The following is a 54873-nucleotide window of genomic DNA, read 5'->3' as shown; positions in this document are numbered from 1 at the left end:
GTGAACGGCGGGGCGATTGCGATCGGTCATCCGATCGGCGCATCGGGCTGCCGGATTCTCGTCACGCTGCTGCACGAGATGCAGAAGCGCGATGCGAAGAAGGGCCTGGCGTCGCTGTGCATCGGCGGCGGCATGGGCGTCGCGCTGGCGCTCGAGCGTCCGTGAGTGTGCGTGAGCGTGCATCGAGTAATGGCAACATGAAGTAAGCATCTCCCGGCGTCGCGCAATAAAAAACAATCGATGCGCCGCCGGGATTGAACCGAGTGGCAAGAACCTGAGAGAGGACTATTAGCATGACTAAGCGAATCGCAGTCGTAACCGGTGGCATGGGCGGTCTGGGCGAAGCAATCAGCATCAAGCTGAACGACGCGGGTTTCGCCGTCGTCGTGACGCATTCGCCGGGCAACACGATCGTGTCGGAGTGGCTCGCGCAGATGGATCGCGAGGGCCGCAACTTCCGCGCCTATCCGGTCGACGTCGCCGACTACGACGCCAGCCAGCACTGCATCGCGAAGATTCAACGCGAAGTCGGAGCGATCGATATCCTCGTCAACAACGCGGGCATCACGCAGGACACGACGTTCAAGAAGATGACGAAGGTGAACTGGGACGCCGTGTTGCGCACGAATCTCGACTCCGTGTTCAACATGACGAAGCCGGTGTGCGAAGAGATGGTCGCGCGCGGATGGGGCCGCATCATCAATATCTCGTCGGTGAACGGATCGAAAGGGCAGATCGGCCAGACGAACTACTCGGCGGCCAAAGCGGGCATGCACGGCTTCACGAAGTCGCTCGCGCTCGAAGTGGCGCGAAAGGGCGTGACGGTGAACACCATTTCGCCGGGTTATCTCGCGACCAAGATGGTGACCGCGATTCCGCAAGAGATCCTCGATTCGAAGATCCTGCCGCAGATTCCCGCCGGCCGCCTCGGCAAGCCGGAAGAAGTGGCGGCGCTCGTCGCGTTCCTGTGCTCGGACGATGCGGGCTTCGTGACCGGCTCGAACATCGCGATCAACGGCGGTCAGCACATGCACTGATGCGCGTGCGGCATGGCAGCCGCATCGCCGTATTTTCTTGGCAGCGCGGAGCGTTGGCTTCGCGCTGCGTCGTCAATTCACGAACGAATATCGCCGGCTGCGCGCGCAACGGCGCGTGCCGGCATCACTTCCAATGGACGATTCCTGCACGGGCGCACGTCCCTATAACGTGAATCAACTCGATTCGGCCATCGCGCATCTCGAACAGGTGCTGAACCTCGATGGCGCGAATTCACTCTTTTCGAAGACCTACTGGCGCGCTCGCGTCGAACAGGCGATGTCGACGCCCGGACTCATGCCGTCTCAGCATGCGCGGCTTCAGCGGCTGCTCGACCGGATCGAAACATCGTGAAGCGTCATGACGGCGGCCGGCGCACATTACGTGCGCCGGCCGCTTTCGTATGATCCGTGAAGGAATTCGAGGACGGTTGTACCATGCGTCCCTTTCGAATTTCAGTTCCACGAACGCATGATCGATTTCTTTTCAAGCCGCACGATGAGCGTGTCGCTGCTGCTCTGCGCGCTCGCGGCATGCGGCACCGCGAGCGAAATCACCGCTGGTCCGCAATCCGGCGTCTACAGCGTGACCGGCAAGGCGACCGGCACGCGCATGTCGTGGGTGACCGCGCGAAACCGGGCGATGGACGCCGCCAGCGATTACTGCAAGGCGCGCCGGCAACACGTTCTCGTGCGCTCGGAAAGCACGAGCGGCGTGCGATCGCTCGAAGAACAGACATCCACCGTCAACTTCACGTGCGTGCCTGAATCGACGAGCGCGGCGAACGCAACCAGCGGCTGATCCGCGCGTTACTGACTCGCCCCTTGTCCGATGCCCGCCTTCTTCTGCGCGTTCTGTATGTCTTGCGGATACGACGCATCGTCGCGACGCGCGGGGTCATAGCCCGCCGCTTCGAGCTTCTTCAGTTCGGCGTTCTTCTTCGCGCGCGCCTCCTTGCGCGCGGCCTTCTTCTGCGCCTTCGTCTGCGGCGCCGCCTGCGTGGTGTCGCTCGCGTCCTGCGCATGCGATACCGGCGCGGCGGCGAGCGCGAAGGCCGCCACGATCATCGACACAGTGAGTTTCTTGCCAGTCAGTGCGTTCATATCCTCTCCACGAATCGGTTGAATTGTCTTGCGACCGGGCAAGGCCGCAGGGATCGGTTGATGCAATTCGACAAAGCTTGCAGAACGATAAAGACAGCAGCGTGATTCGACGGCGCGCGAGCCGTTGATGGCCGCCGCCTCATTGTAGGGCGACTTGCGCAGGCGTTCAGCGGGCGGTGCGCGCGGCTCCGGGCGATTGCCGTCATACCGGTTATGATTCGCACCGGTCCACGAAAACAACAATTTTTGACGCGCCGCGACGTCACGCGCCCCTGTGCCGCCGCCGGCGACGCTCATGCCATTCGGAGCTGTCCATGCCTTTGCGTTCCGGTGTCGACGAATCGCGCTTTCGTCGAATTCTCTTTCGCAACATCGCGCTGCCGCTCGGCACGGGCGTCGTCACGGCGGTCGCGTTCGTCGCGCTCGTGCTGTATCTCGTGTCGGGCATCAACTGGGTCGAGCATTCGGAGCGTGTCATCGGCAACACGCAGGAAATCGGGCGGCTCGTCGGCGAAAAGGAAAGCGCGTTGCGCGGCTTCCTGCTGACCGGCGACGACGCCTTTCTCGCACCTTACGAAACCGCGCGGCCGAAGCTCGCCGCCGATATCGACACGCTCGCCGAACTCGTGTCCGACAACGCGCCGCAAGTCGACCGGCTGATCCGCATTCGCGCGTTGCAAGCGCAATGGGACAAGGCCGCCGATGCGCTCATCGAAGCCCGCCGTGATCTCGACGACACCGCCGCGATCGTGCGATCGGGACGCGGCGCCGCCGAGCGCACGGAGACGCTGCGCGAACTCGACGCGTTCCTCAATATCGAGCAGACGTTGCGGCTGCAACGCGTGGAATCGGCGAAGCAGCTGACGACCATCACCGTCGTCGGCTTTCTGATTTTGAGCCTCACGCTTTCCGTGATCCTCGCGATCTTCGGCCGGCGCGAACTGATGCAGTTATCGAACGCATTCGGTCTCGCCATCACCGAGCACGAAAAACAGGCGCGCGCGTTGCAGGAACAGGCGTGGCTGCGCGACGGGCAAACGCAACTCGCGGAGAAAGTGATCGGCCGGCTATCCGTCGACAAGCTGTGCCAGACGATCCTCGATTTCCTCGCCGATTACCTGAACGTGTCGCTCGGTGCGTTCTATGTGCGCGAACCGGACGGCGAATTGAAGCGCACCGCGGCCTTCGGCTTCGATCCGGAAAGCGGGCTTGCGCCGGAATCGCTGTCGGGCGTGAAGAGTCTCGTCGGACAGGCGGTGCATGCGCGCAAGCTCACGCGCATCGACAACGTGCCGTCCGGCTACTGGAAGGTGACGTCGGCGCTCGGCGCGAACACGCCGGGGAGCATCGTCATCTTGCCGATCGAAAACGAAGGCCGCGCGAGCGGCGCGATCGAACTCGGCGCGATGCACGCGCTCACCGAACGCGATCGGCAATTCCTTGAAACCATCGCGCACAATGTCGGCGATTTCGTCGAGGCGGCGCAGTATCGCGAGCGGCTGCAGCAAGTGCTCGAAGAAACGCAGCAGTTGAACGAAGAACTGCAGACGCAGCAGGAAGAACTGCGCACGACGAACGAAGAACTGGAACAGCAGACGACGGCGCTTTCGCACGCGCAGGCGTATCTCGCGAATCAAAAGGTGGAACTGGAGCAGACCAACGAACAGCTCGCCGATCAGGCGCGCGTGCTCGACGAACGCAACGCCGCGCTCAACGCCGCGCAAGGCGAGCTCGAACAGCGCGCGGAAGCGCTGCAACGCGCGAGCCGATACAAGTCCGAGTTCCTCGCGAACATGTCGCACGAGTTGCGCACGCCGCTCAACAGCTCGCTGATTCTCGCGCGGCTGCTCTCGGAGAACCGGAGCGGCAATCTCACGGCGGATCAGGTCAAGTACGCCGATACCATCTATTCGGCGGGCAACGATCTCCTCGATCTCATCAACGACATTCTGGATCTGTCGAAGGTCGAAGCGGGCAAGCTCGACCTTCACATCGAGGAAGCGCCGGTCGCGCGCGTGATGGAATCGCTTGCGCGCACGTTCGATCCGCTCGCGCGCCAGAAGAAGCTCGCGCTCGATATCAAGAGCGAGAACGCCGACCTGCCGAACCTCACGACCGATTTCCGTCGTCTCGAACAGATACTGAAGAACCTGCTTTCGAACGCGGTGAAGTTCACCGATGCCGGCCGAGTCTCGCTCACGCTGCGTTGCGCGGGCGAAGGCGCGGTGGAGTTCGTCGTGAAGGATACGGGCATCGGCATTGCGCGCGATCAGCTCGAAACGATCTTCGAAGCGTTTCAGCAAGCCGACGGCACCGCGAGCCGTCATTACGGCGGCACGGGCTTGGGCTTGTCGATATCGCGCAGCCTCGCGCATTTGCTCGGCGGACGGATCGCCGTGGAAAGCGCGCCGGGCGAGGGCAGCACCTTCACGCTGACGATGCCTCTCGTCTTCGAAGCGCCCTTGCCTGCACCCGAACCGGCGCCAGAAGCGCAGCCCGAGCCGGTGATCGACGATCCCGTCGAATTGCCGCCGAGCGTGCCCGTCATCGACGACGACCGCTTCGAAACCGCGCTGCATCGGCGTCTCGTGCTCGTGATCGAAGACGAGCCGGAGTTCGCGCGCATCCTGCTCGATCTCGCGCACGAACTGAACTATCGATGCATCGTGAGCGGCACCGCGAGCGAGTCGCTCAGGCTCGCGCAGGAACGTTCGCCGAGCGCGATTCTGCTCGACATCGGCTTGCCGGACCGCTCGGGTCTCGTCGTGCTGCAGGAACTGAAGGCGAATCCGAAGACGCGGCATATTCCGGTGCATGTGGTGTCGGCGTCGGACAGAACGGAGGCCGCGCTGCATCTCGGCGCGATCGGCTATGCGGTGAAACCGACGACGCGCGACCAACTGACCGGCATCTTCCAGCGGCTCGAAGAAAAGAGCAGCCAGAAGATCAAGCGCGTGCTGCTCGTGGAAGACGATGCGCGTCAGCGGCAAAGCATCGTCGAGCTGATCAGCGACAAGGACGTGGAGATCACGCCCGTCGAGTTCGGCCGCGATGCGCTCGAACTGCTTAAGACGACGGTGTTCGACTGCATGATCATCGACCTCAAGCTGCCCGACATGCAGGGCAACGATCTGCTGCGCGAGATGGCGTCGACGGATGCGTTCTCGTTTCCGCCGGTCATCGTCTATACGGGCCGCAACCTGACGCGCGACGAAGAAGCGGAACTGATGCGCTATTCGAAGTCCATCATCATCAAGGGCGCGCGTTCGCCCGAGCGTTTGCTCGATGAAGTCACGCTGTTCCTGCACAAGGTCGAGTCCGATCTTTCCGCCGACCGGCAAGCGATGCTGCACGTTTCCCGCGCGCGCGATCGCGTGCTGGACGGCCGCCGCGTGCTGCTCGTGGACGACGACATCCGCAATATCTTTTCGCTGTCGAGCGCGCTGGAGCATCAGGGCCTGAAGGTCGATATCGGCCGCAACGGATTCGAGGCGATCGAGGCGCTCGACCGGAATCCGAATATCGATGTCGTGCTGATGGACGTGATGATGCCCGGCATGGACGGGCTGGAAGCGACGCGGCGCATCCGCGAGGACGCGCGCTTCAGGAAGCTGCCGATCATCGCGATCACCGCGAAGGCGATGAAGGACGATCAGGAGCAATGTCTCGCCGCGGGCGCGAGCGATTATCTGGCGAAGCCGATCGACATCGACCGGCTGTATTCGCTGTTGCGCGTGTGGGCGCCGCGGCGAGTCTGAGGCACGCGGCGAGGCGTCAGATATTCAAGGCGCGCTTGTTCACCGCAAGCGCCGCTTCGCGCATCACTTCCGACAGCGACGGATGCGGATGCGAAATGATGCCGATATCTTCCGACGCCGCCTTGAACTCCATCGCGACGACCGCCTCGGCGATCAAGTCCGACGCGTTCGCCGAGATGATGTGAACGCCGAGAATCTCGTCGGTTTTCGCATCGGCGATAACCTTGATGAAGCCGTCCGTTTCGCCGATGCCGAGCGCGCGACCGTTGGCCATCATCGGGAACTGGCCGCTCTTGTACTCGCGGCCTTCGGCCTTCAGCGCCTGCTCCGTCTGCCCGACCCACGCAATTTCCGGATGCGTGTAGATCACCCACGGAATGCAGTTGTAGTCGATATGCGGCTTCTGCCCGTCGATGATCTCCGCCACCAGCACGCCTTCGTCCTCGGCCTTGTGCGCGAGCATCGGGCCGCGCACGACATCGCCGATCGCGTACACGTTCGCGACTTTCGTCGCGCAATGGCCGTCGACGGGAATGAAGCCACGCGCATCCACCGCCAGGCCGATCGAATCCAGTCCGAGATTGTCCGTGTTCGGCACGCGTCCGATCGAGACGATCAGCCGGTCCGATTCGAGCGTCTGCGCGCCGCCGTCCTTATCGCTATAAGAAACGGACACGCCTTTCTCCGACGACTCGACCTTCTCGATCTTCACGCCCAGATGAATGTTCAGCCCTTGCTTCTTGAAGAGCTTGGCGGCTTCTTTTTGCAGCGCGCTGTCGGTGGTGCCGAGGAAGTCGGGCAGCGCTTCGAGAATCGTCACCTCCGCGCCGAGCCTGCGCCACACCGAGCCGAGTTCCAGCCCGATCACGCCCGCGCCGATCACCGTGAGCTTCTTCGGCACGGAATCGAACGCGAGCGCGCCTTCGTTATCGGACACGATGCGGTTGTCCACGGGCACGTTCGGCAGATGCCGCGCTTTCGATCCCGTCGCGACGATCACGTGCTTCGCGGTATGGCTGCCGCTCGTGTCGCCGCCGCTCACGTCGATGCGAAAGTTGCCGCCGTCCTTGCCCGCGAGCTTGCCGTGGCCCTTGAGCCACGTGATCTTGTTCTTGCGAAAGAGAAACTCGACGCCGCCCGTGATCTTCTCGACGATCGCTTCCTTGCGGCCGATCAGCTTGCCGAGATCGAGGCTCACGTTCTCCACGTTGACGCCGTGATCGCCGAGGTGCAGGCGCGCGTTCTCGAATTGCTCGGACGACGCGAGCAGCGCTTTCGACGGAATGCAGCCGACATTCAGGCACGTGCCGCCGAGCTTCGGCTTGCCGGCCGGATTGATCCACTCTTCGACGCACGCCACCGACATGCCGAGCTGCGCGGCGCGAATCGCGGCGATGTATCCGCCGGGGCCGGCGCCGATCACGATGACATCGAAGTCGGCTTTTTGGGTGGAAGAGGAAGAGGAAGGCGCAGGAGCGGTCTGCGCGGCGGGCTTTTCAGGCGCGGCGGCCTTTTCCGCGGCAGGAGCGGGTGCAGCAGGAGCCGGTGCAGCGGCGGCTTTGGCGTCGGTGTCGATCGCGGCGAGCAGTTCATCGGCGTGAACGATATCGCCTTCCTGCTTCAGCACTTCCGCGAGCACGCCCGACGATGGCGCGGGCACTTCGAGCACGACCTTGTCGGTTTCGAGTTCGACGAGAATTTCGTCTTGCGTCACGGGGTCGCCCGCTTTCTTCTTCCACGGGAGCATGGTTGCTTCCGTGACGGACTCGGAAAGCTGCGGAACCTTGACTTCGACCCTGGCCATTCAGTTTCTCCTGTGAGCGCTGCTTTGCGATGGAACCGCGAGAAGCCACAGGATACGCCGTGTGCGCGGCGGGCGTACGAAACGCCGCGCCCGCCGCGCATGCACGGCAAGACCGCTCAGTGCGGCGACGACCAGCCCTTGTAGCTGCCCACATTCTCGCGTGTGACGAGCGTCGACGGCATCAGGATCATCGTGCTGCTCGGCTTCTGGCCGTTCATCAAGCCATAGCCGACGCTCACCGCCTGCTGCGCCATCGACCACGGATCCTGGCTCGCGGAAGCCTGAACGAGCGTGTCGCTCTTCAGCGCGGTTTCGATATCCGGCGCGCCGTCCACCGACGTGATCACGATGTTCTTGCGCTGCAATTGCTTCGCCGCGAGATCGGTGCCGATGGCTTGCGGATCGTTGATCGCGAAGACGCCGTCGAGCTTGGGAAAGCGCGTGAGATAGCCCTGCATCGCGTTCATGCCGCCTTCGCGCGAGCCTTTCGCGTCCTGATCGTCGGACAGCACCTTGATGCCCGGATTCTTCGCGAGCACGGTCTTGCAGCCGTTCACGCGGTCGATCACCGCCGACACCTGCGGCCCGTTCTCGATCACCACGTTGCCCTTGCCGTTCAACTTCTTCGCGAGATAGTCGCACGCGAGTTCGCCCGCCTGCACGTTGTTGGTCTGCACGGTGGCGTCCGCGCCCGCCGCCGCGACATCGACCGCGACCACGACGATGCCCGCCGCCTTCGCCTTCTTGATCGCCGGCTCGATCGCTTTCGGATCGACGGCGTTGATGAGGATCATGTCCACGTGCGCCGAAATGAAGTTGTCGATCTGCGTGAACTGCTTGTTCATGTCGTAATCGGACGATACCGACGTGACCCTCACGTTCGGATTGATCGTCTTGGCTTTCGCTTCCGCGCCCTTCGAAATGGTCACGAAGTACGGATTGCCGAGCGAGCCGACCGTGATGCCGATGGCCTTCAGCGGCTTGTCGGCGGCGTGGGCCGGGAGCGTCATCGTGAATCCGAGCGCGAGTGCGACGCTCGCGAGTAGTTTCTTCTTGCGCATGTTTGTTGTCTCCGGATGGGTCCGTTCGTGTTGGCCGGACGCGCGCGGACCTGCGCGCGCCCGGATGATGCAGATTCGGATTACGTGCGCGCCGATCCGCGCTGGCGGTAACGATCGAGCGCCACCGCGCCGATGATCACGAGCCCCTTGATGATGTACTGCCAGATGTCCGACACGCCGAGCAGCACGAGCCCGTTCGAGAGCACCGCGATGATGAGCGCGCCCACCAGCGTGCCGACGATCGACCCGACGCCGCCGACGAAGCTCGTGCCGCCGAGAATCACTGCGGCGATGGCATCGAGTTCATAAGACTGGCCGAGTTGCAAACCGTTCGCCGCATAGAGCCGCGCCGCCGACATCACCGCGCCGAGACCCGCGAGCAGGCCGGACATCGCGTAGACGAACATCTGGATGCCCCACACCTTGATGCCCGAGAGCCGCGCCGCTTCCGGATTGCCGCCGACCGAATAGATGCGCAGGCCGAGCACCGTTCGCCGCAGGATGAACCACGAGACGATGACGACCGCGATCGCGATGATGACGAGCCACGGCACGCCCAGCACCGTTTCGTTGCCGATGAACGCGAACGGCAGTTGCGGGTTGAAGATGGTCGTGTCGTGCCCGATGAGCCGCGCGATGCCGCGCACGGCGGTCAGCGAGCCTAACGTCACGATGAACGGCGGCAGTTTCAACAAAGCGATGAGCGCGCCGTTGATCACGCCGAAGCCCAAACCGACCGCGAGCGCCGCAGGCACGCCGAGCCAGCCCATGCCCGGCAGGTTCGATGCGAGCAGCGCCGTCACCGCCGCCGCCGACAGCACCGATCCCACCGACAGATCGATACCGCCCGTCAGAATCACGAAAGTCATGCCCGCCGCGAGCACGATGTTGATCGACGCCTGCTGCGTGACGATCGACATGTTCTGCAGGCTGAAGAAGCCGTCCGTGACGATGCCGAATCCGATGCACAGCAGAATCAGCACCGGCAGCATGCCGGCGGTGCGCATCAGCACCTGCATGCGTTCGCGATGCTCGATGCGCGTCTGCCGTTCGGCCACGCCCGGCGCGGCGACCTTGTCGTGCTGCTTGGTCAAGTTGCTCATGTCTCTCTCCGATATGTGCTATGCCGCCTGATCGAGCGCGGCCCGCGAGCCGGTCGCCAGTTCGATGATGCCTTCCTGCGAGATCGGCTTGCCCGAATGCCCGCCCAGCTCGCCCGCGATTTCGCCTTCGCGCATCACGAGCACGCGATCCGCCACGCCGATCACTTCCGGCAGCTCGCTCGATATCACGATCACGCCGACGCCCGAGCGCGCGAGATCGTTGATGATTCGATAAATCTCCGACTTCGCGCCGATATCGACGCCGCGCGTGGGTTCGTCGAGGATCAGCACGTGCGGGCGCGTTTCCAGCAGACGCGAGAGCAGCACCTTCTGCTGATTCCCGCCCGACAGCGCGCCCGCGTTCACGCGCGCATTCGGCACGCGAATCGAGAGCGCGGCGATCGCGTCGCGCGCCCGCGCATTGCCGCGCGCGATGTCCATCACGCCGGCTTTGGCATCGCGTCCGGCGACCGCGACGTTGATGTTGTCGCGCACGCTCATGTCGAGGAAAAGCCCCTGTCCCTTGCGGTCTTCGGTGAGATAGACGAGGCCCGCGTCGATGGCGTCGCGCGGCGTGCGCAGCTTGAGCGGCTTGCCGTGCATCGACACTTCGCCGCGCTTGCGTTCCTCCGCGCCGAAGATGAGGCGCGCGAGTTCCGTGCGTCCCGCGCCGACCAGTCCCGCGATGCCGAGCACTTCGCCCGCGTGCAGATCCAGACTGCAGCCGCGCACGCGGTTGCCGTCGGCGATATCGCGCACGGACAGCACCACGTGGCCCGGATCGTAGGGCGCGTGCTCCTTCTTGTAGAAGCCGGAGATGTCGCGGCCGACCATCATGCGCACGAGGCTTTCGGCGGACAGTTCGTCGCGCATCAAGGTGCCGACATACGCGCCGTCGCGCAGCACGGAAACGCGGTCGCTCAGTTCGTAGATTTCGGCCATCCGATGACTGATGTAGATGATCGCGATGCCTTCCGCGCGCAGTTGGCGCACGAGTTCGAACAGCCGATCGGTTTCGCGCGAGGAGAGCGGCGTGGTCGGCTCGTCCATCACGAGGATGCGCGCCTTCGCATGCACGGCGCGCGCGATTTCGACGAGCTGCCGCTCCGCAATCGACAGATCGCCGACGAGCGTATGCGGCTTGAACGCCGCGCCCAGGCGCTTGAGCACGTCCAGACAGCCGCGCTCCATGCCCGCGCGATCCACCAGCCTGCCGCGCCGCAGTTCGCGTCCGGCGTAGATGTTTTCCGCCACCGAAAGATTCGGCGCGAGGCTCAGTTCCTGATAGATCACGGCGACGCCGAGCGAGCGCGCGGCCAGCGGCCCGTCGATGGTGACGGGCTGGCCGTCGATCAGAATCTGCCCGCCCGCGTCGGCCTGATACGCGCCGGACAGGATCTTCATGAGCGTGGATTTGCCCGCGCCGTTTTCGCCCATCAGCGAATGCACTTCGCCGGGATAGACGGACAGGCGCACGTCGTTGAGCGCGCGCACGCCCGGAAACGTCTTGCTGATGCCGCGCATTTCGAGCAGCGGCGTGCCGGTGTGCGGCGATCCGGGGGAATCATGCGGCATGGTCGACCTCCTGCGATTTGACAGCCGCAGCGCGATGCAGCCCGACGCGCGGCGAGAAGTTGAAGAACATCGGCAGCGTGGCTGCGCCGATCGCGCCCGCGTCCGGGCCGAAACTGCCGCGCACGATGGCCGGCGTGCCGCGCGCTTCCGGCGCGTTGGCGGTCATCGTCGCGAAAAGACGCTGAATGATGCGGTCGAGCAGGCCGCCGTCGATGTCGGCGTCGAGCACGACCATCGGCACGTCGAGCACGCAGAGCGCCGTGCGCAAGGCGGGCGCGAGCGCTTCGATGCAGTCGTCGATCCATTCGTCGACGGCGGGAAGACGCTGCTCGATGCACGCCTGCAAGTCGATGCGGTTGTCCGCCGGCGCGCCGCAATGGCGCAGATGCCGCGCGAGCGCATTAAGCGACGCCCGTGCGAGCAGAATGTCCCACGCGCCCGGCGGCTGCGGCGCGGAGGGCAGGCGGCTCGGCGGCACGGGAATCACGCCGATGTCGCCCGCGTTGCCGGTCGCGCCGCGCAGACAGTCGCCGTCGATCGCGATGCCGCCGCCGATCGCCGAGCCGAGAAAAAGGTACACGAAGTCGTCGCAGCGGCGGCCGTGGCCGTAGAACAGTTCGGCGGTCGCGGCGGCGTTGCCGTCGTTTTCGCCGAAGACCGGCAGGCCGATCGCGCGGGACAACGCGGCGGGAAAGTCGGTTTCGTCCCAGGCGCGGAAGGTGTCGGCGCTGACGGTATCGGCGCTCACGCCCAGTTCGCGCAGCCAACTGCCGAGGTTGTACGGCTGCGCGACGCCCACGCCCGTCAGCCGATCGCGCTCGGCGGCGCTCAAGAGTCCGAGCATGCCGTCGATGTCGCGCTGGACGATTTCGAGCACGTCGGACGGATGCGGGAGCACGGTATCGATTGCGCTGCGGGCGAGCACTTCGCCCGCGAAGTTGACGAGCACCGTCTCGATGCTCGTGCGATCCAGCCGCACGCCGATGCCGAACGCGCCGCGCGGGTCGAGCCGCAGCATCGACGCGGGTTGGCCGCGCTGGCCGTCGAGCCGGCGTCCGGTGTATTCGATCAGACCCGCCTTCGCGAGCGAATCGACGATGCCGCCGACCGCCGTGCTCGTCAGATTCGCATGACGCGCCAGTTCGGCCTTGGATGCGGGTTCGGTGCGCCGCAGCGTCTGCAGGAGCAGACGTTCGTTGTATCGGCGCACGGTTGCTGAATTGCTGCCTCTGCCGCTCGGGGATTTCACGCGGTGTCTCCGGTGAGTGACCGTCGTCTGCGGCCATTAATTAAATCAAGTTGATTTATTTAAAGACGACGGCGCCTCGATGTAAACGAGGGAAATCCCGAAGAGCGTTGCTGGACGCGGCGCACCGCGTTCTTGCGAACAGTACGCGACACGGTTTGCAGACGGCTTTCTGCTGCGCGAAACGCCGGAATGCGCGCTGTGCTATCGTCGATGAGACTTTTTTGAGACGCCGCCATGTACACGATTTCGACCGCCGCGCACGCCACCAAGGCCGCGCAATACGACGACCTCTTGCAGCAGGTTCGCTCGCTGATCGGCGATGAAACCGATTTCATCGCGAACGCGGCGAATTTCGCGTCGCTCGTCTATCACACGCTGCCTGACCTCAACTGGGCCGGCTTCTATCTCTTCGACGGCGACGAACTCGTCGTCGGTCCATTCCAGGGCAAGCCCGCGTGCGTGCGGATCGCGCTCGGACGCGGCGTGTGCGGCACGGCGGCGCGCGATAGGACAACGCAGGTCGTTCCCGACGTCGATGCGTTCCCCGGCCACATTGCGTGCGATTCGGCGTCGCGCTCGGAGATCGTCGTGCCGCTCGTCGCAAGCGACGGCACGCTCGTCGGCGTGTGGGACGTGGACAGCCCGCAACCCGGCCGTTTCGACGAAGAAGACGCGGCCGGCATGGAAGCGCTGTGCGCGGCGTTCGTCGCGCTGGCGTGGGAGGCGCGTCGCGAACCTTGAAGCCGCGCGCGACTACGCGTCTACAATGGGCCGACCGCCGATTCCCCATCCGTCTCCATGAGAAGTCCCGCCCGCCGCCGTCTGCTCACCGCCTGCGCCCTGAGCGCGTGCGGGCTCGCGGCCAGCCGTTTCGCGGCCGCGCTGTCCGATGGCAAGGCGAGCGTCGCGCTCGTGATGAAATCGCTCGGCGATCCGTTCGTCACCTCGATGATCGACGGCGCGAAGAACTACCAGCGGCATTACGCATCGCAACTCGATCTGACGACGCACGGCACGCTCACGGACAACGACGTCGCGGGGCAGGCGCGCATCATCGAGTCGCTCATCGAGGCGAAGACCAGCGCCATCGTGATCGCGCCGACCGATTCGAAGGCGCTCGTTCCGGTGGCCGCGAAGGCGATCGCGGCGGGCATCATCGTGATCGCGATCGACAATCCGTTCGACGACGCCGCGCAGGAAGCCGCGCACGTGACGATCCCGTTCGTCGGCCCGGACAGCCGGCGCGGCGCGCGGCTCGTCGGCGCGTATCTCGGTTCGAAGCTGAAACCCGGCGATGAAGTCGCGATCATCGAAGGACCGCCGAACGACCGCAACGCGCAGCAGCGCACCGTCGGCTTTCGCGAAGCGATGACCGCCGCAGGGACGCGCGTCACCGCCACCGATACCGGCGACTGGACCTTCGAGAGCGGCAAGGCGATCGCGCTGCAAATGCTCTACGCGCGCCCCGGCTTGCGCGGCATGCTGTGCGCGAACGACAACATCGCGATGGGCGCGATCGAAGCGATCCGCATCGCCGGCAAGAAAGGGCAGGTGCTCGTGACGGGCTACAACAATATCGACGCCGTCCGCCCGATGCTTGACGACGGCCGCTTGCTCGCGACCGTCGAGCAGTTCGGCGCGCGGCAGGCGGTGTTCGGGCTGGACGTGGCGGTGAAGGCGCTGGTCGAACGGCGGCGCGAGCGCGATTTGTCGCCGTTCATGGAAACGCCGGTGCAAGTGGTGACGAAAGCGGCGCCGACGCGCAAATTCGGGCTGGGCAAAGGCTGATTAGCGGCTTTGCCCAGCGGCGGTCACTGCGCCGCGAGCAATCCCCGCGCGGCCAGATTCCGGTACAACGCGCGCACGCCGAACGTCCACGGCTCGATTTCCGTCGACAGTTGCACCGTGTTGACGAGCGCGCCGAGCGTCGGCGTGGAGATCGTCACGACATCGCCGAGATGATGCGTGAAGCCGCCGCCTTCCGTGTCGCGATCCTTGATCGGCGAGAACATCGTGCCGAGGAAGAGCACGAAGCCGTCCGGATATTGATGATGCGCGCCGTGCGTCTGCGCGACGAGATCGGCCGGATCGCGGCTGATTTCGCTCATGTGGCTCACGCCTTCGAGCACGAAGTTATCGTCGACACCTTCGATGCGCAGCGACAGGCTCGCGCCGCGCACCGTGTCGAGCGTGAAGGCGTCGTCGAAGAGACGCACGAACGGGCCGATGGAGCACGACGCGTTGTTGTCCTTCGCCTTGCCGAGCAGAAGCGCGCTGCGGCCTTCGATGTCGCGCAGGTTCACGTCGTTGCCGAGCGTCGCGCCGACGATCTCGCCACGCGCGTTCACCGCCAGCACGATCTCCGGCTCCGGATTGTTCCATTGCGACGTCGGATACAGCCCGACCGCCGCGCCGAAGCCCACCGACGACATCGGCTGCGACTTCGAGAACACTTCCGCGTCCGGCCCGATGCCCACTTCCATGTATTGCGACCACGCGCCGCGACGCTCCAGCTCGGCCTTCAGCTTCATCGCGGCTTCCGAGCCGGGCTTGATCTTCGAGAGATCCGCGCCGATCAGCTTGTTGATGGTGTCGCGCACTTCCTGCGCTTTGCTCGCGTCGCCGCCGGCCTGCTCTTCGATCACGCGTTCCAGCAGGCTCACCGCGAACGTGACGCCGCACGCCTTGACCGCCTGCACGTCGCACGGCGCGAGCAGGCGCGGGCTGTTGGCGGTCGAATCGAGCGTCGCCTGCAGCAGGTCCTGAACGGAACCGAGCGATTCCCCCGGCGCGTTGCGGGCGATATCGAGCGCGTCCGGACGATCGAAGAGATCGGCGGTCGTCGGGACGGCGCGCGTGATGTCGAACACTTCGCCATTGCGCACCGCGACGACGGCGGGACCATCGACGGGCGCGGGACGCCACACGCGGCCGATCAGCACGGCGTCGGCTAGGTCTTCGGGCAGGCAGGAGGCAATGGAGACGGGCTGCATGAGTGATTTACCGTGCGTCGGAAAAGGGAAATCGATCGTAGCTTGGGGCCGCGTGACTGTCCATCGGGTTGCATGTTTGTCCAATATGCTGGAGCATCGTGCTTCCTTCAGTTGATGCGTCTCATGGAAAAAACCTACGACGTCCCCGCGCTGCGCCGCGCGAACGACATTCTCGAAGCGCTCGCCGCCGCCGCGAAACCGGTGCGCGCCGCGACGCTCGCGGAGCACACCGGCCTCTCGCGCAGCACGCTTTATCTGATGCTCGACACGCTCGCGCGCATGCAATGGATCGAGAAGCGCGACGACGGCTACGTGATCGGCGTCGGCCTGTTCGAACTCGGCAACGCCTATGTGCGTCACGACAAGCTGCAGGCGGCGTTTCGCGAGGGCGCGGGCGCGTTCATCAACAAGCACAACGAGGTCGTGCAACTCGCCGTGCTCGACGGCGTGCAGGTGGTGTATGTCGCGCGGGAGGACGCGCATCGGCCGGTGCGGCTCGTATCGGATCTCGGCTCGCGGCTGCCCGCGCATTGCTGCGCGCTCGGCAAGGCGCTGCTCGCGGGCTTGCCGGACGACGCGGTCATCGAGCGATTGCCCGAGCGTCTCGAAGCGGTGACGCCGCGAACCATCACGCGCCGCGCCGCGTTGCTGCGCGAACTGGCGTCGATACGCGCGAGCGGTCTCGCAATCGAGCGCGAAGAAGTCGCCGAAGGGCTCGCGTGCTTCGCGGCGTATGTCGGCACGACGCCGGCGGGCAAGCGCGTCGCGGTATCGACGAGCGTGCCGGTCGGCCGGCTGGATGCGCGGCGCGAGAAGCAGATTTGCATCGGCATCGTGCAGCTCGCGGAGCAGTTGCAGCGGGCGTTGTGAGACGTATCACGCCAGCGCATGCGCTTCGGCTTCCTCATGAACTTCCCGTGCACGATGCGCCGCGATCAGCACATCGCAGCGTGCTTTCGCGCACACCACGTCGCGCAGGCGCTCGCGGCCGTGCGCCCAGCCGGAATCCGTCTCGCCGCCGAGCACGATGAGGTCCGCGCCCGTTTCGACCGCCGCTTTCGCGATGGCCTCGCCGACCGTCACGCCCGGCGGCAGCGTCATGCTGATGCCGGTTCCGTCGATGCCCGCGCTCTCGATCTGCCGCACGCTATAGCGGGTGAGCGCGCGGGCGTGGTCGTCGATGAGCGCGGCCGTGTCGCGCGTGTTGCAGTCGCCGGTGACGACCGCCCACCACGGCGTTTTATCGACGACATGCAGCGCGGTCAGCCGCGCGTTGCACTCGCGCGCGCGTGCGATGGCGGCGCAAAGGGCGCTCTGGCTGAGGCTCGTGCCTACCGCGACGAGAATGTGCTTGTACATGATGGCCTCCGGTTCGGATTGCCGCATCGGGATGAAAGCGGCATGGAGGCATGATCGGCGCGCAGACTTAGCAGCAAATGAGGGTTCGGCGCGCAGTCAGCGCCGCCGTTTCTTCCAGTCGTAACCGGCGGGCGGATCGGCCGCGCCCGGCTTGCCGACCGACTGCGGATTCTCGCTGCACAGCGTGACGAAGCTAATCGCATCGCCTTCGGCCTGGCGCTTTCGCAATGCTTCGACGAAACGCAAGGCCTCGCCGAGCGCGGTGGCATCGAATTTTTGGTGGCGCGCCTGGCTTTGCTCGCCGGCATCGCCATCGAGCCAGTAGACGACGAACATCGTGTTGCCTCGCTATGTGGGACGAACCCGCGACGCGCGGTGTTCGCTCGCGTCATTTTCCGTTCCATTCGTGGTGCAAAAGCTTCGCAAACTGTTCCTGCGATGCTCGCGTTCGGGCATCGGGTATTCCCGAAGTGCAAAGCGTGCGCCCCGCGTGCCGCCTGAGAATGCGCCCGGGTGTTGCGGCGCGGTACACGGGTTGCTCGATACCACGGACACTTCGAGGCCCACGACATGCAAACGATGCAACGACAGGCACACATCCCGGAAGAAGCCGTATGGCAGATTCCCGTGCGCGCCGCCCATCACGATGAGCCGCGCGTCCTGGTCGCCGACGACGATCTCGACGCCACCCGCGCGCTGTGTCTTGCGCTCGAAGATGCCGATTTCAGCGTGCGCGCCGTGCACACCGGCCTCGATGCGGTCACGCTCGCGCGCAAGTGGCGGCCCGGCGTCGTGCTGCTCGATCTGATGATGCCGCTCGGCGACGGCTGGGAAGCAGCGGAAGCAATCCGCGCGCTCGATCTTTCGATGATGCTCATCGCCCACACGGGCCGCACGTGTCCCGACGACCGGGCGCGCGCGCAGCGCACGGGCTTCAATGGCTATTTCATCAAACCGACGGAACCGGAGCGCATGATCCACGTCATGCGCACGTATTTCGCGACGTACGAGCCGTATCGCGCGCGCGAATGTTGAACGAAAGCGGCGGCAAATTCGGCGCGTTCAGGCGTTGACGCGTCGCGCGGGAATCTCGTCGATGGCGACGGCAGTCTGTTCGCTCTCGCACTCGACGTGCTGCTTCAACACGTCATCCCAATACTGGCAGTAGCCGGCCCAGAACGGCATTTGCGTTTGCGAGCAGGCATCGCTCGGCAGCGGATGCGGCAGCATCCGGCTCAGGCGGCCGACTTCCCTGCGCTTCCATTGAAGCAGCGCGCGTCGCGGGCCGCGGATGGCCGGACACAATTCGTTCATGTGCGATACGGCGTGCCAAAAACCTTCGGCGGGGCGCGAGGCCATCGACGTCAGAATGGCCGTGTTCGGGCGCGGTCCGCGTTCGTGACAAATGATCGCGCCGATTTGCCCGAGAATGTACATCGCTTTTTCGATAGATTGGTCGGCCGGCGGCTGCATGGCGTCCTTCGTTTCTGATGATCGTGTTTTGGCGCGGGAGGGTGCTGCGTAAGCGTTATCGAGCGCCGATCGAAGTCTCGCTTCGGTCGTTCTCGATATTGATACGTTGTTGCGCGACGCCATAAAGATACAGTATCGAAAATGCTTCGCACCGCCGATCGACAAAAATATACGTTTTTGAGATGGAGCTTCTGACGACGAGCCGGGAGAACACATCAATCGCTGTCGAGGCGCAGCACATGCCGCTCGAACAACGCGCGGACGTCCTTGTGCACGTCGTCGTTATCGCATGTCACCGCCGCGACGATGCGCTCTTCCGGCGCCACGAAGACGAACTGCTCGCCGAATCCCGCCGCGAAGAAATAGCGCGGCGCGATCCACCAGAGATAGCCGTAGTGCGCGTCATGCATCGGCGGGCCGCCTTCGCTGTGAACGGACACGGCGTCTTCCACAAACGATGCATCGATGATCTGCCCGCCACGGTCGAGCATCAGCGCGCCGAGCTTCGCCATGTCGCGCGCGCGCAGGAGGAGGCCGCGTCCGGCGAACGTGTGGCCGGCTTCATCGGCGATCCATTCGTAGGTATCGATGCCAAGCGGCGCGAACAGCTTCTCGCGCACGTATTGTTCGAGCGTCCGGCCCGCCACCGCTTCGACCGCGATGGACAGCAGTTGCACCGCGTGCGTGTCGTAGACGAACTGCGCGCCGGGCGCATGAACGATGGGCCGCGACAGCACGAACATCAGCCGGTCTTCGCCGCCGGCGAAGCGCTCGCACGGGCCGAGCACGCAATCGTCGATGGCGCTCTGGTCCCACTCGAAGCCCGCCGTCATGGTCAGCAGATGTCGCAACGTGATGCTTCCCACGCGGTCGTCGAGCGCGGGATTGCGCGCGGCGTCGATGAAGTCGGAGATAGGCGCATCGAGGCTCGGCAGCAATCCTTCGCCGAGCGCGATGCCGACCGCGAGCCCCACGACGCTCTTCGTCGCCGAGTTGATCTTTTCGAGCGTCTCGGGCGATGAATCGTGCCGATAGTGTTCGAAAGCTAGCTGACCATCGTGAAAGACAACGAAAGTGCGTACGCCGCTGCCTTCGGATTCGAGTGCGTGACGCAAGGCAGTGAACGCATTATCCTGATGCCTGGCGCTTGATTCGTTTCTGGATTCTTTTTGCATGAGCGTGAAGGAAGCGATAGGCAGGGAATCGAATAAGCAGGAAACCGAAGCAGTGGCCGCGACGGGACCGGATCGTGCTTGATGCGCAAGCAAGCCGGATGCCGCAGCCATCGTTCGAAATCTAACAGGAACCCGACCGTGCCCGTTCGACGACTCGCGACGCTGTGGCGTCTTGGCAGGGCATTCGTGCGTGAAAGCCGTTCGACGCGGGACGGCGCGTCGATGCAGCACGTCGCGCGTTTCTTCGCGCAACACGGCGCGCGCGCCGCGCCGCTCTCCGCGGGCGTGCCGGCGCTCACGCAGTTGCCGCGCATGCTGACGGCGGTGTCGGGCGTGCTCACGCGTCATCCGGCGCTGGCGGAAACGGCGGTGCGCGTGGCGTTGACCGAGATGGACGGCCTCTTCGCGCCTTACGATGCCGAGCAGTTTCGCGTCGCGTGCGCGCTCGCGCTGGCGGCCGCGCCCCGCGCCGATATCGACGGCGTGAGCCTTTTGCCGCTGCGCTCGGGCATTGCGGAGCAGACGCACGCGGCGCGCATCGGCGGCGTTCCGGTGCGTATCACGCTGCTGCGCGCCGACGCGCGTCAGGAGTTGATCGACGATCTCGATCTCGCGCTCGCCGCCGCGCGCTTCGCGGAGCGGCGTTCGCCCGTGGCGCGCGAACTTCACGCGGCCGAATGCGTGCGCCTCGCACGCGAGAACGTCGATTCGATGATCGACCTGCGCCAGCGCGCCGCCGACCAAAGCTATCTGCGTTACCGTCTGCGCGACGACGACCGCATCGCCGTGCCCGAAGTGCTCTGGGATTTCTGCAGCGACACGATTTTGACGACGCGCGCAATCGACACCGTGCCGCTCGCCGATGCGCACGCGCTCGCATCGCACGGCTTGGAACAGGCGGATCTCGTCGCGACGCTCATCGAAGCGTTCTTCGAAATGGCGCTCGGCCAGGGCTTCTATCACGCGGGACTGGACGCGGCGGGCGCGCGCGTGAGCATCGAGCCGGGAACGTTCGGGCAGATCGTGCTCGAAGCCGATAACCCGATGACCTTCTTCGCCGCGCACGAGCGCGAGTTCATGGTGGGCGTCTCGAATGCGCTGCTCGACGGCGATCACAAGGCGGCGGCGCGCGCGCATCTCGAGCACGGGCGGCCGGATACGCACTCGGCGCATCACGAGGTGCGCGTGGAAGCGACGTATCGGCGGGAGGCGGAGCGGTTCTCGTCGCCGCAAGCGTGCCGCGCGACGAACGTTTCGCATCTCTTCGGCGCGATTGGCACGGCGCCCGCGGAGCATCGGTTCAGCGCGGCGCACGGGCGGATTGCGTCGCGGGCCGTCATGCTCTCGCGGTCGATGGAAACGATCGAGCGCATGGCGCACGCGGTCGCGCCGGATGTCGATGTGTGGGTGATCGCGCGTCGCGTGATTGCGCGGCTCGCGGCGGATCAGTTCGGCTTGCACGGCCTCGTCGCGCATCTGGCGCGTGAAGCGACGCACTGGCCGCACATGCTGCCGCGCTTGCCGACGCTCATCGCCAAGCGCGCGGGCGCGGCGCAGAGCGGGTAGGGATCGTCGCGTGCGTCAGGCGCGTGCTTCAGGCGCGCGTGCCCGGACTCATGCGCTCCGCGATCGCGCGGCACGCTTCGCAGAGCGGGGCGACGTAGGTTTCCATCGGCGTTTCGCTTTTGCGGAACAGCGGAATGCTGACGCTCACGCAGCCGAGCGTCGCGCCGTTCGCCCCGACGATCGCGCTGCCGTAGCAAAAAATCTGCGCTTCGTTTTCTTCGCGATCTTCCGCATAACCGCGCGCCTGGCAGGCATCGAGTTCGGCGTCGAGCGCGCTTCGCTCGATGATCGTATTCGGCGTGAAGCGCTCGAACGCGATGCCGTGCAGCAGCGCATCGCGCTCGGCGCGCGGCCGCGTCGACAAATATGCCTTGCCGACGGAACTCGAATACAGCGTGACGCGCGTGCCGATGCGCGAGGCCATCCGCACGGCATGCGGGCTTTCGAGCTTTTCGACGTACACCATTTCCGCGCCGCTGCGCACGGCGAGGTGCACCGTTTCCTGCGTGGCGTCGCGCAAGGTCTGCAACGCGTCGGCGGCGGCGATGCGCAAGTCCGACCGCTCCCAGCTCCGGCTCGCGAGCGACATCAGGCGCGGACCGAGCGCGTAGCAGCCGCCGCGCGCGCTTTCCGTGACGAGGCCTTCCGCCATGAGCGCGCCGACGATGCGGTACACCGTCGGGCGCGGATAGCCGCTCGCCGTGACGAGACGCGCGATGCTCGGCGGTTCGGCGGCATCGGCGATCAACTGAAGCACCGCCATGAACTTCGAGAAGGCGGCGGTGCCGGTGGCCTTGGCGGCGTCGAGAGAAGCAGGATCGATGGACATGGCTTGCGAGGTGAGGTCGAAGCCCGAATTTACGCGACCAGATAGCCGCCGTCGACCGGCACGATCGCGCCCGTCATGAACGACGCCGCCGGCGACGCCAGAAACGCGACCACGCGCGCGACGTCTTCCGGCAAACCCCAGCGCTTCATCGGCGTGCGATCGAGAATCGCCTGCGAGCGCCCGCCGTCGTCCTGAAGCGCCTGCGTGAGCGGCGTCGCGATCCAGCCGGGCGCGACCGCGTTCACGCGAATGCCGTCCACCGCATACGCGATGGCGAGCGACTTCGTCAGTTGCGCGACGCCGCCCTTGCTCGCGCTGTACGCGGGCACGAGGCCGCCGCCGAAGAACGTCAGCATCGACGCCGTGTTCACGATCGTGCCGCCCGTTTTCGCGAGCAACGGACGCGCGGCGGCGCACATGCGCATCGTGCCGTTCAGATTGACGGCGATCACGCGCTCGAACGTCTCGATGTCGTGCTCGTCGCCGCGCTTGATCATGCCCGCGCAGTTGACGAGCACGTCGAGCGTATCGAGGCGCGCGAAGAGATCGGCGGTGCTGGCGGCATCGGCGACATCGAGCGCGGCGACTTCGATGCCGCCGAGCGCGTCGCGTTGCGCATCGGTCGGCGCGATGCCCGCGGCGATCACACGCGCGCCGAGCGTCGCGAACTGCTGCGCGATGCCCGCGCCGATGCCCTGCGTGCCGCCGGTCACGACGACGGTTTTGCCCTTGAAGAGATCAGCTTGAAAAGTCATGTCTGCGAGCCTCAAACGACGGGAACGGGCGACGCCTGCTGCTCGGTATCCTGAATCGGCGTGCGGACGACGAACATGTAGACGAGCGCGGCCGCGAACGCGACGGCGGCGGAGATCAGGAACGCGTTCACGAACGAGTGCGTCTTGTCGACGACGAGCCCGGTGATGAACGGCGCGAACGAGCCGCCGAAGTAACCGCCGAAGTTCTGAATGCTGCCGAGCGACGCGACCATGTGGCGCGGAGCCGCCACCGACACGAGCGCCCATGCCGCGCCGCTCGCCATGTTGACGAAGAACATCGCGGCGGAGAGATAGATGATCGCGAGCGTGAGATTCGGCGTGAACGCGGCCGGCACGGTGAAGAGCGCCGCGCCGATGAGGCCCGAGCAGATCGGCCACTTGCGGCTGCGGATCGGGGCGACGCCGCGCGCCATCAGGCCATCGGCGATGAAGCCCGACGACAGCATGCCGAGCGTGCCCGCGAGATAGGGAATCGACACGATCCAGCCCGTCTTCGCGATGGTCAGATGCCGCTCGTGTTCGAGATACGCGGGCAGCCACGTCAGATATAGCCACACCATGTAGATGACGCCCATGAAGCCGAAGATCATGCCCCAGGTCGTCGCCTTGCCGAACAGACCGCGCCACTCCGCGAAGCTCATGTTGCGCTCCGCGCGCTGCGCCGGTTCGCCTTCGGTCAGATGCGCGAGTTCCTGCGGTTCGAGCGCGACATCCTTGCGATTGCGATAAACGATGTACCAGCCGATCGCCACCGCGATACCGAGCACGCCCATGATGACGAACATGTTGCGCCAGCCGAACGAGAGCAGCAGCACGGTGAGGATCGGCGGCGCGAGCGCGGGCCCGATCGTCGATGACGTGACGAAGATGCCCGTCGGCTTGCCGCGCTCGCGTTGCGCGAACCATTCGGAGACGACTTTCGCGCCGGCCGGAAACTGCGGCGCCTCGCCGATGCCGAGCGCGATGCGCGCGAACAGGAACTGCTGCAGGTTCGTCACGAGGCCGCCGAACAACTGCGCGACGGACCACACGAACATGCCGAGGCCGAGCATGATGCGCGCGCCGAATCGATCGAGCATCACGCCGATGGGCAACTGCGAGAACGCATACGCGAACGAGAACGCGGAGAGCAGCAAGCCCATCTGCGAAGCGGACAAGCCGAGTTCCTGCGTGACCGAATGATTGGCGATGGACAGCGTGCTGCGGTCCAGATAATTCACGATCCCGGCGAGCGTCAGGAACGTGAGCGCGACCCATTGAATGCGCTTGAGGCGCGGCGATTTGCTCTGCATGTTGTCTCCTCCGAAGTCGCTTCGATGAGGCTTCGGTGTGGTTTATCGAATGCTTTGGTTCGAGCCGGGCGGCGATTAACGGATGAACTGATCGACGAAATCCGCGCCCAGGCCGACCGCGTCGTAATGCTTGCGGCACATGTCCACCTTGGTGAACACGTCTTCGTAGCCGGTGTAGTTGCCGTAGGGATCGCAATAGAACATCACGCCGTTCACCTGGAAGTACGTGATCATCTCTTCGACGTCTTCCGGCACGTAGAGCGTGTGCGTTTCGCCGGGCGGCTCGAAGACATAGCTGCCTTCGGTCGCGACCCAGTCGTGTTCGAGATAGCGCCAGCGGCCCTTCAGCACCATGCCGTGCACCGCTTGCGGATGGCGATGCCGCGACAGCACGCCGGACTTGCGCACGCGCAGCAGGTTCATCCAGTAGCCGGTGGAGACGTTCAGGCACAGCGGACGGAACCACACGTTTTCGGCTTGCGGCACCCACTCGCGCTCGTCCGTGGGAATGGCGTTCCCGACGACGATTTCCTTCTGCGCTTCCTTGGGATTGGGATACTGATACGGCGTCATGGCGTCCGCCGTGGGTTTGGGCGCGGGCATCGCGTCTCCTTTGTCCATATTGTGGATTAATGAATCAAATTATGGACAAATGTTCGCGCCAGCTTTCGTGATTGTCAAGATTTGCAACAGTCAGGGAAAACGCGAACAAAAAAAGGCGGGTCCGAATCCGGACCCGCCTTTTTCGTGCCGATGAATCGGCTAAAGCGACTTGCTTAACGACTTGCTGCTTAACGCGCCATCATCAGCATGTGGACGTTATGCATGACCCACACCGTGCCGACGATGACCACGAGCGACATGATGATCGTGTAGGCAAACGACATGGCGTTCCAGCGTTGTTCCTTCGACGAGTTCACGTGCAGGAAGAACACCACGTGCACGACGACCTGAACCGCCGCCAGCACAGCCAGCCACACGAGCCCTTGCTCGCCCGACAGCTTGCCGGCGGTCACGAGCCAGAACGATGCCGCCGTGAGCACGACAGCCAGCACGAAGCCAATCAGATATCCGCCCACGGTGACGTGCGGAATATCGCTATGCGTTGTATGCGTATGTGCCATTAGACGACGCTCGCAAGGTAGACGAAGGAGAACACGCAGATCCAGACGATGTCGAGGAAGTGCCAGAAGAGGCTGAGGCAGGCGAGCCGGCGCAGTTCGCGTTCGCCCAGAGCCGGCTTCTTCATCATCTGCACGGCGAGCACGACGAGCCACACCATGCCGAGCGTGACGTGCAGGCCGTGCGTGCCGACGAGCGTGAAGAACGCCGACCAGAACGCGCTGCGCTGCGGACCCGCGCCTTCAGCCACGAGATGCGCGAATTCCTGCAGTTCGAAGCACAGGAAGCCCGCGCCCAGCAGAAACGTGACGGCCAGCCACAGCAGCACGCCGCCCTTCTTCTGGCGATGCGCGGAGATCATCGCGAAGCCGAACGTCAAGCTGCTCGTGAGCAGCAGGCCGGTTTCGATCCCGACATCGCCCAGTTTGAACAGGTCTTTCGCCGTGGGGCCGCCCGCGAACTGACCCGCAAACATCGCGAAAGTCGCGAAGAGGGAAGCGAACAGCAGGCAGTCGGTCATCAGGTACGACCAGAAGCCGAATACCGAATGCGACGGCTGGTGGTCGTGCTCGTGCGCGTGTTGCGCGGAAAGTGTCGATTGCGACATTTACAGAACCTCCAGTTCCATTTCGCGGCCCGCGCCTGCCTTGGCCGGGGCCTTCGGCGGACGGTTCCGCTCTTCGGTCGCCTTCACGGTGGCGGCGGGGATGATATAGCCAGCGTTTTCCGCGAAGCTGTAGCCGATGACGACCGCTGCCACGCCGATCAGACCGGCGATAGCCAGCCACCAGATGTGCCAGATCGCCGCGAAACCGAGAGCCAGCGCGAACACGCCGACCAGGAAGCCCGCGCTCGTGTTCGACGGCATATGGATGTCGCGCAGCGGACGCGTTTCCACGCGGCCCGTTTCCTTCGCGTTCGCGAAGTCGTCGAGCTCGCGAACGGCCGGAACGTGCGCGAAGTTATAGACCGGCGGCGGCGAGCTGATCGACCATTCGAGCGTGCGGCCATCCCACGGATCGCCCGTGACATCGCGATAAGCCGGCTGATTGCGGCGAATCACGCTCACCACGATCTGCGCGACCTGGAACACCACGCCCAGCGCGATGATGCCCACGCCGCACGCGGCGACGATCAGGTACGGCTGCCATGCGGGGTTGTCGTAGTGCTGCAGACGGCGCGTCATGCCCATGAAGCCGAGGATGTAGATCGGCACGAACGCGACGAAGAAGCCCACGAACCAGCAGATGAACGCGTTGCGGCCGAGCTTTTCGTCGAGCTTGAAGCCGAACACCTTCGGCCACCAGTACTGCACGCCCGCGAAGTAGCCGAACACCACGCCGCCGATGATCGCGTTATGGAAGTGAGCGATCAGGAACAGCGAGTTGTGCAGCACGAAGTCCGCGCCCGGAATGGCGAGCATCACGCCCGTCATGCCGCCCAGCGTGAAGGTGATGATGAAGCCGACGGTCCAGAGAACCGGCGTCGTGAACTGCACGCGGCCGCGGTACATCGTGAACAGCCAGTTGAAAATCTTCACGCCCGTGGGAATGGAGATGATCATGGTCATGATGCCGAAGAAGGCATTGACGTTCGCGCCCGAGCCCATCGTGAAGAAGTGGTGCGCCCACACGAGGAACGACAGAACCATGATGCAGCACGTTGCCCACACCATCGTCTTGTAGCCGAAGAGCGGCTTCTTCGAGAACGTCGACACGACTTCCGAGTAGATGCCGAACGCCGGCAGAACCAGGATGTAGACCTCGGGGTGACCCCAGGCCCAGATCAGGTTCAGATAGACCATCGGGTTGCCGCCGCCGTCATTCGTGAAGAAGTGCATGCCGAGATAACGGTCCAGGCCGAGCAGCGCGAGCGCGACGGTCAGGATCGGGAACGTCGCCATGATCAGGACGTTCGAGCAGAACGCCGTCCACGTGAACACGGGCAGCTTCATCCACGTCATGCCGGGTGCGCGCATCTTCACGATGGTCACGAAGAAGTTCACGCCGGTCAGAAGCGTGCCCACGCCGGACAACTGCAGCGCCCAGATGTAGTAATCCACGCCGACGCCCGGGCTGAACTGCGTCTCGGAGAGCGGCGGATACGCGAGCCAGCCGGTCGTCGAGAACTCGCCGATGAACAGCGACAGGTTGATCTGGATAGCGGCCATGGCCGTCATCCAGAACGAGAGCGAGTTGATGAACGGGAACGCGACGTCGCGCGCGCCGATCTGCAGCGGCACCACGAGGTTGAAGAACGCCACGAGCAGGGCCATCGCCATGAAGAAGATCATGATGGTGCCGTGCGCCGTGAAGATCTGGTCGAAGTGATGCGGCGGCAGATAGCCGGGCGCGTCCATCGCGAGCGCCTGCTGCGCGCGCATCATGACTGCGTCGGCGAAACCGCGCACGAGCATCAGCCCGGCGACGATCAGATACATGATGCCGATGCGCTTGTGGTCGGTCGACGTCAGGTACTCGCGCCAGAGCCAGCCCCATTTTCCGAACTTCGTGAGAGCGGCGACCGTACCGAGCGCAAGGATCGCCATGAGGACGGTCGCCCCCATGATGATCGGCTCGTGATACGGGATCGCCTCAAGCGTTAATTTGCCGAACATGGCTTACCCCTTGGTTACACAATTCGCACCAACGGCAACATTCCCGTTGTTGTACTTGCCGACGATGTTGTTGAAGAGCTTCGGATCGACGGTAGAGAAGTAGCGCACCGCCACTTTCTGGCTCGGACGCGAGACGCCTGCGTAGACGTTCATGTCGAGGCCTTCGGGCGCGGTCTTGACCTTCTGGACCCACGAATCGAAGTCGGCCTGCGACATGGCGAGCGCGCGGAACTTCATGTCGGAGAAGCCTGCGCCGCTATAGTTGGCCGAGATGCCCGCGTAGTCGCCCGCGTGATCGGCGAGCAGATGCAGTTGCGTCTGCATGCCGGCCATCGCGTAGATCTGGCCGCCGAGTTGCGGGATGAAGAACGAGTTCATCACCGAGTCCGACGTGATGCGGAAGTTGACCGGCGTGCCGACCGGGAACGCGAGCTGGTTGACCGAAGCGACGCCGAGATCCGGATAGATGAAGAGCCACTTCCAGTCGAGCGCCACGACTTCGACGTTGATGGGCTTCACGTTCTCGACGTTGATGGGCTTGTACGGGTCGAGCTCGTGCGAGGTCCGCCACGTCAGCATGCCGAGATACAGGATGATGGCCGCGGGAATGGCCCACACCACGACCTCGATGGCCGTCGAGTGCGCCCATTTCGGCGCGTAGGTCGCATTTTTGTTGGATGCGCGGTAGCGCCAGGCGAAGATCAGGGTGAGCAGGATCACCGGAACGACGACGAGGAGCATCGTGTAAGTCGCGGTGGCGATGAGCGAGCTTTCCGCTGCGCCGATCACGCCTTTCGAATCGAGCACCTCGAGTTTGCATCCCGAGAGACAGACACTGGCCAACAAACCCGATAACAATGGCGCTGCTAAACGGTGAGTATTTTCATTCATTGCATTCGCTGGTTTTTTGGATCGAAGCGTCCTGGGAAGAACGCCGTTTCACGGCGTTGCGCCGCGACGCGATGATGCCACGCGAGATTTATCGCGATATTGCGAAAGTATGGAATTTGGTCTCAAAAGACGCGATTGCGACGCTGTGTCGCGCACGTTTAATCGTCTCGAGAAGTCGTGTGAAAAACAGTGACTTTTGTGAACTCATTATTCTGCCGGGGACGCCCGCAGTTGGGGAGTGCGCATGAAACACACTCTTTGCGATGTATCAATTTTTTGCATCGGTGGAGAGTTCCATTGCATGTTCGTCAAATCATGTGGTGATGCCTTTTTCGAATGAGTTTGAGCCGTCAAAATGTGAAAACCGGAGCCGGGTCATTCTCGTGATTTATCCGGCTTTTCAATGACCAATATCAAAAAAATGAAAAAGAAGCTATTTATTGCGGCCGCCATTCTGGTAACGCCGATGCTTGCTCGCGCCGCTTGCGAGGACATGATGACGGCGTGGATGAACGAGCTGCATCCGGGCCGCTCCGTCGATACCGAACGCAGCGCGTGCAAGGCGTGGCCCGCGAATCCGCAATTGACGCTCGCGGCGATGACGCTGCCTCACGACGACGAATCCGGCGCGGTGGATCTGGAAGTGCTCGTCGCGGATAGCGCGTCGGGGACGATCGTCGCGCATCGGTATCAGCCGAACGCGATCACGGACGATGCAATCCGCTTCTCGGACATCGCGCTCGATACGGCGCGCTATCAGCTCACGCCGGCGATCCGCGCGTTCGGCGTGCGCGTGAGCCATGAGGGGGCGTCGCGTCCGAATCCGTATGGCGAGACGTCGCTGAGCCTTTACGTGCTCGAAGGCGACACGTTGCGGCCGGTGCTGGACTCGATCGCGGTCGATCACGCGACCGGCGAATGGAACATGCGATGCGAAGGCTCCTACGACTCGACCACGCGAACCATCGCGATGGGGCCCGCCGGCCGCGATGGCTACGCGTCGTTGAAGATCGCGGAGAAGACCGTGCATAGCGACACGCGCATGGTGAAAGACGAATGCGTCAGCAAGGAGGCCGCGCCGAAGCAGTCGAGTGTCATGCTCGAATACCGCAACGGGCGGTACAGCGTGCCGAAGAGCATGCAGGCCGGCAGCTAACCGCTAACCACGAGCGCGCCGCCTACTCCTTTCTGACTAGCGGCCAACCGTCGCGCTCCTCCGCCCGGCGGATAGTCGCTCAACCCGACGCTCCCTATCCTCGCGATGAATCTTTCATCACGAGGACAGGACGATGAGCGTCGTCAACTCACCCGCGGCATCGTCGGTCACGGCCGACACCACTGCCTGGCGCGTGCTTTCCGCGAGCACGTTCGCATTCACCATCTGCTTCGCGGTCTGGATGATGTTCGCGATTCTCGGCATTCCGCTCAAGCAGCAGCTTCATCTCAGCGACACCGAATTCGGCCTGATCGCCGCCACGCCCGTGCTGACGGGTTCGCTTGCGCGCGTGCCGCTCGGCATCTGGACCGATCGTCACGGCGGACGCATCGTCTTCTTCTGCACGATGGCCGTCACCATCGTGCCGATATGGCTCATCGCCTACGCGACCGAACTGTGGCAGTTCCTCGTGCTCGGACTTTTCGTCGGCATCGCGGGCGGATCGTTCTCGGTCGGAACGCCGTATGTCGCGCGATGGTTTCCGAAGGCGCGACAGGGCCTCGCGATGGGCGTCTTCGGCGCGGGCAACTCGGGCGCCGCGTTGAACAAGTTCGTCGCGCCGGCATTGATGCTCGCCGCCGGCACGTGGACCATCGTGCCGAAGGGCTATTGCATCGCGATGCTCGTCACCGCGATCCTGTTCTGGCTGCTGTCGGCGTCGAACCCGGCGCATCGGAACGCGAACGCGCAGAGCTTCGCCGCGCAACTGGCCGTGCTCAAGGACCGTCGCGTGTTGCGGTACGCGCAGTACTACTCGGTGGTGTTCGGCGGTTATGTCGGCCTGTCGCTGTGGATGCCGCAGTACTACGTGAATCATTACGGCTTTCGTATCGGGCAGGCCGCGTTTCTGGCCGCGTGCTTCTCGCTGCCGGGCGGCGTGCTGCGCGCGCTGGGCGGCTGGATGTCGGACCGCTTCGGCGCGTATCGCACGACATGGCTCGTCATGTGGGTGGCGCTCGCGTGCTTCTTCTTCCTGAGCTATCCCGTCACCGATTTCACGATCCACGCGGCGCACGGCCCGCGCACTTTCCATATCGCGATGGGACCGGTCGCCTACACGGTGCTCATGTTCGTCGTCGGCGTGGCGATGGCGGTCGGCAAGGCATCGGTGTTCAAGTTCATCTCCGACGACTTCTCGTCGAATATCGGCGCGGTATCGGGCGTTGTCGGACTCGCGGGCGGGCTTGCCGGTTTCATCTTGCCTATTCTGTTCGGCATCCTGATGGATATCACCGGCGTGCAGACCACCTGCTTCATGCTGATGTTCGGCGCAACCGCCGTCAGCCTCGTCTTCATGCACTTCACGTTTCAGGCGAAACGCATCGATCGCGCTGCCTGAAGCCATCAAAGGCGCGACGCGAACGGACGCGCCGCGCCGTCATCATCGAGCAAACATCATGTCACGTTATCTACTCACTCAATGGGAGCCTGAAAACACGGGCTTCTGGCGCGAGACCGGCGAAAGCGTCGCGCGCCGCAATCTGTGCATCTCCATTCCGGCGCTCATGCTGGCGTTCGCGGTGTGGTCGCTGTGGAGCGTCGTCGTCGTGAATCTCGACAAGGGCGGCTTCCACTTTTCGAAGGACCAGTTGTTCTGGCTCACGGCATTGCCCGCCGTATCCGGCGCGACGTTGCGCATCTTCTACTCGTTTCTCGTGCCGATCTTCGGCGGCCGGCGCTTCACTGCCTTCTCCACGGCGAGCTTGCTGATTCCCGCGCTCGGCATGGGCATCGCGCTGCGCGATCCATCGACCGGTTATCCGACGCTCCTCGCGCTCGCCTTGCTATGCGGGCTGGGCGGCGCGAACTTCAGTTCGTCGATGGCCAATATCAGCTTCTTCTTCCCGAAAGCGAAGAAGGGCTTCGCGACCGGCATGAATGCGGGCATCGGCAATCTTGGCGTCTCGGCGGTGCAGTTCGTCACGCCGCTCGTCATCGCGACAGCCATGTTCGGATCGCTCGGCGGCGCGGGGCAGACCTACGCGGCGCATGGCGTCGAACGCAGCATCTGGCTGCAGAACGCGGGCTTCGTGTGGGTGCCGTTCATCGTCGTGTCGGCGCTGGCCGCGTGGTTCGGCATGAACGATATCGCCGACGCCAAAGCCTCGTTTGCCGAGCAAGCCGTCATCTTCAAACGCAAGCACAACTGGCTGATGTGCCTGCTGTATATCGGCACGTTCGGATCGTTCATCGGCTTCTCGGCGGGGCTCGCGCTGCTGACGAAAGCGCAGTTTCCGTCCGTGAATCCGACGGCCTATGCGTTCCTCGGTCCGCTCGCGGGCGCGCTCACGCGGCCTGTCGGCGGCTGGATATCCGATCGCATCGGCGGCGCGCGCGTCACGTTGTGGACCTTCATCGCGATGATCGCGGCGGTAATCGGCGTGATCTTCTCGCTGCCGCACGACGGCGCAGGCGGTAGCTTCGCCGGCTTCCTCGCGATGTTCATCGTGCTGTTCGCGCTGACGGGCATCGGCAATGGATCGACGTTCCGCATGATCCCGGTCATCTTCCTCACGCAGAAGCAACGCGAATCGGCGCGCGGCACCGAAGCCGCGAAGAAGCAGGCGCTCCAGGAAGCGGGCAAGGAATCGGCGGCGGTGCTGGGCTTCGCGGGCGCGATCGGCGCATATGGCGGCTTCTTCATTCCGCGCAGCTTCGGCACGTCGATCAGCGCAACGGGATCGCCCGACATGGCGCTCTATTGCTTCATCGCGTTCTATGCGCTCTGCGCCGCCGTCACGTGGTGGTGCTACGCGCGCCGCAACGCGCCGATGCCCTGCTGATCGCGGATTACCACCAAAGGCGTAGGCCGCATGCCGTACGGCTACGCCTCATGAAACGCGTCAACCGCTCCTTTCGATGAATGGGCGCGCACGCGCCACGCTCCTACACTCGAATCCACATCATCAATCGCCGCGCGACGCGTGAAGAACGCACGCGGCCGACTAGCCCGGAGAATCGGATGAGTCACTTTCTGGACCGGCTGAAGTTCATGTCGCGGGTCAAGTCCACGTTTGCCGATGGACACGGCGCGGTCGTCGACGAAGACCGCAAGTGGGAAAACGCTTATCGCAGCCGCTGGCAGCACGACAAGATCGTGCGATCCACGCATGGCGTGAATTGCACGGGATCGTGCTCATGGAAGGTCTATGTCAAGAACGGCCTGATCACGTGGGAAACGCAGCAGACGGACTATCCGCGCACGCGCCCCGACTTGCCGAATCACGAACCGCGCGGCTGTCCGCGTGGCGCGTCGTATAGCTGGTATGTGTACTCGGCGCAGCGCGTGAAGTATCCGCTCATTCGCGGCAGGCTCATCGAGCTGTGGCGCGAGGCGCGCAAGACGCTCGATCCGGTCGCGGCGTGGGCGTCCATCTCCGAAGATCCGGCGAAGGCGAAGCGCTACAAGAGCGTGCGTGGACTGGGCGGCTTCGTGCGCGCGGATTGGGAAACCGCGACGGAGATCATCGCGGCGGCGAACGCGCATACCATCGGCAAGTACGGGCCGGATCGCGTGATCGGTTTCTCGCCGATTCCCGCGATGTCCATGGTCTCCTACGCTGCCGGCGCGCGCTATCTGAGCCTGATCGGCGGCGCGTGTCTCTCGTTCTATGACTGGTACTGCGACTTGCCGCCGGCATCGCCGCAAATCTGGGGCGAGCAGACGGACGTGCCCGAATCGGCGGACTGGTACAACTCGACGTATCTCATGGTCTGGGGCTCGAACGTGCCGCAGACGCGCACGCCGGACGCGCATTTCTACACCGAAGTGCGCTACAAGGGCACGAAGACGGTGGCGGTGTCGTCGGATTACGGCGAGATGGTGAAGTTCGGCGATATCTGGCTCGCGCCGAAGCAGGGCACCGATGCCGCGCTCGCCATGGCGATGGGTCACGTCGTGCTGAAGGAGTTCCACGCGAGCGGGAAGTCCGCGTACTTCCGCGCCTACGTGAAGCAGTACACCGACATGCCGATGCTCGTCCTGCTTCGCGAGCACGAAGGCGCGCTCGTGCCGGATCAGTTCCTGCGCGCATCGCAGTTGCAGGGCGGGCTCGACGAAACGAACAATCCGCAATGGAAGACGCTCGTCATCGATGAAACGAGCGGCGATATCGTCGCGCCGAACGGAACGATCGGTTTCCGTTGGGGCGAGCAGGCGCAAGCCGGCCGCTGGAATCTGGAGCAGCGGGAAGCGGGAACGGGCCGCGAGATCGACCCGCGCCTTTCGATGACCGGCGCGCACGACGATGTCGTCGACGTGAGCTTTCCGTACTTCTGCGGCGAGCACGATGCCTTGCTCGCGCGGCGCGTGCCGGTGAAGCGCATCACGCTCGCCGATGGATCGAGCGCGATGATCGCCACCGTCTACGACTTGCAGATGGCGAACTACGGCGTCGATCAGGGGCTCGGCGGGCCGAACGTGGCGGCATCGTTCGATGACGACGTGCCCTACACGCCGGCCTGGCAGGAAAAGCACACGACCGTGCCGCGTCATCTCGTCATTCAGGTGGCGCGCGAGTTCGCGGACAACGCGGACCGCACGCAAGGCAAGAGCATGGTGATCGTCGGCGCGGCGCTGAATCACTGGTATCACAACGACATGATCTATCGCGGCATCATCAATCTGCTGATGATGTGCGGATGTATCGGTCAAAGCGGCGGCGGCTGGGCGCATTACGTCGGCCAGGAAAAGCTGCGCCCGCAATTCGGATGGGCGCCGCTCGCGTTCGCGCTCGACTGGTCGCGCCCGCCGCGCCAGATGAACGGCACGTCGTTCTTCTACAACCACACGAGCCAGTGGCGTCACGAGAAGGTGAGCGTCGGCGAGATTCTCGGTCCGGGCGCGGATGCGTCGCGCTACGCGAATCTCTCGATGATCGACCTCAACGCGAAGTCCGAGCGCATGGGCTGGCTGCCGTCCGCGCCGCAACTGGGCGCGAATCCGCTCGATATCGTCGATGCCGCGAAGCGCGAAGGCCGCGAGCCGATTGAATACGCGGTCGAGCAACTGAAGTCCGGCGCGCTGAACTTCGCATGCGACGATCCCGACAATCCCGCGAATTTTCCGCGCAACATGTTCGTGTGGCGCTCGAACATTCTCGGCAGTTCGGGCAAGGGCCACGAATACTTCCTGAAGTATCTGCTCGGCACGCAGAACGCGCTTTTCGATGACGAATCGAACGCGATCAAGCCGGGCGAAGTGAAGGTGCGTCCAGCCGCCGAAGGCAAGCTCGATCTTCTGACCGTGCTCGATTTCCGCATGAGCACGACGTGTCTTTACGGCGATATCGTGCTGCCGAGCGCGACGTTCTACGAGAAGGACGACCTCAACACGTCGGACATGCATCCGTTCATTCATCCGTTGTCGGAAGCGGTGCAGCCGTTGTGGGAGAGCAAGACCGACTGGGAAATCTACAAGGCCATCGCGAAGAAGTTCGCGGAAATTGGCGGCAAGCATCTCGGCACGCGCACCGATCTCGTCACCACGCCGCTGATGCACGACACGCCCGGCGAACTCGGCCAGGCGTTCGAGCCGAAGGACTGGCGCGCGGGCGAATGCGACCTGATTCCGGGCAAGACCGCGCCGTCGATGACGCTCGTCGAACGCGACTACACCGCGATCCACGACAAGTTCACATCGGTGGGTCCGCTGCTGGAGAAGCTGGGCAACGGCGGCAAGGGCATCAACTGGAACACGGCGCACGAAGTGCGCGAACTCGCGACGCTGTCGGGCGAAAAGCAGGGCCGCCCGCGTCTCGACACCGCCGTCGATGCCGCCGAAATGATCCTCACGTTCGCGCCCGAAACCAACGGCCATGTGGCGGTGAAGGCGTGGGAAGCGTTGTCGAAGATCACGGGCCGCGACCATGCGCATCTCGCAGCCGGACGCGAGCACGACAAGATCCGCTTTCGCGACGTGCAGGCGCAACCGCGCAAGATCATTTCCGCGCCCACGTGGTCGGGCCTCGAATCCGAGGAAGTGAGCTACAACGCGGGCTATACCAACGTCCACGAACTGATTCCGTGGCGCACGCTCACCGGGCGTCAGCAGTTCTATCAGGATCATCGGTGGATGCTGGATTTCGGCGAAGGCTCGTGCGTCTACAAGCCCGCGATCGATACGAAGACCATCGGCCCGATGCTCGATGCGAAGCCGAACGGCGAGCATGAACTCGTGCTGAACTGGATCACGCCGCATCAGAAATGGGGCATTCATTCGACCTACACGGACAACCTGCGCATGCTCACGCTGTCGCGCGGCGGGCCGCACGTGTGGGTATCGGAGGCGGAAGCGAAAGAAGCCGGAATCGTCGATAACGACTGGGTCGAAGTGTTCAACACGAACGGCACGCTGACGGCGCGCGTGGTCGTGAGTCAGCGCGTGCCGCGCGGAATGTGCCTCATGTATCACGCGCAGGAGAAGATCATCAACGTGCCGGGCGCGGAAACGAGCGGCATGCGCGGCGGCATCCATAACTCGGTGACGCGCACGGTGCTGAAGCCCACGCACATGATCGGCGGATACGCGCAGCAGTCGTACGGCTTCAACTACTACGGCACCGTGGGCAGCAATCGCGACGAATACGTGATCGTGCGCAAGATGAAGAACGTGGACTGGCTCGAAGGCCCGCTCAAGGAAGGAGCAGCATCATGAAGATCCGCGCCCAGGTGGCGATGGTCCTGAATCTGGACAAGTGCATCGGCTGTCATACGTGCTCGGTCACGTGCAAGAACGTGTGGACGTCGCGCGACGGCGTCGAATATGCGTGGTTCAACAACGTCGAGACGAAGCCGGGCATCGGCTATCCGAAGGAATGGGAGAACCAGGAGAAGTGGAAGGGCGGCTGGGTGCGCAGAAACGACGGACGCATCGAGCCGCGTCAGGGCGGCAAGCTCAAAGTGCTCGCGAACATGTTCGCGAATCCGAACCTGCCCGCCATCGACGATTATTACGAGCCGTTCACCTACGACTACGCGCATCTGCAGAAAGCGCCGCTTTCCGAAACGCCGCCGACGGCGCGGCCCGTGTCGGCCATCACCGGCAAGAAGATGGACAAGATCCACTGGGGGCCGAACTGGGAAGACGATCTCGGCGGCGAGTTCGAATCGCGCAGCCGCGACATGCTCTTCGAGAACGTGCAGAAGGAGATGTACGCGAGCTTCGAGAACACGTTCATGATGTATCTGCCGCGCCTGTGCGAGCATTGCCTGAATCCGGCGTGCGTGGCGTCGTGTCCTTCCGGATCCGTGTACAAGCGCGAAGACGACGGCATCGTGCTCGTCGATCAGGACAAGTGCCGCGGCTGGCGCATGTGCATCTCCGGCTGCCCGTACAAGAAGATGTATTTCAACTGGAAGTCGGGCAAGGCGGAGAAGTGCGTGTTCTGCTATCCGCGCATCGAAGCGGGCCAGCCCACTGTTTGCTCGGAAACGTGCGTCGGGCGCATGCGCTATCTCGGCGTGATGCTGTACGACGCGGATCGCATCGAACAGGCGGCATCGGCCGAACGCACCACGGACCTGTATCAGTCGCAACTCGATCTATTCCTCGATCCGCGCGATCCGCACGTGCAGGCCGAAGCGCTGCGCCAGGGCATATCGCAAAGCTGGCTGGATGCCGCCGTGCGCTCGCCGGTGTATCGCATGGCGTGCGAATGGAAGATCGCGTTTCCGCTGCATCCCGAATATCGCACGCTGCCGATGGTCTGGTACGTGCCGCCGCTCTCGCCGATACAATCCGCCGCCGGCGCCGGTCACATCGGCATGAGCGGCATCATTCCCGATGTGAAGAGCCTGCGCATTCCCATGCGTTATCTCGCGAACCTGCTGACGGCGGGCGATGAAGCGCCCATCGAGTCCGCGCTCACGCGCATGCTGACGATGCGCGCCTACAAGCGCGCACAGACGGTTCACGGCATGCCCGACGATACGATTCTGCGCGATTCGGGCCTCATGGCGTCGCAAGTGGAAGCGATGTATCAGCTCATGGCGATCGCGAATTACGAAGATCGTTTCGTGGTGCCGTCATCGCACAAGGAAATGGCCGAAGACAGTTTCGACGAGAAGGGCAGTTGCGGCTTTTCGTTCGGCAACGGCTGTTCGTCGGGTGTATCGAACGGATCGCTGTTCGGCGCGCGCACGCAAGGCGAAGTTGCCTACGCGGACTTGCCTAAGCCGCGCAAGAAAGCCGTCTGACGGAGGAATCACGATGTCGCTCTATCCCATACTTTCCGCTTTGCTCGACTATCCGGAGCAGGCGCTCATCGATGCGTTGCCGGAGATCGAAGCCGCGCTCGCAGCGTGGCCGCGCGCGCGGACGAATCTGTCGCCACTCGTCGATGCGTTGAAGACGCAATCGCTCATCGAATCGCAGGAGCGCTATGTCGCGACGTTCGACCGCACGCCATCGCATTCGCTGCATCTTTTCGAGCACGTACACGGCGAAAGCCGCGACCGCGGCCCCGCGATGGTCGATCTGCTCGACGAATATCGCTCGCTCGGTCTGGAAGTGACGCGCAACGAATTGCCGGACTACGTGCCGCTGTTTCTCGAAGTGCTCGGCCTCGTCGATCCGGCGAAAGCACAGTCGCTGCTCGACGAAGCGATACACGTGCTCAACGCCATCGGCGAACGGCTCGCGGCGAGCGCAAGCGCATACTCCGGCGTGTTCGCGGTGCTGCGCGAGCTTGCATCCGTCGAGCCGCGCCCGCTCACGCAACCGCCCGTGCGCGACATGGACGAGGCGCTCGACATGTTCGGCCCCGGCCACGATGGCGTCGAACCATTGCTGATGCCGTCGCGCGCAACGTCCACGCAGACCATCCGCTTTCATCCGATCGCAAAGGAGGCCCGATGAACACCTTCCTGTTCGGCATCTATCCGTATATCGCGGCGTGCATCTTTCTCTTCGGCAGCCTATTGCGCTTCGAGCGCGAGCAATACACGTGGAAAGCCGATAGCACGCAACTCGTCGAGCGCGGCAATCTGAGGCTCGGCAATATCCTCTTTCATATCGGCATTTTGGGGCTTTTCTTCGGGCATCTGTTCGGCCTGCTCACGCCCGTCGCGGTGTGGGACTGGCTCGGCGTTCAACATAGCGTGAAGCAGGCGGTCGCGATGATCGCGGGCGGCGTCATGGGAACGATGTGTCTCGCGGGCTTGGCGATTCTGCTGCATCGCCGTCTGACGAGCGCGCGTCTTTCGGCCATCACGAAGACCGGCGACCGCGTGCTGCTGCTGTGGATTCTCGTCACGCTGCTCTTGGGCTTGTCGACCATCGGCGAATCGGCTGGCCACATGGACGGCGCGATGATGGTCCGCCTGATGACGTGGGCGCAGCACATCGTCACGTTCCAGGGCGATGCCGCGAGCTACGTCGCCAGCGCGCCGCTCGTTTTCCGCACGCATCTCTTCATGGGCATGACGCTTTTCGTGATCTTCCCGTTCACGCGGCTCGTGCATGTGTGGAGCGGCTTCGCGTCGGTGACGTACGTCGCGCGCGCGTGGCAACTCGTGCGCAGCCGTTGAGCATGGACACGCGCGCGTTTCTTCCTCCGATGCGCGAGCGGCTCGCGACGCGCATCGTCATGTTGTCGGCGGTGGCGCTCGTGCTCGTGCTGACGATGATCGGCGGCACGCTGTGGCTCTCGTGGCAACTGCAAGGCGCGGGCGCGGCCATCAACGATGCGGGCAGCCTGCGCATGCGAGCGAACGCGGTCGGCATTGCGCTGCTCGAATCGCAACGTGAAGCGGGCACTTCGACGCTCGATGAACACATCGCGCAGATGAACGCCACGCTCGATCGTCTGCGGCGCGGCGATCCGGCGCGTCCGCTCTTCCTTCCCGACGACGCGCGCATTCGCGAGCAATTCGACAGCGTCGCCGATGCATGGCGCAACACGCTCGAACCACAGGCGCGCGATACGTCGGAGGCATCGCGTTATCTGGCGGCGCTGCCGTCGTTCGTCGCGGGAGCGGATGCGCTCGTGAGCCTCATCGAGAAGGAAAACGCGCGCAAGACCGCGTGGCTGCGCATGTCGCAGATGGCGCTCGCGGCGCTGTCGTGTCTCGGCACGGTGGCGATCGTGTACTTGCTGTATCTCTGGTTCGTCGCGCCCGTGCAGCGCTTGCAGGAAGGGCTCGCGCGCATCCAGCGGCGTGAGTTCGACGTGCGGCTTCCGGTCGAATCACGCGATGAAATCGGCAATCTCGCGGCAGGCTTCAACCGGATGGCCGCCGAATTGCAGGCGCTTTACGGCGATCTGGCCGCGCGCGTCGAGGCGAAGACGGCGGAACTCGCGGCGCAGAATCGCGAGTTGACCGCGCTCTATGAAATGACCGCGTTCCTCAATTTGCCGAACGACGTGCGCGCGCTGTGCGACGGTTTCATCGCCCGGCTCACGCGCCAGTTCGACGCCCACGGCGCGACGGTTCGCCTGCTTTCCGACGAGGACGATCACTTGCATCTCGTCGCATCCGTTGGCGTGCCGCCCGCATTGCTCGATGCGGAACGCTGCATGCCCATCGACGAATGCCTTTGCGGCGACGCCGCGATGCAGGGCGTGGCCGTCATCCACGATGCGCGGCGCATGCGTCCGCGCGCGTGTCAGAGCATGGAGTCGGCGGGCGTGGCGGCGTTCGGGATCGTGTCGCAAGGCGAGAAGCTCGGCGCGTTCTCGCTGCACTTCGATGCGGCGCGCGCGCTTCCCGCCTCCGAAATCAAGCTGCTGGAGACGCTCGGCAAGCACTTCGGCACCGCGCTGAAGAACCGGCGCCTCGCCGCGATGGAGCGGCGGTTCGCGGTATCGGAGGAACGCAACCTCGTCGCGCAGGGATTGCACGACAGCATCGCGCAGGGCCTCAATTTCCTGAAAATGCAGGTGCATCTGCTCGATGCCGCCGCGCGCGACGAACGCATCGACGAGATTCGCGAGATCGTGCCGCTGCTCGAAGGCGGTGTCGCCGAAAGTTACGACGACGTGCGCGAGCTGCTCAACAACTTCCGTTCGAAGCTCGGCCAGGGCAAGTTCCGGAACGCGGTGGAAAGCACCATCGAGCGCTTCCGTTCGCAGTCCGGCATACCGGTGGCGCTGGACTATCGCGAAGCGGGCGGGCCTCCGCTCGCGGCGGATCTTCAGTTGCAGGTGATCTTCATTCTTCAGGAAGCGCTCTCGAACGTGCGCAAGCATGCGGAAGCGCGTCACGTGAATGTGACGATCGTCAACGATAGTGAATTCAGTCTCTTGGTCGAGGACGACGGCCTGGGCTACGATCCCGACGACATGGGCTTCCTCGACGAAAGGCACGTCGGTTTTCACATCATGCGCGAGCGAGCGGAGCGGCTCTCGGCCAGGCTTCAACTGACCGGGTCGCCCAAGCGCGGTGCGCGCGTCGAACTCATTCTGCCAACTCATGCGCGTCAGGCGGTCTGACGCGCGCACGGCATCGCCGTCCGGGGAATTTCATCATGACCATCCGCATTCTGCTCATCGACGACCACACGCTGTTCCGGTCGGGCGTGCGCGCGCTGTTGCAACGCACGCCGGATTTCGAGGTCGTCGGCGAAGCAGCGGATGGGCACGAAGGCATCAAGCGGGCGAAGCAGTTCTGCCCGGACGTCATTCTGCTGGACATCAACATGCCGGGGCTTTCCGGCCTCGAAACCTTGCGGCTGCTCGTGCAGGACGTGCCTCGGGCGGCCGTGGTCATGCTGACGGTGTCCGAAGACGTCGACGAACTGACGGTCGCGCTGCGCGACGGCGCGTGCGGCTTTCTGCTGAAGAACATCGAGGCGGACACGCTTGCCGCGGCCATCCGCAAGGCGGCGGCGGGTCAGCCCGTGATCGCCGACGATATGACCGCGAAGCTCGTCGCGAGCATGCGCCGTCCGGCAGTGCAGACGGATGTCGCGCCGGTCGCGAGTGCGTCGATTGCGGCGTCCGATCCGCTCACGTCGCGCGAACGCGACATCATCCGCGAACTGTCTCGCGGCGCGAGCAACAAGGAAATCGCGCGCACGCTGTCGCTCGCGGAAAGCACCGTCAAGATCCACGTGCGCAACATCCTGCGCAAACTGAATTTCACGAGTCGCGTCCAGGTCGCGCTCTACGCAGCCGGGCGCGACGCTGCGTCCGTTCTCACCGAATCCATTTGAACGCCGCCGATGCCCCGAACGGGCCACGCGCGCGTCATTCGCCAGTCAGATCATGAATCGAAACCACGCTGAAACCTCAATCGCTCCGACGTCTTCACTTCACGGCTTTGCGCCGCTGACGATTCGCGGGCGCAGCCTGCTGCCCATCGTGCAGGGCGGCATGGGAGTCGGCATCTCCGCGCATCGGCTGGCGGGAAGCGTCGCGCGCGAAGGCGCCGTCGGAACGATCGCGAGCATCGACTTGCGCCATCATCATGCGGACCTGACCGCCGCGTGCAAGGCCGATCCGTCGCGCGAAACGCTCGAGCAGGCGAACCTCACCGCGCTCGCGCGCGAGATCCGCAGCGCGAAGGCGTTGTCGGAAGGGCGCGGCATGATCGCCGTCAACGTGATGAAAGCGGTCAGCGCGCACGCCGACTATGTGCGCGTGGCCTGCGACGAAGGCGCGGACGCCATCGTGATGGGCGCGGGCCTGCCGCTCGACTTGCCCGATCTGACCGAAGGCCGCGACATCGCGCTGATCCCGATTCTCTCCGACAGCCGCGGCGTCAATCTCGTCCTCAAGAAGTGGATGAAGAAGGGACGCTTGCCGGACGCGATCGTGATCGAGCATCCGGCGCACGCGGGCGGGCATCTCGGCGTGACGGACGTATCGGACATGAACAACGAATGCTTCGGATTCGCGCGCGTGCTCGAAGAACTGGAGACGGTGTTCAAGACGCTCGGCATCGCGAGAACGGATGTGCCGGTGATCGTCGCGGGCGGCATCAACAGTCACGAAGCCGTGCGCACGTGGCTCGCGGCGGGCGCGAACGGCGTTCAGATCGGCACGCCGTTCGCCGTCACCGAGGAAGGCGACGCGCATCCGGAGTTCAAGCGCGTGCTCGTCGAAGCCACGCCGGACGATATCGTCGAGTTCATCAGCGTGACCGGGCTGCCCGCGCGCGCGGTCAAGACGCCGTGGCTGACGCGCTATTTGCGCAACGAAGAGCGCATTCGCACGAAGATCGGCGCGCGCAGGCAGACGTGCCCGACCGCGCTCGAATGCCTGAGCGTGTGCGGCCTGCGCGATGGCATCGAGAAATTCGGCCACTTTTGCATCGATACGCGGCTCGCGGCGGCGCTGCGCGGCGACGTGGGCAACGGACTCTTCTTCCGTGGCCGCGAGAAACTGCCGTTCGGCGCGGCGATTCGCAGCGTGCGCGAATTGATCGAGCTGCTGCTCACCGGCACGACGAAGGCGGCCGCTGCGGGCTGCTGAATCGAGTTCGGTTGATGGTTGGTCGCCTGCGAGCCCTCGTACGCGAAAGGCGATCAACGAAGGAGCACGGCGCCATGGCTAAACGATTTCCTCTGCATCCGAAGCATCCGGAACGCAATTGCTGGGGCTGCGACCACTATTGCGCGGCGAACGCCATGCGCTGCGGCAACGGATCGAACCGCACGCAGCATCCGGCCGAATTGATGGGCGACGACTGGTACGCGTTCGGCGACTGGGGCCTCGAAGTCGCCGACGACGCAACGTCGATCGAGACTTCATCCGCCCGGTCGTAACGCGTTTCGAAACAGACTGAACGCAAAAGCGCACTGCGTATTCGGTCGACTCCTACGCGCCCGCGCGAACGCGCTGCCTAGAATGGGACAACTCAATTCACCGCGTTGTCCCATGCCTATCAAGCTCGAATTCGAAACACCGGAAGGCCGTCTTTCGCTGCGCGTCGACGATATCCAGTTCGTGGCCTATGACGCCGCCGAAACCTCGATGCGATCCATGTACACGTTCGTCGAGCGCATGCGTGACATGGGCCTCGGCGGTCTCGCCGAGACGCACGCGCGGCTGCTTGCACAGAACCGCGTCAACGTGATGGAACTGCGCGAAGCACACGACGACGCCCAAACGCTGCTCGCGTGCGGCGCTGTCGGCGATGCGATGGACGACACGATCATGCCCCGGCTCGCGATACTGCGGGAGAACATCGGGGAGACGCATCGGCAGATGCGCGCGAGCGTCGATCGGCTGGCCGCGTTGTCGGCGGCGTGTCATCGCGCATTGAGCCAGATTCCCGGTTACAAGCCGCCGAAGTCCGCGCGCCGTTGACGCATCCGAACCGTCAACCGCCGGAGTACTTTCGCAACAGCGCGTTGACATCGATGCGCTGCCCTTGCAGCAGAAGCAGCCGCGCGTGCAACACGAGATTCTCGATGAGAAGCAGCGCGGTCGTGAGCATGTAAGTGAGATTGACATCGCCGGCGTTCAGGCCGCTCGCCTGCAGGTTCCGATGCTTCTCCAGCAACGAAGTCAACACCAGACTGCGCAATTCCGGTTCGCCGAACGGCAGATCGCCGTAATCGACGGGATCTTCACGTTCGAGTTCCGCGAGCAGGCCCGTCAATTCGCTGATGGTCACTTCCATGACGTCTCCGGCGTGAGGTTGCGTGGACGGTGAACAGCGCCTTCATGATGCCACGGGAACGCACGCGGCAGCGTCGCGAGACGCGGCGTACACTGAATCGTCGACATTTTCCGCAGACGATCAGCACGATGGCCAGGCGCGCGCCCGAACCGTGGTATCACCCGCCGCAGGAAGAAGTCTGCGCGCTATGCGGCCGTCCCGTGCCGCCGTCCGAGCGCGACTTGCATCATCTCGTGCCGAAGTCGCAGGGCGGACGCGAGACGGCGGTGTTCCATCGTATCTGTCATCGGCAATTGCATGCGTTGTTCAGCGAGAAGCAACTCGCGCAGCAGTTTTCGACCGTCGAAGCGCTGCTCGCGGACGATCAAGTGCGCGGCTTCGTGCAATGGGTGAAGACGAAGCCGAACGAGTTCTATCAGCGCACGCGGCGTTCCTCGCGCAAGCCGTAGCCGCGCGGTCCGGGTGCGCCCCATCGCGCGCGCGGCACGTCCTTCTTCAGCGCCGACATGCCGAAGCGCTGCATGACGTAGCTCTCCAGCACGAGATACAAGTCCGCTTCGCGCGCGCGCGTGCCCCATCGGCTATTGCCCGCGACGGACGCCACCGTGAACCACGAGTGCGGCGGAAAAAGCTCGACGCGCAGCACGTCGCGTTCCAGAATCCTGAGCCGCCCGGTATCGGGATGAAATTCCGCCGTGACAGTGCCTTCCGGTAAATCGATGCTCACCCTCGTTGCATTCGCCTGCATGGTCTCGCCCTCTCTATGGTTCCGATACGCTAGTCGCACGTCTGTGACGACGTTATGACCGGCGTTCGCTCTCGAATAGTCCCGCTTGCGGAGGGCTCCAAAAGAGGCCGCCCGAGGCCGCCCGCCGTTCAAGCAGAGATATTCCGATAGGCATACAGTAACGAGAGTCCGCGCCGACGCCGAAGTATCGGCAGCATCGGCTATGAAGGTCGAACGGACGCAAAGCGTGCTGGCGAAGGTTGGCCTTCGCACATAAAATGCCGCGCCTCAGGCATTCACGCACCTGATTCAGCCGCGCGTTCCTTTCGCGTTTCCCAACGCGTGAAGGCGCGGATTCATGTCCTTACATCAAAATCAAAGAGGGAAATCATTCATGTTGAAAGCGTATTCGTATGCAGCGTCCGCAGCCGACAAGCCGCTCGGTCCGCTCGAAATCCAGCGCCGCGATATCGGTCCGAACGACGTGCGCATCGACATTCTTTTTTGCGGTGTCTGCCATTCCGATCTCCACATGGCGCGCAACGAATGGGGCGGCACGAACTATCCGGTCGTGCCGGGCCATGAGATCGTCGGACGCGTGTCGGAAGTCGGATCGGACGTGACGAAGTTCAAGGCGGGCGATCTCGCGGGCGTCGGCTGCATGGTGGATTCGTGTCGCGTCTGCGATGCCTGCAAGGAAGGTCTCGAACAGTATTGCGAAAGTCCCGAGAGCTTCACGCAGACCTACAACTCGCCGGACAAGAAGTCGGGCGGCGTGACGTATGGCGGCTATTCGACCTCGGTCGTCGTCGATGAAGCGTTCACGCTGCGCATTCCCGAGAATCTCGAACTGGCCGCGGTCGCGCCGCTGCTGTGCGCGGGGATCACGACGTATTCGCCGCTGCGCCACTGGAACGTGAAGCCGGGCGATAAGGTCGGCATCGTGGGCCTGGGCGGACTCGGTCACATGGGCGTGAAGATCGCGGCGGCGATGGGCGCGCATGTCGTGCTCTTCACCACGTCGCCGAACAAGATCGAAGACGCGAAGCGTCTGGGCGCGAGCGAAGTGGTCGTGTCGAAAGATCCGGACCAGATGGCCGCGCACGCGAACAGCTTCGATTTCATTTTGAACACGGTGGCGGCGTCGCATGACCTCGATCAGTTCATTGCGCTGCTCAAGCGCGATGCCACGATGACGCTCGTCGGCGCGCCGGAGCATCCGCATCCGTCGCCTTCGGTGATGAACATGATCTTCAAGCGCCGTTCGCTGGCCGGTTCGCTGATCGGCGGCATCGCGGAGACGCAGGAAATGCTGGACTTCTGCGGCAAGCACGGCATCACGTCGGATATCGAAATGATCCGCATGGACGAGATCAACACGGCGTATGAGCGCATGTTGAAGAGCGACGTGAAGTATCGCTTCGTGATCGACATGGCGACGATGGAGCGTTAAGCGCTGTCGTTCGGCGGCGCGCGGCGGCCCGGCGGAAGTCGAGGCGGCCCGCCGCGCCGCATGCGGCAAACTGTCCTTCGGCTTGCTGAAGAATGGAAAGGCGACGCAGAATCGCAAGCTGCCTCGCTATTTCCAGATCGGCCATGCCATGACGACGAAGCTCATCAGTTTCTTCGCAGTCCGCGACGCGCACGCGTCTTTCGAGAATCATCGGCGCTATTGCGCGAGGCGCGGCTACGCGCACGATTATGTCGATGCGAGCGGTATCGGCTGGACGCATCTGCGCATGGTGCTGAAGTATCAGACGCTGCTGCGCACGCTGCGCGCATCGGCTGAAGGCGATCTCGTGCTGCTGCTCACGCAGGATTGTCTGATCGTGCGCGACATCGCGTGCGAAGCGTTGCTCGATGCGAGCCGCGGCCATATCACCGTGTCGATGGGCGATGCCGAGAACGACACCGTCATCGGCGCATTTCAGTTGTGGCGCAACACGGCGGCATCGCGAGAAGCGGTGGAGCGCCTGTGCGTGCGTGCGAAATTCGGCGCGTCGGTCGCGAGCGAATCGGAACTGCTGCGCGCGACGTCGCCGTTCGCGTACATGACGTGCTTCGACGGCGTGCATCCGCTCACGCCCGCCGCGTGGCATATCGATCCGACGTGGACGCACTGGCGTGCGTTCACCATCGCGCTCGCCGATATTCCGGACGCGCCGCCCAATCAGCCCGTCCACGCCGATCTGCGCGATCTCTTCGCGGAGCACATCAACGATTGTCAGTCGAGAGCGCGGCCTTATCTGAGCCTGCCGCCGCCGTCCGCACCCGAATCCGCCGAGCCTGCCTACGAAGCGCTGAATCCCGACGCGCCTGTCGCGCTCGTCATGCTCTATACGCCGAACATCCGCGCGTACGGCGAAATCGCGGAGCGCAATCTGCGCCGCTATTGCGCGCGACACGGCTACGCGTTGCATCTTTATCGCGACGTGCCATCCGATGCCGGGCACGGCGCGAGCGGCAACTGGCTGAAGCCGTGGGTGTTGCGGCGCCATTTGCCGTCGCATGAGTGGGTCTTCTGGATCGATGCCGACGTGCTCGTGATCGACCAGTCGATGCCGCTCGATACCTTGCTCGCGAATCGCGATCGCGTGATCGCAATGGACATGAGCTGGCAGTTCAACTCGGGCATCATGGGCTTTCGACGCACGCAAGCCAATCTCGACGTGCTCGCCGAAGTGGAGCAGGCGATCGGCGGCGTGGCGGACAAGTCATCGACTTACGCGAGCGGCGGCGATCAGGAAGCGTTCATCAAGGTGCTGACGCGGCACGGCATGGCGAGCGACGCGGACCTCGTCGACTGCATCACGCTGAACACGCCTTATCAGCTTCAGCGCCCCGACAGCTTCATGGTTCATTACATGCATATGTGGCCGTCGCTGCGCGCGCTGGCGATGCATCGCGGCGATCTGGCGAGCCAGCTACACGAAAGGTAAATGTAATATCGCCGCCTTTGCTGCGACGCAAAAGGCTGAAAAGCTTGAAGAACCTAGTCGCAACTGCGGCTTTCGGTCAACTGTCGGCTAGCGCGTGTGCAGTAGAATGCGAACCTCATTCCACGATAAAACGGACGCATGTTGCGTAAGGCCTGGCGCGGGGAAGAACGGTTCTGGAAAGTCTGGTGGCTGCTGGGCCTGCCGCTGCACCTCGCATGGTGGGCGGTGTATCTGTACCTCTGGGGCACCGGCGTCTGGCCCGAATCGTTCCTGTTGATCACCATCTGGTTCTGGCCCGGCATGCTCGGCCTGTTCGCGGCATGCGCGGCGCTGTACCTCGCGTGGTGCACGGCGGCGTGGCGATGCTCCGGCAATGTCGATCGCCGCATGTGGACCTATGTCGCGCGCGTGCTGATCGGCGTCGGCCTCGGATCGTTTGTCACCGAATGCTTGCTGATTCTCGCCGCGCCGTTCGTATCGGGCTGACGCGCTGATCGCCCTCATCCGTCTCTCCCCCGACTAAGCGTTCCCGTAAAAGCCCCAAGCGACGATGCGCGATGACATCGCTACCATCACGCACATCCAACGGTAACGCGAAGGGAGACGTCGCTTGGCCTACGATCCGACTATCCGCAAGACGCCGGAAGAACTGCGCAGCCATCGCTGGTACGGCGTGAACGATCTGCGTTCGTTCGGCCATCGCTCGCGCACGGCGCAGATGGGCTATCACCCGTCCGATTACATGGGCAAGCCGGTGATCGCCGTCGTCAATACGTGGAGCGAGATCAATCCGTGCCACACGCATTTCAGGCAGCGCGTCGAGGAAGTGAAGCGCGGCGTGTGGCAAGCGGGCGGCTTTCCCGTCGAAATGCCGGTGATGACGCTCGCCGAGCCGTTCCAGAAGCCGACGACCATGCTCTATCGCAATTTCCTCGCGATGGAAGTCGAGGAACTGCTGCGTTCCTATCCGTTCGATGGCTGCGTGCTGATGGGCGGCTGCGACAAGACCACGCCCGGCCTGCTGATGGGCGCGATCAGCATGAATCTGCCTGCGATCTACCTGCCCGCCGGTCCGATGCTGCGCGGCAACTGGAACGGCCGCACGCTCGGCAGCGGCTCCGACACGTGGAAGTATTGGGCCGAACTGCGCGCGGGCAAAATCACCGAGGACGAGTGGAAGGGCGTGGAAAGCGGCATCGCGCGATCGCCGGGCCATTGCATGACGATGGGCACCGCGTCCACCATGACGAGCGCCGCCGAAGCGCTCGGCCTGACGCTGCCCGGCTTCGCGTCGATTCCGGCGGTGGATTCGCGGCATGCGCAGTACGCGTCGCTGACCGGGCAGCGCATCGTCGAGATGGTGTGGACGGATCTGAAGCCGTCCGACGTGCTCACCGCGAAGTCTTTCGATAACGCCGTCACCACCGTGCTCGCGATGTCCGGATCGACGAACGCGATCGTGCATCTCGTCGCCATCGCGCGGCGCGCGGGCGTGCCGCTCACGACCGCGCGCTTCGACGAGCTTTCGCGCGTGACGCCGGTCATCGCCAACGTGCGTCCGGCGGGCAGCTATCTCATGGAGGACTTCTTCTACGCGGGCGGACTGCGCGCGCTGCTCGCCGAACTCGGCGATTTGATCGATGGGATGCAACTAACGGTCAATGGCGCAACCCTCGGCGAGAACATCGCGGGCGCCGAAATTTTCGACGACGACGTCATTCGACGGCGCAGCAATCCGCTCGTGCCGAACGATGGCCTCGCGGTCCTCACCGGCAACCTCGCGCCGGACGGCGCCGTCATCAAGCCGGCGGCGATGGAAGCGCATCTGCTCAAGCATCGCGGGCCGGCGGTCGTGTTCAGGGACTACGCGGACATGGCCGCGCGCATCGACGACGAAGCGCTCGACATCACCGCCGATTCGGTCATCGTGCTTCAGCATGCGGGACCGGTCGGCGCGCCCGGCATGCCGGAGTGGGGCCAGTTGCCGATCCCGCAGAAGCTGTTGAAAGAGGGCGTGCGCGACATGGTCCGCATTTCCGACGCGCGCATGAGCGGCACGAGCTACGGCGCGTGCGTGCTGCACGTCGCGCCGGAATCGTTTGTCGGCGGGCCGCTCGCGTTCGTGAAAGATGGCGATGTCGTCGAACTGGACGTGCCCGCGCGCCGCCTGCATCTCGATGTCGGCGACGATGAACTCGCCGCGCGCCGGGCCGCATGGACGCCGCCGAAGCGTCCGTTCGAGCGCGGCTTCGGCGTGATGCATCAATTGCACGTGACGCAGGCGGACAAGGGCTGCGACTTCGATTTTCTCGAAGAAAAGTTCGAAGCCGATGGCGGCGAACCGGAAATCCACTGAACGAAGCTCATCACCATGACGACTCAAGACATCGCCGTTCCGGACGAAACGCTCGACCTGCTCCGCCACGTCAGCACCGCGACGCTCACCACGCAGCTTTTCAAGCGCGGCCTGCGCAACGTGTTCCTGCAAGGCGTCGCGCCGCTCGTGAAGCCCGCGAAGGGCGCGCCGAATCTCGTCGGACCGGCGTTCACGCTGCGCAACATTCCGGCGCGCGAGGACATCGATCAATTGAGCGTGTTTCAGAATCCCGATCATCCGCAGCGCAAGGCCGTCGAAAGCGCGCCGCCGGGCAGCGTGCTCGTGCAGGATTGCCGCGGCGATCGCACGGTGGCGTCGACCGGTTCGATTCTCACGACGCGCCTCAAGGTGCGCGGCGTCGCGGGAATGGTGTCGGACGGCTGCGTGCGCGATAGCGGCACCATCGGCGATATCGGCTTGCCGCTCTTCTGCGCGGGCGCGAGCGCGCCGCTGAACCTCGCGAAGCATCACGCGGTGGACATGAACGTGCCGATCGCGTGCGGCGGCGTGGCGGTGTATCCGGGCGATATCGTCGTCGGCGACGTGGACGGCGTCGTGATCGTGCCGCGTCACATGGCCGAGCAGGTCGCGAAGGACGCAGCCGAGCAGGAGCGGCTGGAAGCGTTCATCGCCGAGCGCGTGGAAGCGGGCGCGGTGCTGCGCGGCACGTATCCGCCGAACGACGAAACGCTCGCCGCCTACGCGAAGTGGCGCGAGCAGAATTGATCATTCGCCCTGCACGAACGCCTTCAACAAATGATGCGCGATGGCTAACGGCTTCGGCGCCGAAAGACCGTCGGCGTGCGTGCCGTCGAGCATCGCGGCAGCTTCGGCGCGCGTGAACCAGCGCGCGTCTTCCAGTTCGTTCTTGTCGATGGTGATCTCCGTCCCGCCCGCGCGCGCGAAGCAGCCGATCATCAGCGACGACGGAAACGGCCACGGCTGCGACGCGAAATAGCGCACGTCCGCGCAGCGGATGCCCGCCTCTTCCAGCACCTCGCGATACACCGCGTGCTCGATCGTCTCGCCCGGCTCGATGAAGCCCGCGAGCGCCGAATACATGCCCGGCGCGAACTGCGGCTGACGCCCGAGCAGGCAGCGGTCGCCATCGGTGACGAGCATGATGACGACCGGATCGACGCGCGGAAAATGCTGCGCGCGGCAGTTGCCGCAGATGCGCCGCCAGCCCGCGCCCGCGTCGTCGGTCGGATGCCCGCAGTTCGCGCAGAAGCGATGCCGCGCATGCCAGTCGAGCATCGAACGCGCTTCGCCGAGCGCGCTGACGACCGGCGCCGCGACGAGTCCCTGCATCGCGATGGGCCGCAGTTCGACCGCTTCCACCGGCACGCCGTCGAGCGCGCTGACGGCGGCTTCGGCGCTCGTGTCGAGCGTGGACGCGAAAAGCGCGCGTTGGTCCGCATCGCGGCCGAGCAGCACTGTTTGGCGCGGCACGCCGAGCCTGGCGGCTTCATCGGCGTCGAAAAGCGCATCGAAACTCGCCTCGTCGCCCGCGATGCGCTTCACCAGCGGCACGTTGCCGACGAAGAGCAGGAAGCGCGTGGCGGCATCGTCGCGCAGACGGGCGACGAACGCGGCGTCGTCGCGTTTCTCGGACATGCGGTCGAGCGGATCGAATGTGAAACCGATGGTTTGGGGCGGCGTGGGCATGATGGCTGGAAAGTGGCGTCGGCGCGGGAAGGCAAGCGAGCATCCTAGCGAAGTTGACGCATCCTTGCTGACGGAGTCGAGACGGCCGATACCTTTCGGATTTATCCAGTGGCGGCCGCCTTAGGACGACTTCTAGAGTTTCATTCTTGCGATTCGAACAAGGAGAAACTCATGGAGCCGAATGTGACGGTATCGGTGAACGAAAAGGGCCACGCGGTGGTGACGCACGCGATGCCGCTCGTCGATTACTGCGTGCATCGCGCGCAAACGCTACGTGCGATGGTCGAGGCGCTGAGCGCCGCGAAACTTGCCGGCGATGGCGCGTGCGCCGCGTCGTCGGCGCTGGCGAAACCGCTGATGGAACTGATCCGCGCGCACGTCAGCGAACTCGAGCCGCTTTTCAAGACGCTCGATCAGCGCGCGTACGAAAAAGGTTTCGAGGACGCGAGAATCGTGAGCGGCACGAAGCGTGGGCAGCTCGAATCCGTGAAGGATCCGGTCGTCGCCGCCTGAGCGCGCGGACCATTTCACCGCGATGCGCCGGAGAGCGCATCGCGGCGAAACGTCAGCTTTTCGCGCTGAACGGCTTCACGCTCACGCGCACATCGCCATATTTCGCGGTCGCGCTGAACGCCTGGCGCACGGGCGGCTCATCGTTCGATTCGAGGCAAGCGGCGATGCGGCGCGAAACCAGCCCCGTCACCCCCGAGAGCACGCGATCGCAAATGCGCCCGAACTCGCGCAACTCGTCTCGCGTACTCGCGATACCCGCCGCGCCCGCGCGCTGCATCGCCCGCAACGCGCGCGCGCCGGTGTCCGCCGTGAGGACGACGACCGGCGTCTCCGGATAGCGCTGGCGCAGCACGCACAGCAGCTCGACGCTGTCGTCGCCGGCGGGCGCGTTTGCATCGAGCGCGCCGCCGATCACGATGACGTCGCCCGTCGTGTCCTGAAGCGTCGCGAGCAATTGTTCCGTGCTCGAAGCGCTCGCCGCGATGCAATAGCGCCCGCGCGCGCCGAACCAGTTTTGCAGTCCCGCGACGATCACGGGTTGCCCGTCTGCAACGACGAGTCTTATCTTTTCTGTACGCACCAATTTTTCCCTCGACCGTAGGAAGGTTGGAATTCCGGCCGCGCGCGATTCTTCGACCGCCTCGTGCCGGAACCCGTCACGGTAGCAAAGGCGCGCGCCGCCGACAATCGAATGAAGAATGCATCCGGTTCCATCGCGGGATGGTTGCCTTGCACAACGAAATGTTGCCGGTCGGCTTCACGAATTGTCGATTCACCGTGACGCCGATCGTCGTCAATAACCGATATCACCGATGTCACCGATACAACCGGTCCGGAGGCCGAAACGATGAGTCTCATGCTCTACGCCCACCCGTTTTCGTCGTATTGTCAAAAGGTGCTGGTCGCGCTGTACGAGAACGGCACGCCGTTCGAATGGCGGCCGCTCACGCCCGAAACGCCGCAATCCATGCGCGAACTCGCCGAATTCTGGCCGATGAAGCGCTTTCCCGTGCTCGTCGACGACGGCAAGCCGGTGATGGAGGCGACGGTCATCATCGAATATCTCGGGCTGTTTCATCCCGGCCCGGTGCGGCTGATTCCCGACGATCCGCGCGCCGCGCTCGACGTGCGCTGGATGGATCGCTTCTTCGACAACTACATGTCGACGCCGCAGCAGAAAATCGTCGTCGATTCGATGCGCGCCGCCGGTGAACGCGATCCACGCGGCGTCGCCGATGCCCGCGCGATGCTCGACACCGCGTACGCGTATCTCGACCGCCTGATGGCCGCGCGCGAATGGGCCGCGGGCGACACGTTCAGCCTCGCCGACTGCGCCGCCGCGCCGTTCCTGTTCTACGCGGACTGGACGCATCGCATCGGGGAGGCGCATGCCAACGTGATCGCGTATCGAAAGCGGCTGCTGGCGCGGCCGTCGTTCGCGCGCGCGGTGGACGAGGCGCGGCCGTATCGGCGATTGTTTCCGCTCGGCGCGCCCGATCGCGACTGACGTTTCTCAAAGGAGAACACGCATGGCATCGACACCTTCACTGATTCCCGCCGCCCAACTCGCGACGCGGTCCACGATGACCTTTCCCAACGAAAGCGCGGAGTATCGGCGCGCGCGCATCGCGTTGCTGGCCGAGGAAATCGAGTTGCGGCGGCATATAGAGCGCGTCGCGCGCATGCGGCGCGCCTTGCCGCCCGGCGGCGAAGTCACGGGCGATTATCTGTTCGAAGGCGAGAGCGGTCCCGTCGATTTCGCCGGTCTCTTCGGCGACCGGCAAACGCTCGTCACGTACAGCTACATGTTCGGGCCGCAACGCGAGCGGCCGTGTCCGATGTGCACGTCGCTTTTGTCGGCATGGGAAGGCGAGGCGCGCGACATCGAACAGCGCGTGGCGCTCGCGGTGATCGCGCGCTCGCCGATCGGAAAACTCGTCGCGTTCAAGAAGGAGCGCGGCTGGCGCGATCTCAAGCTGTATAGCGACACGAACGGCAATTTCAGCCGCGACTATCACGCGATCTCGAAGGAAGGCGGCGACGAACCCGCGCTCAACGTGTTCACGCGGCGCGACGGCGTGATC

Annotated in this window: 55 protein-coding genes and 1 pseudogene (1 of these 56 cut by a window edge); 32 read left to right on the top strand and 24 right to left on the bottom strand. The window is 64.2% G+C overall.

Annotation, left to right across the window (positions count from 1 at the left end; genetic code table 11):
- From NCR39_RS25785 to NCR39_RS25770, 4 genes and pseudogenes are all read left to right on the top strand, one after another.
- A pseudogene (locus NCR39_RS25785) lies at positions 1–165 on the top strand (acetyl-CoA C-acetyltransferase); the annotation flags it as partial.
- A 128-nt stretch (positions 166–293) separates the two neighbouring features.
- On the top strand, positions 294–1037 hold the full coding sequence (gene phbB / locus NCR39_RS25780) for an acetoacetyl-CoA reductase (RefSeq protein WP_250455140.1): 744 nt from the start codon (positions 294–296) through the stop codon (positions 1035–1037).
- Between the two features lie 133 nt (positions 1038–1170).
- Positions 1171–1389: a hypothetical protein gene (locus NCR39_RS25775; RefSeq protein ID WP_250455138.1), complete on the top strand. Its 219-nt coding sequence runs from the start codon at positions 1171–1173 to the stop codon at positions 1387–1389.
- A 117-nt stretch (positions 1390–1506) separates the two neighbouring features.
- Entirely contained in the window at positions 1507–1836 is a 330-nt protein-coding gene (locus NCR39_RS25770) for a hypothetical protein (RefSeq protein ID WP_250455136.1), read from the top strand.
- Positions 1837–1844: 8 nt separating this feature from the next.
- On the opposite strand, the gene NCR39_RS25765 is transcribed toward NCR39_RS25770, so the two are convergent.
- Complete coding sequence (locus NCR39_RS25765; RefSeq protein WP_250455134.1) at positions 1845–2138, bottom strand: DUF4148 domain-containing protein; 294 nt, start codon at positions 2136–2138, stop codon at positions 1845–1847.
- 314 nt (positions 2139–2452) lie between these two features.
- Between NCR39_RS25765 and NCR39_RS25760 the strand changes: the two genes are divergently transcribed.
- Positions 2453–5896 (top strand): response regulator, encoded by a 3444-nt coding sequence (locus NCR39_RS25760; RefSeq protein WP_250455132.1) that lies wholly within the window; start codon positions 2453–2455, stop codon positions 5894–5896.
- A gap of 16 nt (positions 5897–5912) precedes the next feature.
- Here NCR39_RS25760 and lpdA read toward each other — a convergent pair whose 3' ends face one another.
- The 5 genes from lpdA to NCR39_RS25735 all read right to left on the bottom strand — a co-directional run bounded on the left by lpdA (position 5913) and on the right by NCR39_RS25735 (position 12688).
- Positions 5913–7700 (bottom strand): dihydrolipoyl dehydrogenase, encoded by a 1788-nt coding sequence (gene lpdA, locus NCR39_RS25755; protein WP_250455130.1) that lies wholly within the window; start codon positions 7698–7700, stop codon positions 5913–5915.
- Positions 7701–7816: 116 nt separating this feature from the next.
- Positions 7817–8761, bottom strand: a complete 945-nt coding sequence (locus tag NCR39_RS25750) for an ABC transporter substrate-binding protein (RefSeq protein WP_502800278.1) — start codon at positions 8759–8761, stop codon at positions 7817–7819.
- Positions 8762–8841: 80 nt separating this feature from the next.
- Positions 8842–9864: an ABC transporter permease subunit gene (locus NCR39_RS25745; protein WP_250455128.1), complete on the bottom strand. Its 1023-nt coding sequence runs from the start codon at positions 9862–9864 to the stop codon at positions 8842–8844.
- 18 nt (positions 9865–9882) lie between these two features.
- Positions 9883–11439, bottom strand: a complete 1557-nt coding sequence (locus NCR39_RS25740) for a sugar ABC transporter ATP-binding protein (protein WP_250455126.1) — start codon at positions 11437–11439, stop codon at positions 9883–9885.
- On the bottom strand, positions 11429–12688 hold the full coding sequence (locus tag NCR39_RS25735; protein ID WP_250455124.1) for an ROK family transcriptional regulator: 1260 nt from the start codon (positions 12686–12688) through the stop codon (positions 11429–11431). Before NCR39_RS25735 ends, NCR39_RS25740 begins: the two co-directional genes overlap by 11 nt.
- A 234-nt stretch (positions 12689–12922) precedes the next feature.
- On the opposite strand from NCR39_RS25735, the gene msrC reads away from it, so the two are divergent.
- Positions 12923–13429 (top strand): free L-methionine (R)-S-oxide reductase MsrC, encoded by a 507-nt coding sequence (msrC, locus tag NCR39_RS25730; protein WP_250455122.1) that lies wholly within the window; start codon positions 12923–12925, stop codon positions 13427–13429.
- A gap of 57 nt (positions 13430–13486) precedes the next feature.
- The gene (locus NCR39_RS25725; RefSeq protein WP_250455120.1) at positions 13487–14476 is read left to right on the top strand and encodes a substrate-binding domain-containing protein; all 990 of its coding nucleotides are present in this window, start codon (positions 13487–13489) and stop codon (positions 14474–14476) included.
- Positions 14477–14499: 23 nt separating this feature from the next.
- Here NCR39_RS25725 and NCR39_RS25720 read toward each other — a convergent pair whose 3' ends face one another.
- Positions 14500–15681 carry a fumarylacetoacetate hydrolase family protein gene (locus NCR39_RS25720; RefSeq protein ID WP_250455118.1) on the bottom strand — a complete coding sequence of 394 codons (1182 nt, stop codon included), beginning with the start codon at positions 15679–15681 and terminating at the stop codon, positions 14500–14502.
- Positions 15682–15804: 123 nt separating this feature from the next.
- Between NCR39_RS25720 and NCR39_RS25715 the strand changes: the two genes are divergently transcribed.
- A complete protein-coding gene (locus NCR39_RS25715; RefSeq protein ID WP_250455116.1) occupies positions 15805–16551 on the top strand; it encodes an IclR family transcriptional regulator in 747 nt (248 codons plus the stop codon).
- A gap of 6 nt (positions 16552–16557) precedes the next feature.
- On the opposite strand, the gene NCR39_RS25710 is transcribed toward NCR39_RS25715, so the two are convergent.
- Complete coding sequence (locus NCR39_RS25710) at positions 16558–17040, bottom strand: universal stress protein (RefSeq protein ID WP_250455114.1); 483 nt, start codon at positions 17038–17040, stop codon at positions 16558–16560.
- 96 nt (positions 17041–17136) lie between these two features.
- The gene (locus NCR39_RS25705) at positions 17137–17376 is read right to left on the bottom strand and encodes a hypothetical protein (protein ID WP_250455111.1); all 240 of its coding nucleotides are present in this window, start codon (positions 17374–17376) and stop codon (positions 17137–17139) included.
- A 243-nt stretch (positions 17377–17619) separates the two neighbouring features.
- Between NCR39_RS25705 and NCR39_RS25700 the strand changes: the two genes are divergently transcribed.
- Positions 17620–18075, top strand: coding sequence for a response regulator (locus NCR39_RS25700; RefSeq protein ID WP_250455110.1), 456 nt, complete (start codon positions 17620–17622; stop codon positions 18073–18075).
- A gap of 27 nt (positions 18076–18102) precedes the next feature.
- Here the strand turns inward: NCR39_RS25700 and NCR39_RS25695 are convergent, their stop codons facing one another.
- Together NCR39_RS25695 and NCR39_RS25690 are read right to left on the bottom strand one after the other, a co-directional pair.
- Positions 18103–18513: a hypothetical protein gene (locus tag NCR39_RS25695; protein WP_250455108.1), complete on the bottom strand. Its 411-nt coding sequence runs from the start codon at positions 18511–18513 to the stop codon at positions 18103–18105.
- 215 nt (positions 18514–18728) lie between these two features.
- Positions 18729–19628 carry a serine hydrolase domain-containing protein gene (locus NCR39_RS25690; protein ID WP_250455106.1) on the bottom strand — a complete coding sequence of 300 codons (900 nt, stop codon included), beginning with the start codon at positions 19626–19628 and terminating at the stop codon, positions 18729–18731.
- 198 nt (positions 19629–19826) lie between these two features.
- Between NCR39_RS25690 and NCR39_RS25685 the strand changes: the two genes are divergently transcribed.
- Entirely contained in the window at positions 19827–21254 is a 1428-nt protein-coding gene (locus NCR39_RS25685; RefSeq protein ID WP_250455104.1) for an AarF/UbiB family protein, read from the top strand.
- 28 nt (positions 21255–21282) lie between these two features.
- Here NCR39_RS25685 and NCR39_RS25680 read toward each other — a convergent pair whose 3' ends face one another.
- From NCR39_RS25680 to cyoA, 8 genes are all read right to left on the bottom strand, one after another.
- Positions 21283–22083, bottom strand: coding sequence for an IclR family transcriptional regulator (locus NCR39_RS25680; protein WP_250455102.1), 801 nt, complete (start codon positions 22081–22083; stop codon positions 21283–21285).
- A 29-nt stretch (positions 22084–22112) separates the two neighbouring features.
- Entirely contained in the window at positions 22113–22838 is a 726-nt protein-coding gene (locus NCR39_RS25675) for an SDR family NAD(P)-dependent oxidoreductase (protein ID WP_250455100.1), read from the bottom strand.
- Positions 22839–22849: 11 nt separating this feature from the next.
- A complete protein-coding gene (locus NCR39_RS25670; RefSeq protein WP_250455098.1) occupies positions 22850–24151 on the bottom strand; it encodes an MFS transporter in 1302 nt (433 codons plus the stop codon).
- Positions 24152–24226: 75 nt separating this feature from the next.
- Entirely contained in the window at positions 24227–24754 is a 528-nt protein-coding gene (locus NCR39_RS25665) for a 2,4'-dihydroxyacetophenone dioxygenase family protein (protein WP_250455096.1), read from the bottom strand.
- Positions 24755–24942: 188 nt separating this feature from the next.
- Positions 24943–25275 carry a cytochrome o ubiquinol oxidase subunit IV gene (cyoD, locus tag NCR39_RS25660; RefSeq protein WP_250455094.1) on the bottom strand — a complete coding sequence of 111 codons (333 nt, stop codon included), beginning with the start codon at positions 25273–25275 and terminating at the stop codon, positions 24943–24945.
- The gene (gene cyoC / locus NCR39_RS25655; protein ID WP_250455092.1) at positions 25275–25880 is read right to left on the bottom strand and encodes a cytochrome o ubiquinol oxidase subunit III; all 606 of its coding nucleotides are present in this window, start codon (positions 25878–25880) and stop codon (positions 25275–25277) included. Before cyoC ends, cyoD begins: the two co-directional genes overlap by 1 nt.
- Positions 25881–27890 carry a cytochrome o ubiquinol oxidase subunit I gene (cyoB, locus tag NCR39_RS25650; protein ID WP_250455089.1) on the bottom strand — a complete coding sequence of 670 codons (2010 nt, stop codon included), beginning with the start codon at positions 27888–27890 and terminating at the stop codon, positions 25881–25883. It lies immediately after the preceding gene.
- Between the two features lie 3 nt (positions 27891–27893).
- Complete coding sequence (gene cyoA, locus NCR39_RS25645) at positions 27894–28781, bottom strand: ubiquinol oxidase subunit II (RefSeq protein WP_250455087.1); 888 nt, start codon at positions 28779–28781, stop codon at positions 27894–27896.
- Here cyoA and NCR39_RS25640 point away from each other — a divergent pair.
- The 13 genes from NCR39_RS25640 to NCR39_RS25580 all read left to right on the top strand — a co-directional run bounded on the left by NCR39_RS25640 (position 28748) and on the right by NCR39_RS25580 (position 44249).
- A complete protein-coding gene (locus tag NCR39_RS25640) occupies positions 28748–29029 on the top strand; it encodes a hypothetical protein (RefSeq protein ID WP_250455190.1) in 282 nt (93 codons plus the stop codon). The genes cyoA and NCR39_RS25640 overlap by 34 nt on opposite strands.
- A 218-nt stretch (positions 29030–29247) precedes the next feature.
- Complete coding sequence (locus NCR39_RS25635) at positions 29248–29937, top strand: PA3715 family protein (RefSeq protein ID WP_250455085.1); 690 nt, start codon at positions 29248–29250, stop codon at positions 29935–29937.
- A 133-nt stretch (positions 29938–30070) separates the two neighbouring features.
- Positions 30071–31336 (top strand): MFS transporter, encoded by a 1266-nt coding sequence (locus NCR39_RS25630; RefSeq protein WP_250455083.1) that lies wholly within the window; start codon positions 30071–30073, stop codon positions 31334–31336.
- 58 nt (positions 31337–31394) lie between these two features.
- On the top strand, positions 31395–32780 hold the full coding sequence (locus tag NCR39_RS25625) for a NarK family nitrate/nitrite MFS transporter (protein WP_250455081.1): 1386 nt from the start codon (positions 31395–31397) through the stop codon (positions 32778–32780).
- A 179-nt stretch (positions 32781–32959) separates the two neighbouring features.
- Entirely contained in the window at positions 32960–36652 is a 3693-nt protein-coding gene (locus tag NCR39_RS25620; protein WP_250455079.1) for a nitrate reductase subunit alpha, read from the top strand.
- Positions 36649–38193, top strand: coding sequence for a nitrate reductase subunit beta (gene narH / locus NCR39_RS25615; RefSeq protein WP_250455077.1), 1545 nt, complete (start codon positions 36649–36651; stop codon positions 38191–38193). Before NCR39_RS25620 ends, narH begins: the two co-directional genes overlap by 4 nt.
- Positions 38194–38206: 13 nt before the next feature.
- The gene (narJ, locus tag NCR39_RS25610; protein WP_250455076.1) at positions 38207–38854 is read left to right on the top strand and encodes a nitrate reductase molybdenum cofactor assembly chaperone; all 648 of its coding nucleotides are present in this window, start codon (positions 38207–38209) and stop codon (positions 38852–38854) included.
- Positions 38851–39525: a respiratory nitrate reductase subunit gamma gene (gene narI, locus NCR39_RS25605; protein WP_250455074.1), complete on the top strand. Its 675-nt coding sequence runs from the start codon at positions 38851–38853 to the stop codon at positions 39523–39525. The genes narJ and narI overlap by 4 nt, the downstream gene beginning before the upstream one ends.
- Before the next feature lie 2 nt (positions 39526–39527).
- Positions 39528–41429 (top strand): type IV pili methyl-accepting chemotaxis transducer N-terminal domain-containing protein, encoded by a 1902-nt coding sequence (locus NCR39_RS25600; RefSeq protein ID WP_250455072.1) that lies wholly within the window; start codon positions 39528–39530, stop codon positions 41427–41429.
- A gap of 35 nt (positions 41430–41464) precedes the next feature.
- The gene (locus NCR39_RS25595; protein ID WP_250455070.1) at positions 41465–42151 is read left to right on the top strand and encodes a response regulator; all 687 of its coding nucleotides are present in this window, start codon (positions 41465–41467) and stop codon (positions 42149–42151) included.
- 52 nt (positions 42152–42203) lie between these two features.
- Entirely contained in the window at positions 42204–43412 is a 1209-nt protein-coding gene (locus NCR39_RS25590) for an NAD(P)H-dependent flavin oxidoreductase (protein ID WP_250455069.1), read from the top strand.
- 74 nt (positions 43413–43486) lie between these two features.
- The gene (locus NCR39_RS25585; RefSeq protein WP_250455068.1) at positions 43487–43705 is read left to right on the top strand and encodes a DUF3079 domain-containing protein; all 219 of its coding nucleotides are present in this window, start codon (positions 43487–43489) and stop codon (positions 43703–43705) included.
- A 112-nt stretch (positions 43706–43817) separates the two neighbouring features.
- Positions 43818–44249 (top strand): hypothetical protein, encoded by a 432-nt coding sequence (locus NCR39_RS25580; RefSeq protein ID WP_250455067.1) that lies wholly within the window; start codon positions 43818–43820, stop codon positions 44247–44249.
- Between the two features lie 13 nt (positions 44250–44262).
- Here NCR39_RS25580 and NCR39_RS25575 read toward each other — a convergent pair whose 3' ends face one another.
- The gene (locus NCR39_RS25575) at positions 44263–44565 is read right to left on the bottom strand and encodes a hypothetical protein (protein ID WP_040049062.1); all 303 of its coding nucleotides are present in this window, start codon (positions 44563–44565) and stop codon (positions 44263–44265) included.
- A gap of 128 nt (positions 44566–44693) precedes the next feature.
- Here NCR39_RS25575 and NCR39_RS25570 point away from each other — a divergent pair, with 128 nt between their 5' ends.
- Positions 44694–45014: an HNH endonuclease gene (locus NCR39_RS25570; RefSeq protein WP_250455066.1), complete on the top strand. Its 321-nt coding sequence runs from the start codon at positions 44694–44696 to the stop codon at positions 45012–45014.
- On the opposite strand, the gene NCR39_RS25565 is transcribed toward NCR39_RS25570, so the two are convergent.
- Positions 44981–45292: a hypothetical protein gene (locus NCR39_RS25565; protein ID WP_250455065.1), complete on the bottom strand. Its 312-nt coding sequence runs from the start codon at positions 45290–45292 to the stop codon at positions 44981–44983. The genes NCR39_RS25570 and NCR39_RS25565 overlap by 34 nt on opposite strands.
- Positions 45293–45686: 394 nt before the next feature.
- On the opposite strand from NCR39_RS25565, the gene NCR39_RS25560 reads away from it, so the two are divergent.
- The 5 genes from NCR39_RS25560 to NCR39_RS25540 all read left to right on the top strand — a co-directional run bounded on the left by NCR39_RS25560 (position 45687) and on the right by NCR39_RS25540 (position 51334).
- A complete protein-coding gene (locus NCR39_RS25560; RefSeq protein ID WP_250455064.1) occupies positions 45687–46745 on the top strand; it encodes an NAD(P)-dependent alcohol dehydrogenase in 1059 nt (352 codons plus the stop codon).
- Between the two features lie 82 nt (positions 46746–46827).
- Positions 46828–48231: a glycosyltransferase family protein gene (locus NCR39_RS25555; protein WP_250455062.1), complete on the top strand. Its 1404-nt coding sequence runs from the start codon at positions 46828–46830 to the stop codon at positions 48229–48231.
- A gap of 138 nt (positions 48232–48369) precedes the next feature.
- Positions 48370–48717: a hypothetical protein gene (locus NCR39_RS25550; protein ID WP_250455061.1), complete on the top strand. Its 348-nt coding sequence runs from the start codon at positions 48370–48372 to the stop codon at positions 48715–48717.
- A 124-nt stretch (positions 48718–48841) separates the two neighbouring features.
- Positions 48842–50587 carry an L-arabinonate dehydratase gene (araD, locus tag NCR39_RS25545; protein ID WP_250455059.1) on the top strand — a complete coding sequence of 582 codons (1746 nt, stop codon included), beginning with the start codon at positions 48842–48844 and terminating at the stop codon, positions 50585–50587.
- A gap of 15 nt (positions 50588–50602) precedes the next feature.
- Complete coding sequence (locus tag NCR39_RS25540; protein ID WP_250455057.1) at positions 50603–51334, top strand: ribonuclease activity regulator RraA; 732 nt, start codon at positions 50603–50605, stop codon at positions 51332–51334.
- Here NCR39_RS25540 and nudC read toward each other — a convergent pair whose 3' ends face one another.
- Positions 51335–52276 carry an NAD(+) diphosphatase gene (nudC, locus tag NCR39_RS25535; protein ID WP_250455055.1) on the bottom strand — a complete coding sequence of 314 codons (942 nt, stop codon included), beginning with the start codon at positions 52274–52276 and terminating at the stop codon, positions 51335–51337.
- 171 nt (positions 52277–52447) lie between these two features.
- On the opposite strand from nudC, the gene NCR39_RS25530 reads away from it, so the two are divergent.
- Entirely contained in the window at positions 52448–52789 is a 342-nt protein-coding gene (locus tag NCR39_RS25530; RefSeq protein ID WP_250455054.1) for a hypothetical protein, read from the top strand.
- A 52-nt stretch (positions 52790–52841) separates the two neighbouring features.
- Here the strand turns inward: NCR39_RS25530 and NCR39_RS25525 are convergent, their stop codons facing one another.
- Together NCR39_RS25525 and NCR39_RS25520 are read right to left on the bottom strand one after the other, a co-directional pair.
- Entirely contained in the window at positions 52842–53369 is a 528-nt protein-coding gene (locus NCR39_RS25525; RefSeq protein ID WP_250455051.1) for a response regulator, read from the bottom strand.
- The gene (locus tag NCR39_RS25520) at positions 53351–53647 is read right to left on the bottom strand and encodes a hypothetical protein (RefSeq protein WP_250455049.1); all 297 of its coding nucleotides are present in this window, start codon (positions 53645–53647) and stop codon (positions 53351–53353) included. Before NCR39_RS25520 ends, NCR39_RS25525 begins: the two co-directional genes overlap by 19 nt.
- Between NCR39_RS25520 and NCR39_RS25515 the strand changes: the two genes are divergently transcribed.
- Together NCR39_RS25515 and NCR39_RS25510 are read left to right on the top strand one after the other, a co-directional pair.
- Complete coding sequence (locus NCR39_RS25515; RefSeq protein WP_250455047.1) at positions 53637–54296, top strand: glutathione S-transferase family protein; 660 nt, start codon at positions 53637–53639, stop codon at positions 54294–54296. The genes NCR39_RS25520 and NCR39_RS25515 overlap by 11 nt on opposite strands.
- Before the next feature lie 22 nt (positions 54297–54318).
- On the top strand, positions 54319–54873 hold the 5' portion of the coding sequence (locus NCR39_RS25510; protein WP_250455045.1) for a DUF899 family protein. It continues 153 nt past the right edge of the window; the window shows 555 of its 708 coding nt (coding positions 1–555); the start codon lies at positions 54319–54321; the stop codon falls past the right edge of the window.

It is taken from the genome of Caballeronia sp. ATUFL_M2_KS44 (genome assembly GCF_023630965.1).
GTDB classification, from domain to species: Bacteria; Pseudomonadota; Gammaproteobacteria; order Burkholderiales; family Burkholderiaceae; genus Caballeronia; species Caballeronia concitans.
The sequence above is the reverse complement of the archived record's forward strand: the minus strand, read 5'-3'. Positions and strand labels throughout refer to the sequence as shown.

Excerpts from the sequence above, each read along its gene's own strand:
- NCR39_RS25595 (WP_250455070.1), top strand. The coding sequence starts at position 41,465 with ATGACCATCCGCATTCTGCTCATCGACGACCACACGCTGTTCCGGTCG.
- NCR39_RS25675 (WP_250455100.1), bottom strand. The coding sequence starts at position 22,838 with ATGACTTTTCAAGCTGATCTCTTCAAGGGCAAAACCGTCGTCGTGACC.
- NCR39_RS25745 (WP_250455128.1), bottom strand. The coding sequence starts at position 9,864 with ATGAGCAACTTGACCAAGCAGCACGACAAGGTCGCCGCGCCGGGCGTG.
- NCR39_RS25620 (WP_250455079.1), top strand. The coding sequence starts at position 32,960 with ATGAGTCACTTTCTGGACCGGCTGAAGTTCATGTCGCGGGTCAAGTCC.
- NCR39_RS25635 (WP_250455085.1), top strand. The coding sequence starts at position 29,248 with ATGCTTGCTCGCGCCGCTTGCGAGGACATGATGACGGCGTGGATGAAC.
- NCR39_RS25740 (WP_250455126.1), bottom strand. The coding sequence starts at position 11,439 with ATGCCGCATGATTCCCCCGGATCGCCGCACACCGGCACGCCGCTGCTC.
- NCR39_RS25630 (WP_250455083.1), top strand. The coding sequence starts at position 30,071 with ATGAGCGTCGTCAACTCACCCGCGGCATCGTCGGTCACGGCCGACACC.
- NCR39_RS25770 (WP_250455136.1), top strand. The coding sequence starts at position 1,507 with ATGATCGATTTCTTTTCAAGCCGCACGATGAGCGTGTCGCTGCTGCTC.
- NCR39_RS25515 (WP_250455047.1), top strand. The coding sequence starts at position 53,637 with ATGAGTCTCATGCTCTACGCCCACCCGTTTTCGTCGTATTGTCAAAAG.
- NCR39_RS25530 (WP_250455054.1), top strand. The coding sequence starts at position 52,448 with ATGGAGCCGAATGTGACGGTATCGGTGAACGAAAAGGGCCACGCGGTG.
- NCR39_RS25580 (WP_250455067.1), top strand. The coding sequence starts at position 43,818 with ATGCCTATCAAGCTCGAATTCGAAACACCGGAAGGCCGTCTTTCGCTG.
- NCR39_RS25765 (WP_250455134.1), bottom strand. The coding sequence starts at position 2,138 with ATGAACGCACTGACTGGCAAGAAACTCACTGTGTCGATGATCGTGGCG.
- NCR39_RS25710 (WP_250455114.1), bottom strand. The coding sequence starts at position 17,040 with ATGTACAAGCACATTCTCGTCGCGGTAGGCACGAGCCTCAGCCAGAGC.
- NCR39_RS25720 (WP_250455118.1), bottom strand. The coding sequence starts at position 15,681 with ATGCAGCCCGTCTCCATTGCCTCCTGCCTGCCCGAAGACCTAGCCGAC.
- cyoD (WP_250455094.1), bottom strand. The coding sequence starts at position 25,275 with ATGGCACATACGCATACAACGCATAGCGATATTCCGCACGTCACCGTG.
- NCR39_RS25600 (WP_250455072.1), top strand. The coding sequence starts at position 39,528 with ATGGACACGCGCGCGTTTCTTCCTCCGATGCGCGAGCGGCTCGCGACG.
- NCR39_RS25705 (WP_250455111.1), bottom strand. The coding sequence starts at position 17,376 with ATGTTCGTCGTCTACTGGCTCGATGGCGATGCCGGCGAGCAAAGCCAG.
- NCR39_RS25625 (WP_250455081.1), top strand. The coding sequence starts at position 31,395 with ATGTCACGTTATCTACTCACTCAATGGGAGCCTGAAAACACGGGCTTC.
- NCR39_RS25640 (WP_250455190.1), top strand. The coding sequence starts at position 28,748 with ATGGCGCTGCTAAACGGTGAGTATTTTCATTCATTGCATTCGCTGGTT.
- narH (WP_250455077.1), top strand. The coding sequence starts at position 36,649 with ATGAAGATCCGCGCCCAGGTGGCGATGGTCCTGAATCTGGACAAGTGC.
- NCR39_RS25695 (WP_250455108.1), bottom strand. The coding sequence starts at position 18,513 with ATGCAGCCGCCGGCCGACCAATCTATCGAAAAAGCGATGTACATTCTC.
- NCR39_RS25550 (WP_250455061.1), top strand. The coding sequence starts at position 48,370 with ATGTTGCGTAAGGCCTGGCGCGGGGAAGAACGGTTCTGGAAAGTCTGG.
- phbB (WP_250455140.1), top strand. The coding sequence starts at position 294 with ATGACTAAGCGAATCGCAGTCGTAACCGGTGGCATGGGCGGTCTGGGC.
- NCR39_RS25680 (WP_250455102.1), bottom strand. The coding sequence starts at position 22,083 with ATGTCCATCGATCCTGCTTCTCTCGACGCCGCCAAGGCCACCGGCACC.
- NCR39_RS25775 (WP_250455138.1), top strand. The coding sequence starts at position 1,171 with ATGGACGATTCCTGCACGGGCGCACGTCCCTATAACGTGAATCAACTC.
- NCR39_RS25570 (WP_250455066.1), top strand. The coding sequence starts at position 44,694 with ATGGCCAGGCGCGCGCCCGAACCGTGGTATCACCCGCCGCAGGAAGAA.
- msrC (WP_250455122.1), top strand. The coding sequence starts at position 12,923 with ATGTACACGATTTCGACCGCCGCGCACGCCACCAAGGCCGCGCAATAC.
- NCR39_RS25540 (WP_250455057.1), top strand. The coding sequence starts at position 50,603 with ATGACGACTCAAGACATCGCCGTTCCGGACGAAACGCTCGACCTGCTC.
- NCR39_RS25750 (WP_502800278.1), bottom strand. The coding sequence starts at position 8,761 with ATGCGCAAGAAGAAACTACTCGCGAGCGTCGCACTCGCGCTCGGATTC.
- cyoB (WP_250455089.1), bottom strand. The coding sequence starts at position 27,890 with ATGTTCGGCAAATTAACGCTTGAGGCGATCCCGTATCACGAGCCGATC.
- NCR39_RS25665 (WP_250455096.1), bottom strand. The coding sequence starts at position 24,754 with ATGCCCGCGCCCAAACCCACGGCGGACGCCATGACGCCGTATCAGTAT.
- lpdA (WP_250455130.1), bottom strand. The coding sequence starts at position 7,700 with ATGGCCAGGGTCGAAGTCAAGGTTCCGCAGCTTTCCGAGTCCGTCACG.
- cyoC (WP_250455092.1), bottom strand. The coding sequence starts at position 25,880 with ATGTCGCAATCGACACTTTCCGCGCAACACGCGCACGAGCACGACCAC.
- cyoA (WP_250455087.1), bottom strand. The coding sequence starts at position 28,781 with ATGAATGAAAATACTCACCGTTTAGCAGCGCCATTGTTATCGGGTTTG.
- NCR39_RS25575 (WP_040049062.1), bottom strand. The coding sequence starts at position 44,565 with ATGGAAGTGACCATCAGCGAATTGACGGGCCTGCTCGCGGAACTCGAA.
- NCR39_RS25585 (WP_250455068.1), top strand. The coding sequence starts at position 43,487 with ATGGCTAAACGATTTCCTCTGCATCCGAAGCATCCGGAACGCAATTGC.
- NCR39_RS25715 (WP_250455116.1), top strand. The coding sequence starts at position 15,805 with ATGGAAAAAACCTACGACGTCCCCGCGCTGCGCCGCGCGAACGACATT.
- NCR39_RS25700 (WP_250455110.1), top strand. The coding sequence starts at position 17,620 with ATGCAACGACAGGCACACATCCCGGAAGAAGCCGTATGGCAGATTCCC.
- narI (WP_250455074.1), top strand. The coding sequence starts at position 38,851 with ATGAACACCTTCCTGTTCGGCATCTATCCGTATATCGCGGCGTGCATC.
- NCR39_RS25760 (WP_250455132.1), top strand. The coding sequence starts at position 2,453 with ATGCCTTTGCGTTCCGGTGTCGACGAATCGCGCTTTCGTCGAATTCTC.
- NCR39_RS25560 (WP_250455064.1), top strand. The coding sequence starts at position 45,687 with ATGTTGAAAGCGTATTCGTATGCAGCGTCCGCAGCCGACAAGCCGCTC.
- NCR39_RS25725 (WP_250455120.1), top strand. The coding sequence starts at position 13,487 with ATGAGAAGTCCCGCCCGCCGCCGTCTGCTCACCGCCTGCGCCCTGAGC.
- NCR39_RS25590 (WP_250455069.1), top strand. The coding sequence starts at position 42,204 with ATGAATCGAAACCACGCTGAAACCTCAATCGCTCCGACGTCTTCACTT.
- narJ (WP_250455076.1), top strand. The coding sequence starts at position 38,207 with ATGTCGCTCTATCCCATACTTTCCGCTTTGCTCGACTATCCGGAGCAG.
- NCR39_RS25670 (WP_250455098.1), bottom strand. The coding sequence starts at position 24,151 with ATGCAGAGCAAATCGCCGCGCCTCAAGCGCATTCAATGGGTCGCGCTC.
- nudC (WP_250455055.1), bottom strand. The coding sequence starts at position 52,276 with ATGCCCACGCCGCCCCAAACCATCGGTTTCACATTCGATCCGCTCGAC.
- NCR39_RS25520 (WP_250455049.1), bottom strand. The coding sequence starts at position 53,647 with ATGAGACTCATCGTTTCGGCCTCCGGACCGGTTGTATCGGTGACATCG.